We start from the raw sequence: 41,652 nt of genomic DNA on the forward strand, positions 1-41,652 counted from the left end.
GCTGGGTTGCGGCCCTTTGCCTTTCCCCCGGCCCTCTCGTCTTCTATCCCCTGGTGGGGTGTTTGTGGTGCTGGCGCGGTTTTTTTTTTTGGGGGTGTGTGGCGGGGGCGCCTACCCCCCCGCCGGGCGGTCGCTGTGCCTCGCGCCTCGCGGCCCCCCTCGACCCGGTCGCCTCTCCCGGCGCGCGCATGAACAGCGGCGTGCCGGTATCGACACGCACCGCTTCATGCGAGGTCTTGATCGCGGGGCTTGCATAGAGCGTGTGCGAGGCGTCGGCGGCCGGCTCGTAGAAATCATCGAAGGTGCTGGTCGTGACCTTCGCGTGGTGATCGATCGCCGTCAGCCGGCCCTCGCCATCGGTGCCGATGCGCAGCGTCTGCCGGGTGGGCGGGCGATGGCCGACCGGACCGTACATCTGGTCACGGCGCAGCACGAGCTTGACCGGACGTCCCACCAGCTTGGCGGCCATGATGCCCAGCACTTGCGGCCCGGAGACCAGGCCCTTCGAACCGAAACCACCGCCGAGGAACGGGCTGCGGATGTGGATATTAACAGGCGGAATGCCGAGCAGTCCACCGAGCCGCATCTGTGCCATCGCCATGCCCTGGCTCGGCGTATCGATCGAAAGCTTGTCGCCGTCCCAAGACGCGACCATCGCGTGCGGCTCCATCGCATTGTGGTACTGCGCCGGCGTTTCATACGTCGCCTCGATGCGGTTCGATGCACCGGCGAGCGCGACGTCGACATCGCCGTGCCGGACCTCGGCCGGATTGCCGATACCGACCACTGGCGGCGCATAGCTCTCCGCGCCGTCAAGGCCGACCCGCGCGGGCTCGATGTGATATTGCGGCGACAGCAGTGCCGCGCCTTCGGTGGCAGCTTCCAGCGTCTCGGCAATCACGACCGCGATCGCCTGGTTCGCGTAGCGCACCTCGTCGTTCTGCAGGAGCTCCATCTTGAACGCGAAAGGATTGGGCTTGCCGTCCGGGTCTTCGGCAAGCGGCGGCTTGTGCGAGGGCGTCATCACGTCGACGACCCCGGGATAGCGCTTGGCGGCATCGACATCGAGGGAGGTCACACGGCCGCGCGCGATGGTGGAGACGGCGATCACGGCATAGAGCATTGCCGGGGGGTGATTGTCGGCGGCATAGCGGGCTTGACCCTTGACCTTGAGGACGCCGTCGCGGCGGGTCAGCGGCTGGCCGATGTTCGAGCCGTGCCTGAGATGGGCGGGATCGCGGGTGAGCTCAAGCGACATGGCGCACTCCTGATGAGAAGGGAGAACCGGGAAGCGCGGGAATGCGCGCCGGTGTGCCCGCGGTGGCGAGCGTCAGCGCCCGCACCACGATACGCTCTGCGAGTTCGATCTTGAACGCGTTGTCGCCGGACGGCTTTGCATCGGCGAGCGCGATGCGTGCCGCCTCGCGGAAGCCGGCAGCATCGGGCGCGGCGCCGGCAAGAACCTGCTCCGCCGCCCGCGCACGCCAAGGCTTTGCCGCGACGCCGCCGAGCGCGAGCCGTGCTTCACGGATCGTACCTTGCTCGATCCGCAGGCTTGCGGCGGCGGACACGACCGCGAATGCATAAGAGGTACGCTCGCGAACCTTGATGTAGCGTGCATGCGCGGCAAAGCCACGGGCCTCAGCCGGCAGCCGCAGCGCGACGATCAGGTCGCCGCGCTCGAGCAAAGTCTCCCGCTGCGGCGTATCGCCGGGCAGGCGGTGCAGCGCCTCGAGCGCCACCTCGCGCCGCCCGCTCTTGCCTTCGATCTCCACGACCGCGTCGAGCGCAACCAGCGGCACGCAGAAATCGGAAGGATGCGTGGCGATACAGGCTTCGCTCCAGCCTAGCACAGCATGCAGGCGGTTCTCGCCATGACGCGCGTCGCAGCCTGCGCCGGGCCAGCGCTTGTTGCAGGCGCTGGGGGCGTCGTAGAAATAGGCACATCGCGTCCGCTGCAGCACGTTGCCTCCGACAGTCGCTGCGTTGCGAAGCTGCGCGGAAGCTCCCGACAACAGCGCTTCGGCCACGGACGGAAAAGCGCGAGCGAACTCCGCATCGTGCGCGAGGTCGGCATTCCGGACCAGCGCGCCGATCCGGACGCCGCCGTCGGCAAGATATTCGACGCGGTCGAGCCCCGGCAGGCGCGTGACATCGACCAGCCGGCTCGGATGGCAGACGCCGCCTTTCATGAGGTCGAGCAGATTGGTGCCGGACGCGAGATAAGTCGCGCCTTTCTCGGATGCGGCCGCGACCGCCTCGGCGACGGTTAAGGGCCTGACGTAATCGAAGTTCATCATGCGGAACGCCTCTGATCGGAATTCGCGAGAGTATTCTGGGCTTCAAGTACGGCTTCCGTGATGCCGGCATAGGCGCCGCAGCGGCAGAGATTGCCGCTCATGCCTTCGCGCACGCGCTCGGGATCATCGCCGGCCTGACCTTCGGTGATCAGTCCGATGCCGCTCATGACCTGGCCGGGCGTGCAGAAGCCGCATTGGAAGGCGTCATGGGCGATGAAAGCGGCCTGCACCGGATGGAGCTGGTCGCCATGCGCGACACCTTCGATGGTGAGGATGTCGGCGCCGTCCTGGCTCACCGCCAAGGCGAGGCAGGAATTGATGCGCCGCCCGTCGACCAGGACGGTGCAGGCGCCGCATTGGCCGCGGTCGCACCCCTTCTTGGTGCCGGTCAGATCAAGACGCTCGCGCAAGAGATCGAGCAGCGTGACGCGGGGGTCGTCGAGCTCGATCTCCCGCCGCACACCATTCACGGTGAGGCTGATGGAGAAATTCATGCAGGGCTCCGATCAGTGCTATGGTGAAATTGTTACAGTGGTAACGCGCCGCCGGCGGCCGCCAATGTGTCGATCGGCGGACCTTTGCAGGCCGGGTACTCATCGCATATACGGAGGCATCCTCCGTTTTACAAGGGAGGGGTGATCACAAATCTGATGGCCAGTCAGTTCGCAGGATTAGTTCGCAAGCCACGCGCGGATGCCGTGCGCAACCGGGAGCGGGTGCTGGAAGCGGCGAAAGCCGTGTTCAGCGCCGGTGGTCCCGAGGCCAGCCTGGAGGCTGTGGCGCGGCACGCCGGCGTCGGCATCGGAACGCTCTACCGTCACTTTCCGACTCGCGAAGCACTGTATGAAGCAGTGTATCGGCGCGAGGTGGATCAGCTCGGCGATCTCGCGGAGCAGTTGCACGAGGAGACCGATCCGGTCGAAGCGCTGCGGCATTGGCTGCACGCCAACGTCCAGTTCGTCGCCACCAAGAAGGGCATGGCGGCCGCGCTGGCACTGGTCGCCCACGGCTCCCCCGAGCTTCACGCCTACTCGCTCGACCGACTGACCAAGGCGATCGCCGCGCTGCTTGCGCGCGCCGTCGCCGCCGGCGAGATCCGCGCCGACATCAGCGCCGAGGACGTCCTGCGCGCGCTGATCGGCCTGTGCTACATGCACGACCAGGCAGGCTGGCAATCGACCGTGCTGCGGCTATTGGATGTGTTCATCGACGGCCTGCGCCTGCAACCGGCGCGCGAGACGGCAGCGCCAGAGCCAAAGCCGGTGAAGAAGGCTGCGAAGCGCAAGCGCTGACCGCGCACACCGTCATTGCGAGCGAAGCGAAGCAATCCACGTCTCCACAAGCGGCGCTATGGATTGCTTCGTCGCTTCGCTCCTCGCAATGACGGCAGCAACTCAGCCGAATCTATGATCGTACCGCGCGATCGACAACTCGCCGACATTGATCTCCGGCTTGCGTCCGGACAAGAGGTCCGCAAGCACCCTGCCCGAGCCGCAGGCCATGGTCCAGCCGAGCGTGCCGTGACCGCTGTTGAGATGGAGATTGTTATACCTTGTCGCGCCGATCACCGGCGGTCCGTCCGGCGTCATCGGGCGCAAGCCGCTCCAGAACGTCGCCTTCGCAAGATCGCCACCGCGCGGAAACAGATCCGTCACCGAATGATCGAGCGTCGCGCGACGCGCGGCATAGAGCTTGTCGGAATAGCCTGAAATCTCCGCGGTGCCGCCCACGCGGATGCGGTCGCCGAGGCGGGTGATCGCGACCTTGTAGCTCTCGTCCATGACAGTCGATTCCGGCGCACCGCTGGCATCCACGATCGGCACCGTGATCGAATAGCCCTTCACCGGATAGACCGGCAGCGAAATGCCGAGCGGCCTGAGCAGCCGCGGCGACCAGCTTCCGAGCGCGACGACATAGGCGTCGGCCTGCAGCACGCCCTTGCTGGTCGCAACGCCGGTGACGCGCGAGGCATCCGCGATCAAGCCATCGATGGCGACGTTGAATTCGAAGCGCACGCCGAGCTTTTCCGCCTCAACCGCGAGCGCCTGCGTGAACATATGGCAATCGCCGGTCTCGTCCTCCGGCAGCCGCAGCCCGCCGGCGATCTTGTCCTTCACGGCAGCGAGCGCCGGCTCCGCGGCAATACAGCCCTCGCGATCGAGCACTTCGAACGGAACGCCATATTGCTTGAGGACAGCGATGTCGTCGGCGGTGTGGTCGAGCTGGGAGGCGTAGCGGAACAATTGCAACGTGCCGCGGGAGCGCTCGTCATAGCGGATGCCGATTTCGCCGCGCAGCGCGCGCAGGCAGTCGCGGCTGTACTCCGCGATCGGGATCATCCGGCTCTTGTTGACCGCATAGCGCTCCGCGGTGCAGTTGCGCAGCATCTTCAACAGCCAGATCCACATCGCGGGATCTGGCTTCGGCCGGACCACCAGCGGGCCGTGCTTCATCAACAGCCATTTGATGGCCTTGATCGGCACGCCCGGGCCGGCCCAGGGCGAGGAATAGCCGGGCGAGACTTCGCCGGCATTGGCAAACGAGGTTTCCAGCGCAGGCTGCGGCTGCCGGTCGACAACCGTCACCTCATGGCCGGCGTGCGCGAGATAATAGGCTGACGTGACGCCGATGACGCCGCTGCCGAGGATGATGACTTTCACGCTTTTCAGGCTCCCGCCGCGGCATGACTTGCCGCTGCAAATAATCTCCGCAACGGCTGGAGCAAGGGTCAGGCCACTCGCTTGATGGCGTCGCCGAGGATCGACACCATGTCGTCGATATGGCTGCGCTCGACAATCAAAGGCGGCGACATCGCAACGGAGTCGCCGCTCTGGCGCAAATAGAGGCCGTGATTGAAACAATCGACCATCAGGTCGTAGCCGCGCGCGCCGACGGCGCCGTCGCGCGGTGCGACTTCAACGGCGCCCATCAGGCCAATGTTGCGGATATCGATCACGTTCGGAAGGCCCTTGAGCTGATGCAGCGCGTCGCGCCAGTACTCGGCGAGCGAAGCACCGCGCGTCAGCAAGCCTTCGTCCTTGTAGATGTCGAGCGTCGCAAGGCCGGCGGCACAGGCCACCGGATGCGCGGAATACGTGTAGCCGTGGAACAGTTCGATCTGGCTTTCCGGCCCGGTCATCAGCCCGTCGTAGATCTTGCGGCTGGCGAACACCGCGCCGCAGGGAACGGTGCCGTTGGTGATGCCCTTCGCGGTCGTCATCAGGTCGGGCGTCACGCCGAAGAACTGCGACGCGAACGGCGTGCCGAGTCGGCCGAAGCCGGTGATAACTTCGTCGAAGATCAGGAGGATGCCGTGCTTGTCGCACAATTCGCGCAGCCGCTGCAGATAGCCTTGCGGCGGCGGCAGCACCGCGGTCGAGCCCGGCACCGGCTCGACGATCGCGGCAGCAATGGTCTCGGCGCCATGCAGCGCCACCAGCCGCTCGACGTCGTCGGCGAGTTCAGCGCCATGAAGCGGCTGATCCTTGGCAAACGCGTTGCGGGCGAGATCATGGGTATGGCGGATATGGTCGACGCCGGGCAGATGGGTCGCAAACGCGCGGCGGTTGGCCACCATACCGCCGACCGACATGCCGCCGAAACCGACGCCGTGATAGCCGCGCTCGCGGCCGATCAGGCGCGTGCGGGTCGGCTGGCCGGCGGCGCGGTGATAGGCGAGCGCGATCTTCAGCGCGGTATCGACCGACTCCGAGCCCGAATTGGTGAAGAAGACGCGATCCAGTCCCTTCGGGGCGATCGCCGCGAGGCGTTCGGCGAAATCGAACGCGATCGGATGGCCCATCTGGAACGACGGCGCGAAATCCAGCGTCATCAATTGCCGCTCGACCGCTGCGGCGATCTGCTTGCGGCCGTGGCCGGCATTGACGCACCAGAGCCCGGCCGAGCCGTCGATCACCTTCCGCCCGTCGACGCTCGTGTAATACATGCCCTCGGCGGAAGCGAACAGCCGCGGCGTCTCCTTGAACTGCCGGTTGGCCGTGAACGGCATCCAGAACGAATCGAGCTTGATGGTGTTCGGAATCTGATGAACGGTCACGGCGTCGCTCCACTGCTGACACCGCGAACCGAACACGCTCTGAAACGCGCAACAAGTCCTTTTCTGCCCTGCTGCAACCCATTGATCTCATTGGGGCGAACGCGGCATATTTGCGCGATCCGCAACACCTGCAACAGGACTTCTCCCATGAGCGTCGATATCGGTGGCCGGCTGCGATTCATTCGCGCGCAGCAGAAGCTGTCGCAGCGCGAACTCGCCAAGCGGTCCGGCGTCACCAATTCGACGATCTCGCTGATCGAGTCCAACCAGATGAACCCCTCCGTAGGGGCGCTGAAGCGCATCCTCGATGGCATTCCGATGGGGCTGGCGGAATTCTTCGCGCTCGAGCCGGAGCGCCGCCGCAAGGTGTTCTATCGCTCCGACGAACTGACCGAGATCGGCAAGAAGCCGATCTCCTATCGCCAGGTCGGCGACAATCTGTTCGGCCGGAGCCTGCAGATCCTGAAAGAGCGCTATGAGCCCGGCAGCGATACCGGCCGCGTGCCGCTGGTGCATGACGGCGAGGAAGGCGGCATCGTGGTCTCAGGCAAGCTCGAGGTGACCGTCGATGACGAGCGCCGCATCCTCAATCCCGGCGACGCCTATTATTTCGAAAGCCGCCGCCCGCATCGCTTCCGCTGCGTCGGCGGCAAGCCCTGCGACGTGATCAGCGCCTGCACCCCGCCGACATTCTGAACATGGCAGGCGCCGCAAGGCCTCACAGATTGCGGGTCTGCTTGTCGCCCCAGGCGATGGCCGCAGCGATGGTCAGGAACATCGCCGTCACGCCGATGACGACCAGGATAGTATCGAGTGTCATGGCTCTTCTCCGTGGTTGATGGAGAAAAGCTAGCGCATCGCGGCGGCAGCGCTTTGCGCTCGATCAAATCCGCAAGGCTCATCACCTTGATCACAGTCTCCTCAGGTTTGCGTTTCCAATCAAAGGGTAGCCGCGAGATGCATGTCGTTCAACGTCGCCGGAAGGCTCCGCACGATGAGATCGACGATCGCCTCGCGCAGGTTTGGGTCGTTGCCGTCGCCGCTGGTGATCGGGAGCCTCTCATCGACCGGCCGGCTGGGACCGGCGAGCTTCACGCGGCCGGTATTGTCCAACGGTGGAGCGGCCATCTTTTCGATGACGTCGAACGTCTTCCCGTCGACAATTCTGATTTCGTAGAGCGCGTAGATCTGGCTGTATGACTCCATCACCGTGCTGTAGGTGATAAGACCTACGCCCTCGACCTTTCGACCGCTGCCACCGATGCTCGCCCTGGCCTTGCTGATGACGATGTAGGCGTCGAGGCCCTGCGGAGCCACTTCGGTCCGGACCAGCTTCTTGAACGGATCGCCCTGAATGAGGCTGACGCCAGTGACAGCCGGCTCCTTGACGACAGCGAAAGCCGCGCGGTTATAGGTCAAAGGCTGCACTTGAAAACGGCCCTGGAGCGCGGTGGTGACGCGTTGGACGATCAGATCGTCTAGTCCCCACGAATCGATCGGGAAGCGCCGACTGCCGTTGTCCAGGCTGGTCAAACCTCCCTTCGCGACCGTCATCTGATCGCCGACCGCAGAGACAATGCCGACGGTCTTGACGGCCCGCAGTTTCGTTTCGCCGGTCTCGAATGTCGCGCAGGCGCTGGTACTGACGGCAAGAACAACGACCATCGCGAAGCTCGCGGATCGCGTGTTGCGGCGCATGGTGTTGTTACCGGATCTTGAAGTCGAATGAATAAGAGGCACCGATGCCGATCGTCGTTTGGTCGACCGAACCTCGAACCGTTACGAGCGGGCTCTTCGCGGCGTCGCCGAGCAGACGCTCATACTCTACGTAGGAATGCACCTCCCAGTGCTGGTCGATCCGATACGACACCTGCGCGCCGACGCCGACGGAGTGCGCACCACCCTTCGCATCGAACGCCGACAGCCCCGTGGCCATTGCCTGGGCGGCATCGATGCTGAAATAGGGTGAGGTCGCTTTGGAGGTTTCCAGTGTGAAACGCGGACCGCCCGAAACGGTAAATCCCCGGGCGACCGGCACGATGAAATCGGCCGAGAAGTCGGAGACGATACCGTGATGACCGCCGATTCCCTGGCGTGTTTCGTTGCGCAAACGAAACCAGTCGACCGGAAAATATTGGATGAATCCACCCAGCTCGAACGTGAAATCGACGTCCCCGAGACCGGCCAGCTCGGGATAGTCGCTCGCCTTTCGAGCGGACACGAATTTGCCGGCAGGGCCCGCCTGGAAATCGCCGAAATCGATCAGCGCAATGCTCGCAGAGTCCCGCGGGCCGCGAAATTGCTCGGCTGTGCCGGCACGACGAATGGTGAAAATCGGGACCGGGCTGAACTTGCTTCCGTTTGCTCCCTCGAAATCAGGCTTGTACTCGGCACCTATGCCGATCATGAGGGTCCAGTTACCCGAAACTGATGGCAAGTAAGGCACCCGGACGGGAGGAGCCGGCAAAGTGAACGCCGTCTGCGCGGACGCCGCATCCGGTGCGGCAGCGACCGCGCCAAATGCGGCGAGAGTTGTTGCGACCGGGACGATTCGGCGCACCTGTTTGAGCGCAGAGTGCGAGAAAACTCGGATCATGGAATTCATCAAGGCCCTTGACGTAACCCAGGTCTTTGCGGGACGCGTCGACTTGCGTGGTTACGGTTACGGGCGGCTACGTGACAGTTGAACATTGCCGCAAGATTGCCTCGGTCGAAGCAAATGGTGGGATGCTCGAACGTCCGCGAACGGCGCGCCTTCAAGGCTCGCCCTCACGCAACCAACTACCGCCTGTGCAGAAAAATTCGGCTGGACCGGACAAATGCCTATCCGATAAGCGGGCTGACGCCGCAACCAGCATCACCCCATTGGTCCAGCAACCAAGAAAGACCCGATGCGCTCCCTGGTGATAGAAGACGAGGCGCAAATCGGCGCCTACCTCGGCCGTTTGCTTCGAGAAGTGTGCGGAATTGTCGACATTGTCGAATCCATTTCGGAAGCGAGACAAGCCCTCGGCAGCTTCAAGTACGATCTCGCAATCGTCGACCGGATGCTACCGGACGGCGACGCGCTCGATATCGTCGCAGCCCTCTCTCAATTGCGCGAAAGACCGGCCATCATCATGTTGACCGCCAAGGATACCAAGGAAGACGTGATCGACGGACTGAACGGCGGAGCCGACGATTACCTGAGCAAGCCCTTTGAGCCACAGGAATTCCTTGCCAGGGTGCGAGCAGTTCTACGACGGCCTCGGCTGCTCGCACCGCAGGCCATATCGTTTGGAAACGTCGAACTGGAGCTTGGCACGAACGAGGTTACCGTGGCTGGCCAGAAGGTTTCGCTTCGGCGCCGGGAAGCGTTGATCCTCGAGGCCTTGCTGATGCGGCGGGATCGGGTCGTCGGGCGCGACACCTTGATCGAGGCGCTCTACGGCTTCGACGACGAAATCGAGTCCAATACGCTCGAGGCACAGGTGTCGCGACTTCGCAGGAAGCTGTCCGAGTTGGGCGGCAATGTCGAGATTCGCAGCATGCGAGGCATCGGCTACATCCTCAGGATGGCACCGGTAAGATGACGTCGATCACCCGGACGCTCACGATTTCGGTCGGCGTCGTTGCGGCGGCGCTGTTCGTTATCACCTTCAGCATGGTCGTCTGGTTCTCTCGAATACGCGGGAGCGAGCACGTCGTTTGCCGGCTGGCGGCCGCCATTCTCAATGACGCGACGACGGTTGACGCAAGCGGTGTGCCGATCGTGCGTCCCACAAGCCGCATGGAACGACTGAAATCCCATAGCCCGGCGCTTTGGTACGTTGTGTCCAGCGGAACGCTCAAGAGTGAGTTTGGAAGCGAACGCAGGCCACCACTGCCTTTTTCGGTACCCTACAACGCTCCTGTCGGTCTTTCCGTGCTCGATACGCTCGACCAGACGAGTACTTTCTGCCTTGCCGTCGTCCAAAGAGGGCCTTCCAGATTGGCAATGATGATCGGTGGCGCACGACCGGGCTTCATGCAGATGGCACGATCGTTCGTCTCTCGCAATTTTTCCGCGATTTTTCTGGTGGCTCTCGCATTCGCGTCGATCGTCGCAATCGGCGCGCTATTGTCCGCGCGTCTTGTGTCGGGCAGCATCCGTCGCGTGACGAAACTTGCGCTCGCAATCGATCCGACCGCGCCGCAGGGATCGATTGCACTTGCTAAGGTCCCAATCGAGCTCAGGCAGCTGGTTCAAGCCCTCAACCGTGCATTTGACGAGATCGACGCCTACATTCGGATGCAGCGCCGATTTGTCGGCAATGCCGCCCACCAGCTCCGCACGCCATTGACCGTGCTGAGAGCGAAGATCGAAGACGTGGCAGAACCTGCGCTGAAGGCTGATCTTGTGCGCGATGTCCGCCGCCTCACATCCCTGGTCTCGGCCATGCTCGACTTGGCTCGTCTGCAAAATCATACGATCGAAAAGCGGCCCATCGACCTCGCGGTCGTGACGAGGGATGTGCTGGCGGATTTCAGCCCCTCCGCGCTGGACGCCGGCATGGAGCTTTCGCTTGAAGGGGGCGAGGACATCTCGGTCGTACTGGGCGTCGAGGCCGCGGTACGGAGCGCTTTGGCCAACCTGGTGGGGAATGCCCTGATTCATGCCCGTGGCGCTCAACGCATCGTTGCGAGGTTGAGTCATGGGAGCGTGTCCATCAGCGACGATGGCGCCGGAATCTCTCCAAGCCTCGAACAAGATCTGATCGAACCCTTTCAGACCGGCAACCCCGCCAAGGAGGGCGCAGGACTCGGCTTGGCGATTGTCCGTGAAATCATGGGAGCGCACGGGGGAGAGCTGATAATTGCGTCGGATCCCGGAGCTGGAACAACCGCATGCCTTCGCTTTGCAGAGGCAGTTGCTGGAATGCCAAGGGAAGCCAAACTCTCTCTTGCTGACGCCCCGGCAGCAGCGGGCGCTCCCGGTTGATTGGCTTCACGCCATCGCCAGCCGCTGCCGCGAGCGGATCAGCAGCGTCAGCATGATCGTGACGTTGAGCGCGTTCCAGGCGAGCCCGTTGGCGAAGGCGGCGGCGTAGGAGCCGGTGGCATCGAAGATCACGCCGGAAATATAGCCGCCCAGCGACATGCCGATGACCGAGGCGAAGATCACGATGCCCACCCGGGTGGCGGCCTCCGCGGCCGGCATCGCCTCGCGGATGATGATGGCGTAGCTCGGCACGATGCCGCCCTGGAACAGGCCGAACATCGCCGAAATGATGTAGAGCGATGTGAGGCTGTCGAAGAACAGGTAGAACAGCAGCGCGGTGCCCTGCGCGACCGAGCCGAGCAGGAGCGTGCGGATGCCGCCGATCCGGTCGGCGAGGAAGCCCGAGCCGATGCGGCTGATGATGCCGAAGCCGAGCATCAGCGACAGCATCTCGGCGCCGCGCGCGACGCCATAGCCGAGATCGCCGCAATAGGCGACGATATGCACCTGCGGCATCGCCATCGCCACGCAGCAGGCGACCGCGGCCAGCGAGAGCATCGCCGTCAGCGCGTTGGTGGAGAGCCGCACATTGACGCGCGGCGGCGGCGCGTTGAGATGGCTGCGCCGGCTCGCCGCGCCCGTCAGGTGCCGCAGCACGAACAGCGCGACCGTCATCGCAACCGCGGTGAAGATGCCGATCGCGACATGCGTGGTGCGCCAGCCGAACTGCTGCATGCCGAGATTCACCAACGGCGGCCAGATCGTGCCGCCGACATAGTTGCCGCTGGCGGCGATCGCGACCGCGAGCCCGCGATAGCGCTCAAACCAGTGCGAGGCTTCCGCCATCAACGGCCCGAAGGTCGCCGATGACGACAGCCCGATCGCGAAATGAAACAGGATGAACGACCAGATCGACCGCGAGTAGCCGGCGCCGATATAACCCAGCCCGAGGATGCCGATGCCGAGCCCGATCGCGGTGACGATGCCGTAGCGATCGGTGATCTTGCCGGTCAAGACCCCGCCTGAGCCGAAGCCGATCATGACGAGGGTAAAGGCGAGCGACGCGGTCCCTCGCGTGGCGCCGAAATCCCCCTGCACTACCGGCAGCGCCACCACCACCGACCACATGCCGACACTGCCGAGCGAGCCGATCACCACGGCGACAGCGAGCCGCAGCCATGCCCGGCGCGAATCGGGAATGAAATGGTCCGGATTTGGGCTGATCTGAGAAGGAATTTCCACGGCGGGGCCAAAGTTCGTCGCGAATTGCCTCCCGGTCAAGCGCTTTGGCGAAATATTGGGCATGCGGAAACCGCCGAGATAGCCAACGAACCGGCATCTAGCGCGTTTAACCGCGATCGGGATCGTCGCTCAGCGCAGAATGATGTTGCCGGCACCTTGGCGAAGCCGGCGATTGGCGATACTTTGCCGACGATGTTCGTACGCTTGACGAGACCGCAACGGGCCAAGGCAGGGTGGTTGATCGCCCTGCTCTACCTGTTTTGCGTGCTTGCGCCGGGGGCCGCACTTGCGGTGGGCAATCCGGCATGTGGGCTGCCGGCCGAGGTGGCGCTGGCGGTTGCCGACGCGCATGCCGGTGCCGGCCAAGGCTTTCACGAGCAAGGCTTGCACAAGCAAGGCTCGCACGAACATGGCGGCACGCACGCCGCCCATCAAGCCGGCAGCGGCGACTTCAAGCACAAGCATGACGGCAAGACCTCGCCAGGACCGTGTTGCGCCATGCTATGCCTTTCCGCGATGACGGCCGATTTGCCCAGCATCGCGAAGCCCACGCAGCCGACGTCGACCTCCGTCTCGGAAATCTACCAGCGCCTGCACGATACGGCGCCCCCTCTGCCCTATCGTCCACCCAACACCTGAGCTGACGTGACGACGTAGGCGCCGCGCGGAATCGCGCGTGCGCCCGTGACTCATGCACAGATCAGGAATCCATTGATGTCTTCGCTATCAGAGGCGAAGTCCGCAGCCGTTGGTACGACGGACGGACGCCATTTCCCGTCGACTCTCGCGGTCGGCACGCTCATCGCCGCCATCGCCGTTACAGCCGCGGGCTGCCAGCCTGCGACAACGCGGCTTGCCACCCCCGACCCGGCCGATCCCGCCGCGCGCGTCGCAAGCGTCAGCTACCGCTCGACGATCGCACCTTATACGGGCCTGCGTCCCGCGACACCGGCGCCCTGGCGCGAGCGCAACGAGGATGTCGCCCCGCGAGAACGGCAGGTACCGCAACGATGATTCAGGTTGCCGCCATCCGTGGTCCTGCGATTGGCCTGTTGCTGATGGCCGGGGTCGTCCTTTCCGCCTGCGCCTCGTTCTCGCCCGACAGCGGCATGACGGTCGTCGCCACCGCGACGGAACAGAGCATCGGCAAGGATATCGCATTCCTGCGCTCCGCCGATGATGCCGAACGGATCCGCGGCACGATCCGCCGCCTGCTTTCGCGCCCATTGACGGCCGATGCCGCAGTGCAGGTCGCCTTGCTCAGCAACAAGGGGCTGCAGGCCGCCTATAACGAGTTGGCGCTCGCCGAGACCGACCTCGTCGAGCAGAGCCTGCCGCCCAATCCCGTCTTCTCGATCTCGCGGATCAGCGGCAACGGTGCGAGCGAGGTCGAACGCCAGGTGGTCGGCGACATCCTGGCACTGGCTACATTGCCATTCCGCTCCGACATCGCGCGTGAGCGTTTTCGGCAAGCACAATTGCGCGCCGCGCTTGAAACGCTGCGACTCGCGGCCGATGTCCGGCGCGCCTACTTCCGCAGCCTGACCGCCAACGAGATGGTCGGCCTGCTTACCGATGCAAAATCGACCGCGGAATCAACCGCGCAACTTGCGAGAAGACTCGGCGAGACCGGCGCGCTCAACAAGCTCGATCAGGCGCGCGAGCAGGTATTTTACGCGGAGACCACGGCAGACCTTGCCACCGCACGGCAGGAGGCGGGAAGCGACCGCGAACGGCTTTCGCGCCTGATGGGACTGTGGGACGACGATCTCAACTTCAAGATTCCAGAAAAGCTTCCGGCCTTGCCGCGACGTCCACAGACCTTGCCCTCGATCGAAGCCGACGCGGTTGCGCACCGCATCGACCTGCAGATCGCGCGCATGGAGCTTGCCGCCTTGGCAAAGGCACTCGACCTCACCGAGGCGACGCGATTCGTCACGCTGCTCGACCTCGCCGGCATCGAGAAGCGCACCCGCGACCCGGAAAATCCGCCATTTCGCGAGCGCGGCTTTGACGTTCAATTCCAGATCCCGGTGTTCGATGGCGGCGAGGTGCGCGTCCGCCAGGCAGCGGAGACCTACAATTTCGCCTTCAATCGGCTGACCGAGAGGGCGGTCAATGTTCGCTCTGAAGCTCGCGATGCCTATCGCACCTACCGCTCGAGCTACGACATCGCCACCCACTATCAGCGCGAGATTTTGCCACTGCGCCAGATCATCACGGAAGAAATGCAGTTGCGCTTCTCCAGCATGCAGGTCGACGTGTTCGCGCTGCTCACCGAGGCGCGCCAGCGCCTCGCCTCGCTCCGCGCTGCGATCGACGCCAAACGGGCATTCTTTCTGGCGCAATCCGACCTGCAGACCGCCATCAACGGCGGCGGATCGGGAATAAGGGAAAGCCCAACGACGACAGCTTCCGCAGCCGCACCGACGGCCGGCGCTCACTGACTGGAGGGAAATGATGTTTTCACGCAGAGGATTCCTGAGCACCGCAGCTCTCGTCGGCGCCGGCGCCGTTGCTGGCCGCGTGCAGGCCGCCGCCATTCCCGAGGCACCGACCATGGACAAAGCGACCTCGCAGCCGCCACTCCATCCAACTTCGGGACCGGACTACCGGCCCGTCGTAACGCTGAACGGTTGGTCGCTTCCCTGGCGCATGAACGGCGAATGGAAGGAATTCCATCTCGTCGCCGAGCCGGTGGTGCGCGAATTCGCCGACGGCATGAAGGCCAATCTCTGGGGCTATAACGGCCAGTCGCCGGGCCCGACCATCGAGGCCGTCGAGGGCGACAAGGTCCGCATCTTCGTCACCAACAGATTGCCGGAGCATACCACCGTGCACTGGCACGGCATGATCCTGCCCTCAGGCATGGACGGCGTCGGCGGCCTATCGCAGCCGCACATCAAACCGGGAAAAACCTTCGTTTACGAGTTCGAGCTGAAGCACAGCGGCACCTTCATGTACCACCCGCATTCCGACGAGATGGTGCAGATGGCGATGGGCATGATGGGCATGATCGTGGTGCACCCGCGCGATCCCGCCTTCCGTCCTGTCGACCGCGACTTCGTCTTCGTCATGAGCACCTATCTCATCGACCCCGGCACCTACCTGCCGAAGGTCAACGAGATGACCGACTTCAACATGTGGACCTGGAACAGCCGCGTCTTCCCCGGTATCGATCCGCTGCCGGTGCGACTTGGCGACAAGGTGCGGGTGCGGATCGGCAATCTCTCGATGACCAATCACCCGATCCATCTGCACGGCCACAAGTTTTACGTGACCTCCACCGATGGTGGATGGATTCCGGAGAGCGCGCAATATCCGGAGACGACCACCGATGTACCCGTCGGGGCGGTGCGCGTGTTCGATGTGCTCGCCGACAATCCCGGCGACTGGGCGTTCCATTGCCACAAGTCGCACCACACCATGAACGCGATGGGCCACGACATGCGCAACTTCATCGGCGTGTCGCGCAAGGATCTCGCGAAGGCCGTCGGCAGGCTCGCGCCAGATGCGATGGTGATGGGCTCGACCGGCATGGCGATGGGCAACATGGAGATGCCCGCGCCGGACAATACGCTCCCGATGATGACCGGCAACGGCCCGTTCGGCCCGCTGGAAATGGGGGGCATGTTCACGGTGATGAAGATCCGCGAGGGGCTCGCGAGCGACGATTATCGCGATCCCGGTCCCTACCAGCATCCGCCCGGCACCGTCGCCTATGAGGTAGAGATGCCCGACGCCGCGCCCGCACGGCAGACATCGCCGGCGACGGCAGCGCCGACTGGCCACCGCGGCGGCAACAAACCGATGAAGGGCATGAACATGAAGATGTAACGATGCGCCGGCGCCTCACCCAGAAGAAACCCTTGAAGGAAATTCCGATGAAGAAGATCACCACGACCGGTCTCGCGCTGATCGCGCTTGCAACCGCCGCTGCTGCCGCGTTCGCCCATGAACAGCACGGCCACTCATCCTATGCAGCCGGCGAACCTGGCAATCCGAACAAGCCATCGCGCACGATCGAGGTCGAGATGAGCGAGATGGCGTTCAAGCCCGCCAACATCGAGGTCAAGCGCGGGGAGCAGATCCGCTTCGTGATCCGCAACGTCGGCAAGGAGGACCACGAATTCCTCCTCGCCACCACGACGGAGAATTTGAAGCACGCCGAGGTGATGAAGAAGCATCCGCACATGGAGCACGATGATCCCAACGGCGTCCGCCTCGCGCCGACCAAGTCGGCCGAGATCGTCTGGAAATTCACCCAAGCCGGCAGCTTCGAATATGCCTGCCTGATCCCCGATCACCGCGACTACGGCATGGTCGGCCGCATCACCGTGAAATGAACAACGAGCGAAGGAGAACAAGAATGAACGGGATCATCCGTATGGCCGCAGCGGCGACGCTCGCGACCAGCTTGCTGGCGCAGGCGGCCTGGGCGCAGGGCGCCGCGATCGACGGCGAAGTCAAGAAGATCGACGAGAGCGCCGGCAAGATCACGCTCAAGCACGGCCCGGCCAAAAGCCTTGGCATGGAAGAGCCAATGACCATGGTCTACCGCGTCAAGGAACCCGCCGTGCTCAAACAGGTGAAGGTCGGCGACAAGGTACAGTTCGAGGCCGAGGAAGCCGCGTCGGGCTATACGGTGACGAAGTTGCAGAAGGCGAAATGAACGTCAGGGGCGCTTTTGGTCTCACCTTCGTTCCGGCCTGGTCCGGGATCGGATCCGGCCTGTTGCGCCACAACTTCCGATTCCGGATCGCCATTGCCGCGGCGCTCGGCGCCGCAATTTTTGAAGGACGGGACCTTCCAGCGGCCATCCACCTGTGCGAAACTTGGACCATGGACATCCGCCAACTGCTCAAGCTCCTGGTCGCGCTGCTGGTGACGGCAAGCCTGACCCTGGCGCCGCTCGCCACCTCGGCCGCGGCGGAGCATTTGCTGTCGTCCGCCGGTGTCCAGATGGCGCCGATGGCGGATGATCATGACATGGCAGATATGGATATGGCGGACATGCCCTGCTGCCCGGACAAGCAGAAGAGCCCCGCTTGCCAGGATTGTCCGCTGGTTGCGATCTGCATGATGCAGGTCCTGCTGGCCGGCCCATCGACCAGCATGGTGGAAGTGAACCGGCAGCTCGACGAACAGCTACGTCCGCTCAACGACATCATCGCGGACGGGCTGGCGCGCCCACCTCCCGACCATCCCCCTCGAACTTTGGCCTGACCGGCGTCACGGCGCCGGACGCTGCCGCGTGGCTTGCGACGCCGCGCGGATGACACGTGCTGCGCGAGCAGCAGGCCAATCAATTCGAGGAATGGAAAAATGAAATCGTTCAACCACAGGCGCGCCATATCGGCGGCGCTCATCGGCATGGCCATACTGGGCACGATCGGCACCGCGCGGGCCGAGATCAAGGACTACGAATTCCAACTGGTCGATCAGACCGTCCAGGCGGGAGCGGACAAGATCATCGCGGTTCGGCTGGTCAACAAGAAGACCGGCAAGCCGGTGCCGGACGCAGTGATCTTCGCCACGCGGCTGGATATGGCGCCCGACGGTATGCAGGAGATGGCGACCAAGGTCACCGCCGTGCCCGGCGGCGAGCCAGGATTGTACAAGTTCAAGGCCACTCTGGGCATGGCCGGCCGCTGGCAGCTTTCGCTCGGTGCCAAGGTGCAGGGCGAAACCGGCGCGGTCGAAAACAAGCTCGTCGTCACGGCCCAAAAATGACCCGCGCCATTGTGATCGGCGCCGCCGCTGCGAGTTTCGCAGCGGCGGGTCTCGCCATTTTCGCCGACAGACTTCCGTCGAAGCTCGCGGGCTACACCGTGTCGTACGCGGCCGCCGCCGAAAGCGGCACGCCTGCGAACACCCGCAAGATCAAATACTACCGCAACCCGATGGGGCTGCCGGATACCTCGCCGACACCGAAGAAGGACTCGATGGGGATGGACTACATCCCCGTCTACGAGGGTGAGGAGACCGACGACGGCTCTATCAGGCTGTCGCCGGGCCGGATCCAGCGCACCGGCGTCAAGTCCGAGCCGGTGATGCTGCATATCGTCAGCACATTGGTGCGCGCGCCGGGCACGATCCAGCTCGACGAGCGCCGCGTCTCGGTCATCGCCATGCGCGCCGAAAGCTATGTGCAGAAGGTCGCCGATGTGACCACCGGCAGCCGGGTGACAAAAGGCCAGCCGCTGATGGAGATCTACAGCCCCGCGGTCTCCTCGGCCGCCGCCGAATATCTGGCAACCATCACCTCGAAGACCACGGCGACGATCGAAAGCTATGGCCGGGGCTCCCGGCAGCGGCTGATGAATCTCGACGTGCCGGAGTCCGCCATCGCGACGATGGAAAAGACCAAGGCTGTGCCAATCGTGATCGAATGGTCGGCGCCGCGCGACGGCATCGTGCTGGAGCGCAATGCGATCGAGGGCATGCGCGCACAGCCCGGCGACGTGCTGTTCCGCGTCGCCGACACCTCGCTCGTTTGGGCGGTCGTCGACGTGGCGGAACGCGATGTCGGCGGCGTGGCGGTTGGCCAGCCCGTCACCGTGCGCGCCCGCAGCTTTCCGGGCCGCATCTTCGCCGGCAAGGTCAGCGTGATCTATCCGCAGGTGAACCGCGAGACCCGCACGGTCCGCCTCCGGATCGAGCTTGACAATGCCGACCTCGCGCTGCTTCCGGACATGTATGTCGATGCGGAGATCGAGGTCGGCAGCCAGGATCCCGTGCTCGCGGTGCCCGACAGCTCCGTGCTCGACACCGGCAACCGGCAGACGGTCATCATCGACAAGGGCGGCGGCCGGTTCGAGCCGCGCGAGGTCAAGGTCGGACATCGCGGCGGCGGCTATGTCGAGATCACGCAAGGCATCAGCGAAGACGACATGGTCGTGACCTCGGCCAATTTCCTGATCGACGCCGAAAGCAACCTCAAGGCGGCGCTGAAGGGCTTTTCCAAGGCCGGCAGCGCGCAGGAGACATCGTCAACCAGCGGCATGGGAGGACGGCCATGATCGCCCGCGTCATCACCTGGTCGGCACGCAACCTGTTGCTGGTACTGTTCGGCACCGGCTTCGCCGCGGCGGCCGGACTCTATGCGCTCCTTCATTTGCCGCTCGATGCAATTCCCGATCTCTCCGACACGCAGGTGATCGTCTACACCGAATATCCGGGCCAGGCGCCGCAGGTGATCGAGGACCAGGTCACCTATCCGCTGACGACAGCGATGCTGACGGTGCCGAAGTCGAAGGTCGTGCGCGGCTTCTCGTTCTTCGGAGTCTCCTTCGTCTATGTGATCTTCGAGGACGGCACCGACATCTATTGGGCGCGCTCGCGCGTGCTTGAATTCCTCAATGGCGCCGCCTCACGCCTGCCGGCCGGCGTGACGCCGACGATCGGACCCGACGCCACGGGCGTCGGCTGGGTCTACCAATACGCGGTGATGTCGAAGGAGCTGAACCTCGCCGACACCCGCACGATTCAGGATTGGAATCTGAAATTCGCCCTCGCCAAGGCCGAAGGCGTCGCGGAGGTCGCTGGAATCGGCGGCTTCGTCAAGCAGTACAACGTGATCCTCGATCCGCAGCGGATGCGCGACCGCGGCATCACCATGCAGAGGATGCGCGAGGCGATCCGTGCCAGCAACGCCGACGTCGGCGGCCGCACCGTCGAATTGTCCGAATTCGAATACGTCATCCGCGGCAAGGGCTACATCAAGGATGTCAACGACCTCGGCAATATCGTGCTCAAGACCACCAACGGCACGCCGGTGCTGCTGCGCGACGTCGCCCGCGTCGAGCTCGGCCCGGACGAGCGGCGCGGCATCGCCGAGCTCAATGGCGAGGGCGAGGTCGCCAGCGGCATCGTGCTGCAGCGATTCGGCGTCAACGCGCTCGACGTCATCGAGAACGTCAAGAAACGGTTCAAGGAGATCGCGACCAGTCTGCCGAAATCGGTCGAGATCGTGCCGGTCTACGATCGCTCGAACCTGATCAACGCCGCCATCGATACGCTGAAGCACACACTGCTTGAGGAGAGCTTCGTCGTCGCTCTCGTCTGCATCGTGTTCCTGCTGCATGTCCGCAGCGCGATGGTTGCGATCCTGATGCTGCCGGTTGGCGTGCTGATGGCGTTCGGCGCGATGAAACTGCTCGGCATCGGCTCCAACATCATGAGTCTCGGCGGCATCGCCATTGCGATCGGCGCCATGGTCGACGCCGCCATCGTCATGATCGAGAACGCGCACAAGCATCTCGAGCGTGCCAAGCCCGGACAGTCGCGCCTCTCGATCCTGATCGACGCCGCGGCGGAAGTCGGGCCGGCGCTGTTCTTCAGCCTGCTGATCATCACCGTCTCCTTCATGCCGATCTTCACACTGGAATCGCAAGAGGGCCGGCTGTTCAGCCCGCTCGCGTTCACCAAGACCTTTGCGATGGCGGCCGCCGCCCTACTGTCGGTTACGCTGGTGCCGGCGCTGATGGTGATCTTCGTCCGCGGCCGGATCGTTCCGGAGCACAAAAATCCGATCAACCGCTTCCTGATCTGGATCTATCGCCCCGTCATCAAGGGCGTGCTGCGCGCCAAGACGCTCGTCGTGCTGCTCGCGCTCGCCGTCCTCGCTGTGACGGTCTGGCCGGCGCGACAGCTCGGCACCGAATTCATGCCGAACCTGAATGAAGGCACGCTGCTCTACATGCCGACCACGCTGCCGGGCATCGCCGTAACGAAAGCCGCCGAGCTGATGCAGATGCAGGATCGCATCATCCGCTCGTTCCCCGAGGTTTCGTCGGTCTACGGCAAGGCCGGACGCGCGGCGACCGCGACCGATCCGGCGCCGACCGAGATGTTCGAGACCATCGTCAACCTGAAACCCAAGGAGCAGTGGCGTCCCGGTGTCACGGTCGACAGCCTGATCGCGGAGATGGACAAGGCGCTGCAATTCCCCGGCGTCTCCAACGCGTGGACCATGCCGATCAAGGCGCGCATCGACATGCTCTCGACCGGCATCCGCACGCCGATCGGCGTGAAAGTGATCGGTACCGACCTGGTCGAGATCGATCGTCTTGCCAAGCAGATCGAGCAGGTGCTCAAAGCCGTGCCGGGGATATCGTCAGCCTATGCCGAGCGCGGCATCGGCGGCTATTATCTCGAGATCACCCCGGACCGCACGGCGCTGGCGCGCTACGGCATGTCGGTCCAGGACGTGCAGGACACGATCGCAACCGCGCTCGGCGGACAGACGGTCACGACGACAGTCGAGGGCCGGCAGCGCTTCACCGTCAACATGCGCTATCCCCGCGATCTCCGCGATAACCCGAAAGCGATCGGAAGCGACATCCTGGTGCCGATGCCGGCCGGAGGCGCGGTGCCGCTCGGCGAGGTCGCCACCATCCAGCCGGCGCGCGGCCCGACCTCGATCCGGACCGAAAACGGACAGCTTGCGACCTACATCTATGTCGACATCCGCGACCGCGACCTCGGCGGCTATGTCGCCGACGCGCAACGCGCGGTGCAGGCCAGCGTCCAGTTTCCGCCGGGCTATTACGTGATCTGGAGCGGCCAGTACGAATATCTCGAACGCGCGATGGCGCGCCTGAAGATCGTCGTGCCGGCGACCCTCCTGATCATCTTCCTCCTGCTCTACCTCAACTTCCGCTCGGTCACCGAGACCGTCATCGTGATGCTGTCGTTGCCGTTTGCGCTGGTCGGCGGCCTCTGGCTGATGTGGTGGCTCGGCTTCAACCTCTCGGTCGCGGTCGCGGTCGGCTTCATCGCGCTCGCCGGCGTCGCCGCCGAAACCGGCGTCGTGATGCTGATCTATCTCAACCAGGCGCTGGCCGAGATCAGGCAGCGTCGCGCCGCCGAGGGTCGCGCGTTGACCCGGAGCGACCTGCGCGACGCCATCATGGAAGGCGCGGTCGAGCGCGTGCGGCCGAAGATGATGACCGTCGTTGCGATCATGGCCGGCCTGCTGCCGATCATGTGGAGCACCGGCACCGGCTCCGAGATCATGCAGCGGATCGCAGTGCCCATGATCGGCGGCATGGTCTCCTCGACCCTGCTGACGCTGATCGTGATCCCCGCGATCTTCGGCATCGTCAAAGGCTTCGGCCTGCCTCCTGAGGATCGGGACCAATCACGACCGCCCGCCGCAGCGCCGGTGACGGCGAGCAAGGCGCGCGTTCCGGAACCGGCCGAATGATCTCACCTCGCCAGTGAGCAAGCAATCGTCATTCCGCAGCATCGAACCCGGAATCTCGCGCCGCAATTTCGAGATTCCGGGTTCAAAGCGGGATGACTTTTCTTCGAATCGTCATCCCGCTTTAGCTCTTTGTTTGAGCATGATCTTTTTCGGAAAACCGGTGCCCACTTTTCCGGATCATGCTCTAGCGCGGGGCCCCGGAATGACGGTAGGAGATTGCAACCAGCTACGCGCTCGTCGCGTTCGTTGTATGATAGATACAAAGCTGCAAGCGAGAGAGGCGGACGGACTGTGCGACGGATTGAAGATCAAGGTTTCCTGCTGCTGCTGTTCGTCGTCACCCTGGCGTTCGCCTGGATCCTGCAGCCGTTCTATGGCGCGGTGCTCTGGGCCATCGTCGTGGCCGTCATCTTTGCGCCGGTCAACCGGAGGATATTGAGATCGGTGGGCGGAAGGGAGACCCTCGCCGCCTCGATCACGGTCCTGCTTATCATCGCGATGGTGCTGCTGCCGCTCGCGATCATCGCGACCTCCCTGGCTCGGGAAGCTGCCGGTCTCTACGCAAAGATACAGTCCGGGGAGTACAACTTCTCCGGCTACGTCCAGCGGGTTTTCGATGCGCTGCCTGCGTGGGCGACCGGCTGGCTGGATCGCTTCAACCTGGGCGATCTTTCGGCCCTGCGCGAAACGTTGACGTCCGGCCTCATGAAGGGCGGGCAGGTTCTGGCGCCTCAGGCGCTCAGCATCGGGATGAACACATTCGACTTCGTGATCAGCCTGGGCATCATGCTGTATCTTCTGTTTTTCCTATTGCGCGACGGTAAGGCAGTGGCGGACCGGATCAGGGAGGCTGTTCCTCTCGAGGCCGATCGGAAGTCCGCGCTGTTCACGCGCTTCGCCGATGTCGTCCGCGCCACCGTCAAGGGTGGCGTGCTGGTCGCGATGGCCCAGGGCGCGCTCGGCGGACTGGCGTTCTGGTTCTTGGGTGTTCACGCGCCGATCTTGTGGGCCGTGCTGATGGCCTTCCTGTCGCTGCTGCCCGCGATCGGCGCCGGGCTGGTCTGGATCCCCGTTGCCATCTATTTCCTGGCAACCGGCGCCATATGGCAGGGCCTCGGGCTGATTGCCTATGGCGTGCTCGTCATCGGCCTGGTGGACAATGTCCTGCGTCCATTCCTGGTCGGCAAGGGCACCAAGCTCCCCGACTACGTCGTGCTGATTTCCACGCTGGGCGGCATCGAAGTCTTCGGTTTGAACGGCTTCGTCATCGGCCCGCTGATCGCCGCCATCTTCATGGTGAGTTGGGACATCTTCGCCACATCGAGGCGGACGTCAGGGAATGACCCGTAGAACGGGTAGAGCGCAGCGAAAACCATCCTACGGATTTCGCGATTTTCCGCTGTCATTCCGGGGCGCGCGAAGCGCGAACCCGGAATCCATTTCTCCGCCTGCGTCTGCAGCCCGATGGATTCCGGGCCTGCGTGCTCCGCACGCATCCCGGAATGACGCCAGACGACAGACAATTCGCTCACAGCCTGTACGTTCTCCTACTCCGCGGCCACAGCGATAGGCACCACCCTCTCGTCACCCAGTCCGGCAAACCGTCGCAAGGCTTCGGCCATCCGCACACGCCCGCTGACGCCGGTGATGATGACGTCGACCATGGTGAAGGAACAATGGAAATGGCCGCGGGCGTTGAGCTGCTCGACCGGTACGCCGGCAGCAGCGAGCGCTTCGGCGTACGCCATGCCCTCGTCACGCAGCGGATCGAACTCGCAGGTCACCACGAAGGCTGGTGGCAAACCCTCGAGCTTGCCGCGTAGCGGCGAGACGCGTGGATCGGTCCGATCGCCGGGCGAGCAGTAGAGGTCCCAGAACCAATACATCAGCGAACGCGTCACGAAGTAGCCCGTCGCATTGTCGACGTAGGACGGCCGATCGAACGTGCAGTCGGTAACCGGGGTCAGCAGGAGCTGTCCCGCGATCTCAGGGCCGCCGCGATCGCGCGCGAGCTGGCAGGTGACGGCCGCGATGTTGCCGCCGGCGCTCCAGCCGGCGACCAGCACGGGTCCCGTCCCGCCCAGCTCGGCCGCATGCTCGGCAATCCAGCGTGTCGCGGCAAAGCCGTCCTCCGCCGCCGTCGGGAAGCGGTGCCATGGCGCATGCCGATAGCCGACGCTGACGAAGATCATTCCGCTTCGCCGGCACATGTCGCGGCAGAACGGATCGTCCGATTGCTCGTCGCCCAGCACCCAGCCGCCGCCATGGAAATAGACCACGATCGGATGCGGTCCCGGCGTCGCCGGCCGATAGAGACGATAGGGCAGCGGACCGTCATTGCCGGGAAGTGTGCCGTCGACGATCTCGCCGATCGGCCGGCCCGCGGGACGGCCCTTGTTGAACTCGTCGAGGAAGTCGCGCGCGCCCTGGGCACCGAGCTGTTCGATCGGCGGCAAGTTCATATCCGCGAGCATGCCGAGCACGAGCCGCACATCCGGTTGCAGGCGTACGACCTCGCCGTCATTGCATTGCTCTGCAACCTTGGGGCCGGTGAGCCTGAAGCCGAGCATGCCGCGGCTGACGATCTCGTTGCAGATGCTGCGATACGGGCCGACGCCGCCGGTATAGGGCATCACGCCGCGCGCCTTGCCCGGAACGTTTGCGCCCGTGTACCAGGTATTGGCGAGCCGATGCAGCGTGACCATCGAGCAGTCGGCCATGTGCCGCGTCCAGCCGGCCTGCGCCGTCTCGGTGGCCTCGATGGTGGTGAAGCCCGCCTCCCGCAGCGCGATCAGCCGGTCGACCACCCAGTCGATGTGCTGCTCGATCGACACCGCCATGTTCGACAGCACCGACGGGCTGCCCGGACCCGTGATCATGAACAGATTGGGAAACTCTGCGACGGTCAACCCGAGATAGGTCTGCGGTCCCTGAGCCCAGACGTCGGACAGCGATTTTCCATGACGTCCCGTGATCGGATGCACGGCCTTGATGGCGCCGGTCATGGCGTCGAAGCCGGTGGCGAACACGATCACATCGAGATCGAAGCTGCGCGTGTGGGTCGTGATGCCGGAAGCCGTGATCTCCTTGATCGGCTCCTGCCTCAGGTTGACCAGCGTGACGTTGGGACGGTTGTAGGTGGCGTAATAGTTGGTATCGAGACAGGGACGCTTGGCGCCGAACGGATGATCGTGCGGGGTAAGCGCCTCGGCCGTATCGGAATCCTTCACGACTGCGCGGATCTTCTCGCGGATCAGGTCGCTGACCAGCGCGTTGCCATCGACGTCCACGCCCTGGTCGGCCCAGAGCTGGGTGAGGATGTGGACGAGATCGCCGGCGGCCCACGCCTGCTCGAAGCGCTCGCGCCGCTCGGCATCGCTCAATTGCCAGCTCACGACGGTCTGCTGCGGATAGGGCACGCCGGTGAGCGACCAGCGCGCCTGCTCGCGGTAGCCGGCACAGTCGCCCTCGAGCATCGCAAGCCGATCCGCCGGCCGAGGGCCGTTGTGCGCGGGCAATGCGAAGTTCGGCGTGCGCTGGAAAACCGTGAGGTGTGCGGCCTGCTCCGCGATCAACGGGATCGACTGGATTCCCGATGATCCCGTGCCGATGACGGCAACGCGCTTGCCGGCGAGATTGACGCCCTCATGCGGCCAGCGGCTGGTGAAATAGACGTCGCCCTTGAACTCCTTGACCCCATCGATCTCCGGCGGTTTGGGCGCGGAGAGACAGCCCGTGGCCATGATGTAATAGCGGCAGGAGACGGCCGCGCCATTGTCCGTCGTGAGCAGCCAGCGCTCCGCAGCCTCATCCCACGTCGCCGCCGTGACCTTGGTGCCAAAGCGGATATGGCGCCTGAGATCGTAACGATCGGCGACGAAGCCGAGATAGCGCAGGATTTCAGGCTGGGTCGCATATTTCTCCGACCATTGCCACGCGCGCTCCAGTTCCGGATCGAATGTGTAGCTGTAGTCGATGGTCTGAATGTCGCAGCGGGCGCCGGGATAGCGGTTCCAGTACCAGGTGCCGCCGACGTCGCCGGCCTCCTCCAACGCCACCGTGGTGAAGCCGGCCTTGGACAACCGATGTAGGAGATAGAGGCCCGCAAACCCGGCCCCTACCACTGCGACGTCGACCTGTTGCGCCGTGCCGTTTGTCGCCTCCGAAGCACGTGCTGCAACCATTGCGTCTGGCATGCCATCCTCCCGTGCATTTGATTTTTCGTGAGGCTACATCTGCTTCCCCCGGTCTGTCATCGGACAATTCAATCTTTGGTTGGTGCGCTGCAGCTACTCTTTGTTCTTGTTGGGAAACGGCCGAGCACGATATAGCGCTGACGCTCGGCAAATAGCCGTCGCCCTCTGGAACATGCGATCGCTTTGGCGAACCTGCGCGGAATTCTTCAGCCGAAGCCGACGCCCTCAGCGAGCCCGGCGCAGCATTGGAAACAGCGGTGGCGATGCCCCGACCTGGACCGTGCCGAGGACCTCGAAGCCATGTCGCTGATACAGCGGGATGTTGGCCGGGTTGGTAGATTCGAGATAGGCCGCAACATGATCCCGATCGAACAGCCGAACGGCGTCCCCCAGCAACGCCCCACCACGGCCCTTGCGTCGATGCGCCGGATCGACACCGATCAGCGGCAGATACCAATGAGCTTCCTTGGGATGGTAGGCCGCCATCCCTTCGAAAACCGCGGCCATCTCGGACTCTCGCCCGGCCGGCATGGTCGCTGCAAGCGCCGCCTCGTCGGGTTCGATGCCCGGCGGCAGCCATAATGCCGCACCTGCGTAGTCGTCGACACCGCGCGCCGTATCCTGCTCAAAGGCGCGGCCGCCGAATGCGCGCACCAGCGCCGGGAAAGATGCGAGGTACTGATCCGGATCCGGATAGGCCCAACGCGTCACCGGATCGGCGCTGAAGGCAAGCACCAGAACGGAAATGGCCCGCTCGATATCGGCGGGCGCAACAGCAGTTACGACGGGACCAGAAACTGCGTTCGCCGGACTCATCACATGACCTCCATCCCGGCCCCATTGCCGGGTTCAAGACCAGGATCGAACCACAAATCTGGGGCGTCAATCGGGAGAGGCGGTCAACAAGACGTGCGCTGGCGGTTCGTCCTTGAAACGCATCGGCGACGCGGAAAGCCGCATCGCCGATGGCCTCGCCAAGGATTCAGAAACTAACCGTCATCCGGCCGTTGATCGAGCGCCCCGGCCCTTTGACGTTGTAGCCGTAGGCTGCTGACGACCCCATCATCGAGACCACCTTGTAGTCGACCAGATCTGCGCCGCCGAGCGGCAGGTAGTAGGTCTGATCGAACAAATTGTCGACGCCGAGATCGATCCGGACGTGCTGCCATTGGTAGCCGGTGCGGAGATTGACCAGCGCATAGGAAGGCGTCGTCAGTTCGTTGTGAACCTGGCTGACCTGATCCTTGGAGCCAACGAGCTGCAGTTCGATGCCGTTGGTCCAGCCACCAATGACGTGATCGAGCGCAAGCTTCGCGTTGATCGGCATCACGTGGTAGAGGTCGATGCCGTCCTGCCGCTGGCCACGCACATAGCCGACCGTTCCGCGCAGCTCGCCCCGGCCGTAGCTCGCATTGTCCCACAAAGCGAGACGGCCTTCGAGGTTCACGCCATACAATGTGGCGTCGTGGTTGGCGAAACGCAGATAGACGAAGCCACTGCTGGCCGTGAGGTTATCCGGATTGTTTGCAAGGCAACTGCCGGTCACGCAGCGATCGACGTCGATATAGTCCTGGACGTAGCTCGCATAGGGGGTGACGCTGAAGCTCCAGATCTTGTGCGCCGGATCGTGCCAACCGGCGGTGAAGCTGACCGTGTGCGCCTTTTCCGGCTTCAGGTCCAGATTGCCAACATAGCCATTGCCGTCGCCGAACCACCCGATCATCTGCATGGCCATGGCGTTGGTCGACCAGGCATAGCGTTCGTAGAGGTTCGGCGAGCGCGTCTTGCGCGCAAAGCCGAGTTCGTAATGGCTGGACTGATCGGGTTCATAGCGCACCAGGGCGGAGCCGTCGACATGAACGTCGGTCCGAGCCCGGTCCTGGGCGTTGAAGGCGGCGGCATCCGCGCCATACATCATCGCATTGTAGCCATGGACGTCGCCGGCGTTCATCCACACGACGTCGTTGCGCAAGCCGACGATCGTGGTCCAGTTGTGATCCCAGTGCCGCTCCCATTCGGCAAAGGTGCCGACGCGGTCCCGCTGGCCGCCATTGACGTTGATGAAGGTGTTCGGCCCCATCATCATCGAGCCCGCAACGGGATCCCACCAGTCGTCAATCCGGTTGAGCGTCAGCTCGTTGCCGACCCGCAGCAGGTCGATGTTGGATGCCGCAAACGTGGCCTTCACGGCGTATCCACCATCGATACCATCGGTGTCCATCGGCATGTTGCCGGTTTTGTCCGGGGCAATGAATCCCATCGTGTGCCGGATCTGATGGACGAAGGCGCTGGCCTCGAGCTTGCCCCAGTCGAAGTCTCCTTCGTAACGGCCGTTGGCGTACAGGCCACGGTTGTAGACCATGTCCATGTACTGGTTGACGTAGCCCTGATAGGGGATGAACTGGCCGCCGACCTGGAACGTGAACAGGTTGCCAAAGGTGCGCTTGGAAATGCTGAGCGCGTGGTTCTGGGTCTCATAGAGTGTCGATTTGATCGTGGTGCCGTCGCCCGCCTTGTAGTCGCCGGCGCGCACCCAGCCGCCGGTGTAGGTGACGCTGGTGTCGCGGTTGGCGAGCGTCGCGGTGGCGTCGATGCCGTAGGCGTTGCCGTTGCTGCGGAAGAAGCCTGAGACGGTTGCGGTCGATAACCACCCGGACGGGTCATTCGCGAACACAGGAGGCGCGGTGGTGACATCGATGCGCGCCCCGATGTAGTCGCCGCCCGTGCTGACCGGCGCGATGCCGAGATAGGCCCGCATCTTGGCGATCATGGTCGGATTGACGAAAGACAGCGGCGGATTCATTTCGTTCGGACAGGCGGGGCTGATCAACATGCTGTTGATCGCGACCTGCACCCGGTCGGCGCCGAACCCGTTGATCGCGGGCAGGCTCGATACGCCGCCGGCGCCCCATACCGCACCTCCCGGCAATTCAGTGACGAGCGAAGCTGAATCGCTGGTCGACAGGCCGCGATCGAAGGCGGTCCGCGCAGTCACGGTCGCGTTGCCCGCAGGCTGCGGCGGATGCTCAGCCGGGCGCTGGGCTACCTCGGGGTGATGGGCCGCCGCGGGACTCGTCGGACGACGCGCGTTCGATCGTTGATGCACGGAATGTCGTCGATGCGGTGCGGCAACGTCGACCGGGGGAAGCCTATGGGCCGTCTGCGCAGCGACGCTCGTTACGGCTGGCGGCGCCAGTGTGATGGTGGCGGTCAGCGCCGATGAAATGAGGGCACTGGACAGGTAGAGAGTGGATCGGCCGAGGCCGGACGAAGGCTTGCTCATGATGATAGGACTCGATGTGGCGCAGCATCGTCGCGCATAAGGGTGACGCCCCTGCCCGGCGATCAGGCCGGACAGGCAAACGAAATCGGGACATGCCTTCGCGCGCCGTCGAGGACAGCGATCGAACGGTCATGCTGGTTGAAGGAAAAGGCGTCGGGCTTCGATGGATTGTCGAAGCGGTGCCGCGGCTCGCCTTACGAAATGGAAGGCGGTGCTCGCGCCTGCGTATTGGAGCCTGCGCGGGAGGCTACATGGGTCTGTCGGCGCGCGTGCCAGACCATCCGGACCGACTGCCGATATGGCGTCGCGAACGCGATGGCCTGCGGCGCATCAAATGACGCATTTGCCTGAGCCGCGCAGCAAATTAGACAAGCGATGCCATGCGCGCGTTGGCTGGTATCCCGATCGGCGCTCGCTGCCGACGCGGTTGAATCGCTGTGACAGATTTCAGCAAAGCCGACCGGATCGGAAATGGCGATGGCCGCGGCCCAGCAGGTCGCGATCGGCGCCAGAATCTGCACCGCCAGCGCGATCAGAACGATCGGAAGAAATCTTTGCAACCGCTGCCGCATCAGCCCACCCGACCAAATTCCTAGCACCCGAGGGTTTGAGTGTCGAGATAAGGCGGTTCAACCAGGCCGTTTCTTCATCGCGAACTTGTCCTGTCGCAAACTCCGGCCAAGAGATAGCTTTGACGGGAGAAGCGCGGAACCGATCGGAACCATTCGATCAACGATCCGTCAGGATTGCCGACGCATCGCGGCGTCGATTGACATGGCCGGCAGCAAGGAGTTTATTTCGCTTTACGGGGATTAGGCGATCTCCCCGCGAGGCGACATGCCCAAGTATCGCGTCCTTAATGATGAGGGACGCAGCATGTCTTCATACACATCCATTTCCCCTGATAAGCTTTCACGACTGATCGGCACCGCCGGTGCGCCTGTTCTGATCGACGTCCGCCTCGATGACGACTTCGCGGCGGACCCGCGCCTGATCCCGGGCGCGACCCGCCGCTCGCATCTCGATACCAACGACTGGGCACGAGAGCTGGCCGGACGGTCGGCCATCGTCATCTGCAACAAGGGCGAGAAGCTCAGTGAAGGCGCCGCCGCCTGGCTCCGCCACAACGGCATCGCGGCGGAGATCCTGGAAGGCGGCCATCTCGCCTGGAAACAGGCGGAGCTGCCGACCGTGCCCGCCGACAGGATTCCGCAGCGTGACGGGCGCGGGCGCACCGTCTGGGTGACGCGATCGCGGCCGAAGATCGATCGCATCGCCTGCCCCTGGCTGATCCGTCGTTTCGTCGATCCCGCCGCGGTCTTCCTGTTCGTCGCGCCTGCGGAAGTCGTCGCGGTGGCCGAGCGCTTCGCCGCCACGCCGTTCGACATCGAGAACGTGTTCTGGAGCCACCGCGGCGAACTCTGCACGTTCGACGTGATGGTGGAGGAGTTCGGCCTGTCAACGCCCGCACTGGAGCGGCTGGCCGTCATGGTGCGCGGGGCCGATACCGCGCGCCTTGATCTTTCTCCGGAGGCGCCGGGCCTGCTCGCAGTCTCGCTCGGCCTGTCGCGCATGTACGACGACGACCTCGAGCAGCTCAACGCCGGTCTTCTTCTCTACGATGCCTTCTATCGCTGGTGCCGCGACGCGACCAAGGAGACCCATAACTGGCCGACCAGCAAGGTGAAGCCATGACCGCGCTCACCGCAGGCCAGAAAGCCGCTTCGCGCGAGGAGGCGCACGGCATCGCCTTTTCTGACGCGCTCGCGGTCTGGCTGCGCGTCGCGATCTTGAGCTTCGGCGGCCCGGCCGGGCAGATCGCGGTGATGCATCGCATCCTCGTCGAGGAGAAGAACTGGATTTCGGAAGCGCGCTTCCTGCATGCGCTCAACTATTGCATGCTGCTGCCCGGACCCGAGGCGCAGCAGCTTGCAACCTATATCGGCTGGCTCCTGCATCGGACCGTCGGCGGGATCGTGGCGGGAGGCCTGTTCATCCTGCCCGGCGTCATCGCCATCATGGCGCTGAGCTACATCTACGCCGCCTACGGCAATGTCGGCTTCGTCGAGGCGCTGTTCTTCGGCCTCAAGGCGGCCGTCCTCGCGATCGTGATCCAGGCGGTGGTCCGGATCGGCAAGCGCGCCCTTCGCAACCCGGTCATGATCGCAATCGCGGCGATCGCCTTCGTCGCGATCTTCTTCTTCGCCGCGCCGTTTCCCTTGATCGTCGTGGCTGCCGGCGTCATCGGCTACATCGGCGCCCGGCTCGGCAGGCCCGAATTCGCCGCAATCGAGCACGGCGGAAAGGATGCCGCCGTGATCGACAGCCTGCTCGACGAGATGGTCCCGGAGCACGTTCGGCCCAGCGCGTCCCGGGCGCTGCGCGTCGGCGCCATCTGGCTCGCGCTCTGGCTCGTTCCGGTCGCCGCGCTGCTCATTGGCCTCGGTCCGTCGAACGTCTTCAGCCAGATCGCGATCTTCTTCAGCAAGATGGCGATGGTGACGTTCGGCGGCGCCTATGCCGTGCTGGCCTATGTCGCGCAGCAGGCCGCCAACTACTATCATTGGGTCGAGCCTCGCGAGATGCTCGACGGCCTCGGCATGGCCGAGACGACGCCGGGACCGCTGATCATGGTCGTCCAGTTCGTCGGCTTCATGGCGGCATTCCGTGAGGCAGGCGGGCTGTCCCCGATGCTGGCGGGCACGCTCGGAGGATTGCTCGCGACCTGGGTCACGTTCACGCCCTGCTTCCTCTGGATCTTCCTCGGCGCTCCCTACATCGAGACCATGCGCGGCAACAAGGCGCTCGCCGGCGCGCTCTCGGCGATCACCGCCGCGGTCGTCGGCGTCATCCTCAATCTCTCGATCTGGTTCGCGCTGCACACGATCTTCCGGCAGACCGTCCCGGTGCAAGGCTTCGGCCTCTCCTTCGATGCGCCGGTACTGCGCAGCGTGGATTGGCCGGCGCTGGCGCTGTCGATCGCGGCCGCCACCGCGATCTTTCGTTTCAACATAGGGATGCTCGTCGTCCTCGCGGCGTCCTGCATCGCCGGCGTCCTGTTGCGCCTGACCGGCATCATCTGACCACGAGTAGGCCAACAGGATGACGATAACAGCGAACAACAGGCTGGAGGCACAACCTTGGAGCAAGGACCATGAGACGACTGATCTCCGGCGCCGCCCTTTGCCTGATGATGACGGGCGCGCTGTCGCCTGCCTATGCCCTGACGCAACAGGAACTCGTCGCGAAGCTCGAGTCCGCCGGCTATTCGCAGGTCGGTGAAATGAAATCGACCGCCGAAGGCATCGTCGTGAAGGCCGTCAAGGATGGCAAGGAAGTCCAGATCGTCGTCGACAGCAGCGGTCAAATCAAGGAGCGGCGGTAGAGCCGCGCACCGCGGCCGCAAGCCCAAGTATCCCGACTACACAAACTGCAACAAGAGGAGCCAATCCCCATGACCATGAAAACTCGCTTTGCCGCCATCGCCGCGGCCTTGCTGTTGCCGAGCTTTGCTGCGGCTCAGCCCGCCGATTGGAACATCTTTGCGGAGCCGTTCATCTCGGAAGCTCACGCAGAGGCGATCGACTGGAAAAAGGTGGACGCAGCGCTCGGCAAGACCGCGACCGTCAGCGGCGAAGTCCATCGCTATGGCCTGCCGCGGTCCGATCTGCACGTCACCCTCGACGGCGTAGCGATCAAGCCCGCGCTCGCGCTCGGCGGCTGGGTGGCCTTCGCCCCAATGGACGGCCAGGCGATGGTGATGGGCGATCTCGTCCTGCTCGAATCCGAGATCACGCCTGTCATGACGAAGCTCTTGAACAGCGGGCTGGACATCACGGCGGTCCACAACCACATCCTGCGCGCCTCGCCGGCGACGTTCTACATGCATGTCGCCGGGCACGGCGATCCGGCGAAGCTGGCTAGCGCGATCCACGAGGCGCTGTCGACCGGCAGCAAGACGCCGTTCGCGCCGCTGGCGACATCAGCCGGTCCGGCCCCCACCGTCGACCTCGACACTGCGAAGCTCGACGAGATCATGCACGCCAAGGGGAATGTCACCGGCGGCGTCGATCAGTTCACGATCCCGCGCCGCGAGCCGGCGACCGAAGCAGGCATGGAGGTCAGCCCCGCGATGGGCGGCGCCAACGGGATCAACTTCCAGCCGACCGGCGGCGGCAAGGCCGCCATCACCGGCGACTTCCTCGTCACCGGCGATGAAGTCAATCCGCTGATCCGAGCGTTGCGCGCCGGCGACATCGAAGTGACTGCGATCCACAGCCACATGCTCGACGAGCAGCCGCGGATGTTCTTCATCCATTTCTGGGCCAATGACGACGCGCTGAAGCTCGCCCGAGGCATCCGCGCCGCGCTCGACAAGACAGCCGTGGCGCAGAAGTGAGAACGGGGCCCATGGGTGCGCCCGCCGCGATTGGAGCGGGTCCATGATCTCCGCGGCCGCTACCGCTCACGATACGTCCCGCGAGCTCCTGCGCGTGGAAGACCTCGTTAAGCGGTATGGCCGGGAGGCGGCGGTCGCGCATGTCTCGTTTTCCGTCGCGACCGGGGAAATCCTTGGCATTGTCGGTCCGAACGGGGCCGGGAAGACGACCTTGCTGGAAGCGCTTGTGGGCCTGCTCGCGGCGGAGCAAGGTGCCGTGTTCTGGTGCGGAGAGGAATTGCCGCCGCCGCGGAGAAAGGAAGCGCTGTTCTATCTGCCCGACGGCATGCGCCCCTATCAGGACCGGTTCGCGATCGACGTCATGACCTTCTTCGCGCGGGTCTACCGACGAACGGATGCACAGACGGCCGCAACCATTACTGCCGTCGGATTGACGCCGGTCCTTGGCAAGCGCGTACATGCGCTGTCCAAGGGCTACAATCGCCGGCTGCTGTTGGGGATCGGCCTGCTGACACCGCACGACGTGCTGGTCATGGACGAGCCGTTCGACGGCTTCGACATCAGGCAGACGCGAACCATCATCGATGTGATCCGCCAGGAAGCGACGCGGGGACGCACCTTCATCCTTGCCATCCACCAGCTCGCGGATGCCGAGCGTGTCTGCGACCGCTTTCTTCTGCTCGCCGGAGGAAAGACGCGCGGTATCGGCACTCTCGACGAATTGCGCGCGAAAACCGCGCTGGCGAGCGGTTCGCTGGAGGAGATTTTTCTTGCGCTTACCTGAACCATATCGCGCTCGCGAGGCGCCGCTCGCTCCGTTGCTCGCAAAGGAACTGGCCGAAATTGTCTGCGGCCGGGCGCTATGGACGATGCTGCTCTTGGTCTGTCCATTGATCGGCTATAGCTTCGCTCAAGCCGTCTCGCTCTATGGCGAAGCGAGCGCATCGGCGCGGCAATCTCCGGTACTGGCAGCAAGCCTGTCGCCGCTCGACGGCGTCCTGGTGCCGACCTTCGGCTCCTTCTACGTCGCGGTCACGCTGCTGTTCCCATTCGTGGCGATCCGCGTGCTGGGCCAGGAAAAGGAGTCGGGCGCGCTGCGCCTGTTGGTCCAGTTACCCTACCGATCCTCGACACTCATCCTTGCCAAGCTGGCCGCCGTGCTCGCGGCCTGGGCCCTGGTCGGCATCCCCGCCGTTTCAGCACTCGCGATCTGGGCGATGATGGGCGGGCATCTTGCGGCGTCCGAGACCGTCAATCTCCTGTTCGGCCATCTGCTCTATGGCCTGCTCGTGGGCGCGATTGCACTGTTCGCCGCGACCATTGCCGACAGCTCAGCCACTTCAGCCATCATCGCGCTGGCGGTGACGATCGGATCATGGGTGCTCGACTTCACCCTCGCCGGCCATTCCGGCCTCGCGGCCTTTGTCGCACAACTATCGCTGACGCAAGCGCTGCGCCCGTTCGAACAAGGCTTGCTCTCCGCCGGGCTGGTGCTCGGCGTGACCGGCGCAATCGCCGGCCTGTCCGCCCTCGCCTCCGTCTGGCTGCCGCCCGGCGTGCCAACACAAACCAAGTGCATGCGTTCCGTCCCATGCGTGCTCGCCACCTTGCTGGTGCTCGGTCTGGCGACGCAGATCAGGCAATCGGTCGATGTCACCGAGGACCGGCGAAACTCCTTCCCGGCTGCCGATGAACGCCTGCTCGCCATGCTCCGATTGCCTCTGATCATCAAGGTCAATCTCGCACCCGAGGATCCACGCTACGCCGATCTGCAGCGCAACGTGCTGGCAAAGCTCGATCGCGCGATGCCGAACGTCTCGATCATCCTCGCCGGCAGCCATCGCGATGCCGCCCGCCAATCGGCCAACGATGCTTATGGCGAAATCGAATATTCCTACGGCGCCCGATCGGATATCAGCCGCTCGACCAGTCCACGCGAAGTCCTGCCGCTGCTGTATACCCTCGCTGGCGTGCAACCGCCCGCGCCCGCTCGCGGTGAAGAATATCCGGGCTATCCGCTGGTCGCCACGGCGGATACGGCACTGTTCTGGTTCGTCGGCGGACTACCGCTGTTGATCGCAGGCGCGTGGTGGTGGAGCCGACGCCCGCCCGCCATATCACTGTTCGAAGGAGCTCAATCATGACCGCGGGAGGAAGCTTCAAGCCCGTCGCTGCGGCGATGGTTCTCGCAGCGCTTGCGCTGCCGGCACTCGCTGGGCAGCCGACGAAAATCGACTTTGTCGACGAAACCATTGGCGCTGAGCCGAAATCGCTCGTACCGGTCGTCGGCATCTGGCGGATCGAGAACGACAGCGGCAAGAAGGTGCTCGCGGTGGACGGCCGGCAGTGGAAGGAGGGAGAATCGTCTGCCGGAATCGCCGACAAGGCGCGCGCGCTTTATGGCGAGCGCTACGCGGAATTCCTCGACCGGGTCCAGGCCTATGCGTATTTCCCCTATGTGATCGCGCCCGACATCCAAGACTTCACCAATGGCGAGATCACAGTGCGCTTCCAAGGATTGTCCGGCCGCATCGATCAGGGTGCCGGAATCCTGTTCAACCTGAAGCCGAACGGCAACTACCTGACCGTCCGCGCCAATTGTCTGGAAAACAACCTCGTGCTCTGGAAGTTCGAGAACGGCAAGCGCTCGTCGGTCAAATGGGTGCGCAACACGCCGACCGCCACGCGCCAATGGCACGACCTCAAGGTCCGCATCATCGGCACAAAGGTCGAGGGCTATCTCGATGGCAAGCTCTATCTCGAGCACACATTGGCGCAGCCCGTCTCGGGCCGCGTTGGCCTGTGGTCGAAGGCCGATAGCCACGTACAATTCTCCGACTACACCGTCACGGCAGCCGACTGAGAAATGCGGTGAACGCGACAGACGAACGCATCATCGGCGGACGGAGGAGCGCGTTCCCATCAGGGAACCTAGGCGGCGACGCGACCGGCCTCCAACTGAAACTCCAAGTCCTCGATAAGCTGCGCCAACCGTTCGCGCGTAAACAGATCGGTCGGTTCCTGTGCCAGCCTTCGGGTTTGCGCAAGCTTTTGTTCCAACTCTTTACGCTCGCGGCGCAACATTTGGAGCTCCTTGCTATGTGGGCGAAGTTCGTCAAATTGATCAATAGAAGTTTACAACTTGTTAAAGCAGCGAACGCTCCGCGTCCGACAAACGGGAACGGTTTGTGCGGAACTCATGCTTGAACAAAGATGAGATGATGATCCAGCGCCCGTTCTCCGTTGCTTCAACGAAAAGCCAGAAACGTAATCCGCCATCCGTTGCGTCTTTGACCGCGGGTTACTCCATTCACTCTCACCCACGATTCTCGCCTCCCCGGACGCCAAGTGTTGCGGCTGTAACCGTTGCTTGGGCGAGACAAACTTCGGTGATGCCGCTCATCGATAACGGCGGCGCTTCGGACTCCTGATAGAATTCATCAGGGAGCGTCAGCTAAGCGCCGTCCCACGATGACGATCGTGCAAGAGGGAAGATGATGGCCGACGATCTCACCGCTCGTGTTCAGACCAATCAGCAGAAGCTGAGAGCCGAGTTGAAGTCGCACTATGACTTCATCATTTGCGGGGCGGGGTCGTCAGGTTCGGTCGTCGCACGGCGTTTGGCGGAGAATGCCGACGTCAGCGTCCTCCTGCTTGAAGCCGGCGGCAGCGATGACGTGCCTGAAATCATGGACCCGTCGCGCTGGCCTGCCCTTCGCCGCGGCGAACATGACTGGTCTTTCAATGCGACGGCAAATCCTCGGTTGAACGATCGCGCCATTCCGATGTCCATGGGCAAGGTGCTCGGTGGCGGATCCAGCATCAATGTGATGGTCTGGTCGCGCGGCCACAAGGCGGATTGGGATGACTTCGCGGCGGAAGCCGGTGATGACGGCTGGAACTATCAATCCGTGCTGCAGATCTATCGGCGCATCGAGGACTGGGACGGCGCACCGGATACGGCCCGCCGCGGGACGGGCGGGATGGTCTTCGTGCAGCCGGCGCCTGATCCGCATCCTCTCGCCGCCGCCATGCTCGAGGCCTTTGCGGCCGTCGGCGTTCCGACGTTTGATGACCAGAATGGCGTGATGATGGAGGGGCATGGTGGTGCCGCCATCACCAACCTGTGCCTCCGCGATGGCCGACGGCAATCCATCTTCCGCTCCTATGTCTATCCTGTCATGGACCGCCCAAACCTCACGGTCCTGACCGGCTCGCTCGTCACTCGTCTGACCCTGGCCGGCAAGCGAGTGACCGGCGTGGAGCTCGCGTATGCGGGTAAGGTGCGTCGCATCGGTGCCAATGAAGTCGTGCTGTCGCTGGGCGCCATTCATACGCCCAAGCTGCTCATGCAGTCCGGTATCGGCGACGAGGCCGAAGTGAAACGCCTCGGCATTCCTCTTGTCCAGCATCTGCCGGGCGTCGGCAGGAACTTCCAGGATCACTTCATGGCGCCATGCGTCTGGGAAGCGTCGGGGCCTATTGAACGCCGCAACAATTTGACGGAAGCAACCGCACTTTGGCGCAGTGACGCCGCGCTCGACGTGCCGGACCTGCAGACGCTTATGGTCGAGGCACCCTATGCCAGTCCGCAGGTCGCCAAGGATCCGCTGCCGCCCGATAGCTGGTCGCTGACAAACGCGGTGCTGCGCACCGCCAGCCGGGGCCGCATCCGCCTCACCGGACCCAATCCACACGACCCGGTCGAGATCCATGCGAACTGCCTCGATGATCCCGCCGATCTAAAGGCGCTGAAGACCTGCGTCGAGTTCTGCAGGGCTATCGGCAATTCACCGGCCTTGCGACCTTTCACGAAAAGAGAACTCTTGCCGGGTCCAGTCGACGATTCCGGACTGGAAACGTTCATCCGTAACGCGACGGTCAGCCACTCGCACCAAACCTGCACTGCCAAGATGGGCCGCGACGCGATGTCGGTGGTCGACCACGACTTGCGCGTTTACGGTCTCGATAATTTGCGGATCGCCGACGGATCGGTCCTGCCGCGCGTGACGACCGGCAACACGATGGCCCCTTGCGTCGTCATTGGCGAGCGCGCTGGCGAATTCCTGAAAGCCACTCACCGCCTCGGGCCATAGACGCGTTCCAGGCGTGCGCTATCTGGCAATCCGAACCGGCAGGGTCTCGTAGCCCTTGATGAAATTCGAATACACGCGCTTGGGTTCGCCGATCATCTCTATGCGCTCGAAGCGCTTCAGGATTTCTTCCCAGATGATCTTGAGCTGCAGCTCGGCGAGTCTGAGCCCGACGCATCGGTGAATGCCAAAGCCGAACGACAGGTGTCGGCGCGGCCGCTCGCGATCGATGATGAAGTCGTAAGGCTTCTCGATCACCTCTTCGTCGCGGTTGCCCGAGACGTACCACATAGCGACTTTGTCACCCTTCCTGATTTGCTTGCCGCGGAACCCAATGTCGGCAAATGCCGTCCGCCGCATATGTGCAACCGGCGTCTGCCAGCGGATCACCTCCTGCACGAGACCATCGATCAAAGCAGGATTCTTCCTGAGCTTCTCATACTCAGCCGGATGCTGGTGGAGCGCATAGATGCTGCCCGACAAGGTGTTGCGGGTGGTCTCGTTGCCGCCGACGATCAGAAGCAGCAGATTGCCGAGGAAGTTGCCCGGATTCACGTCGCGCGTGCCCTGGCTGTGCGCCAGTAGCGACAGCAGATCGCTCTTCGGCGGCTGATTGACGCGCGCTTCCCAGAGTCGGCTGAAATATCGCACGCATTCTCCGAGTTCAGCCTGCCGCTCGTCCTCGGTCGCGACGACGCCTCCAGGGCCCGGAATGGTCGTCGCGACGTCGGACCAGCGCGTCAGCTTGCGACGATCCTCCCAGGGGAAATCAAACAGCACGGCCAGCATCTGCGTCGTCAATTCGATCGAGACCCGGTCGACCCAGTCGAACGCCTCATTGGTCGGCAGATTGTCGAAGCATTCGACTGAGCGCTCGCGGATGCCGATTGCGAACCGTTCGAGATGTGTTGACGTGAATACTGGAGCTATCGTCTTGCGCTGAGCGGTATGGCGCGGAGGATCCATGCTGATGAAGCTCTCGCGGCGCAGGTCGGGTGTCACGTCGACCAAGGTGATGCCGCCAAGCGCCGAGGCCGAGGAGAACACCGCATGATTGGTTTCGACATCGATGATGTCGTCGTATTTGGTGATGGACCAATACGGGCCGAACATGCTGTCGCTGGTGTAGTGGACAGGATCTTCCTTGCGCAGCCGGTCGAAGTAGGGCCAATGGGTATCGGAGCGGAACAGCTCGGGATCTCCGGGATCGAACTCTTCCAGCGGCAGGGAGAGAGCCCGCTCTCGGGCGCTGTCGTACCGGCTGTCTCGAATAGGATCGGGCGTCCTGCGCATGGCCGGCTCCTTGTCGATCGTTTCCTTTTTCTTCTGCGGAGCGTTTGATCTTCTGCGGAGTGTTTAGTGGGCACGAATCAAATCCATTTGTCCGCATCTCGGCATGTGCGCCGGTTTTCGTGATGCAATTCGCTGATGCGCAATTGCACGTGACAGCCCCCTTCATTGCGAGCCACCGGGGCGGCGCTACCGCGCCGACCCGGTGGCTCGCAATGACGATGTGGATGCTTTGGGTGCGACAAATCAACCCGACGGGCAAATCAGCCAAAAGTCTGTCCATCCCTCGCGCAAAAAACATTCCGCTTTCGCCGTCGGGCAAATCAGTGATTTAACTCCGCGGGTCTCACCCGAATGAGGGGCGGCTCGCGATCGTCACGAACGTTGCGGTGAGATGCGGTGGACGTTGGTGTTGCGACAGACGAACGCAACATCAGCGGACGGCGAAGTCGTGTGGTCCTGGCGCCCCGACGCTGGCGCTAAACTTCTTACGAAGCGACGGTGGCAAGAAAGCCCGGTCACCGGGGAGAGCACGAAGTAAGCCGTAAACCATCGCGCAGGGAAAGCCGGAATGCTTCGGTTGAACCTGTGGTCCTACCCCCGTGCTTTTTGTTGCACGGGA

At 63.7% G+C, this 41,652-nt stretch carries 36 protein-coding genes and 1 pseudogene; 23 read left to right on the forward strand and 14 right to left on the reverse strand.

Going from position 1 to position 41,652, the window contains the following annotated elements; all coding sequences use genetic code 11:
- Nucleotides 1-160 precede the first annotated feature (160 nt).
- From ACZYOF_RS23690 to ACZYOF_RS23700, 3 genes and pseudogenes are all read right to left on the reverse strand, one after another.
- Nucleotides 161-1,258 (reverse strand): annotated as a pseudogene (locus ACZYOF_RS23690) (xanthine dehydrogenase family protein molybdopterin-binding subunit); the annotation flags it as partial.
- Nucleotides 1,248-2,300, reverse strand: coding sequence for an FAD binding domain-containing protein (locus tag ACZYOF_RS23695; protein WP_130578485.1), 1,053 nt, complete (start codon nucleotides 2,298-2,300; stop codon nucleotides 1,248-1,250). The gene ACZYOF_RS23695 and the pseudogene ACZYOF_RS23690, both read right to left, overlap by 11 nt.
- Nucleotides 2,297-2,794 carry a (2Fe-2S)-binding protein gene (locus ACZYOF_RS23700; RefSeq protein ID WP_130578486.1) on the reverse strand — a complete coding sequence of 166 codons (498 nt, stop codon included), beginning with the start codon at nucleotides 2,792-2,794 and terminating at the stop codon, nucleotides 2,297-2,299. Before ACZYOF_RS23700 ends, ACZYOF_RS23695 begins: the two co-directional genes overlap by 4 nt.
- A 156-nt stretch (nucleotides 2,795-2,950) precedes the next feature.
- Between ACZYOF_RS23700 and ACZYOF_RS23705 the strand changes: the two genes are divergently transcribed.
- Nucleotides 2,951-3,592: a TetR/AcrR family transcriptional regulator gene (locus tag ACZYOF_RS23705; protein WP_463717288.1), complete on the forward strand. Its 642-nt coding sequence runs from the start codon at nucleotides 2,951-2,953 to the stop codon at nucleotides 3,590-3,592.
- 102 nt (nucleotides 3,593-3,694) lie between these two features.
- On the opposite strand, the gene ACZYOF_RS23710 is transcribed toward ACZYOF_RS23705, so the two are convergent.
- Together ACZYOF_RS23710 and aptA are read right to left on the reverse strand one after the other, a co-directional pair.
- Nucleotides 3,695-4,960, reverse strand: coding sequence for a D-amino acid dehydrogenase (locus tag ACZYOF_RS23710; protein ID WP_463717289.1), 1,266 nt, complete (start codon nucleotides 4,958-4,960; stop codon nucleotides 3,695-3,697).
- A 68-nt stretch (nucleotides 4,961-5,028) separates the two neighbouring features.
- The gene (gene aptA, locus ACZYOF_RS23715) at nucleotides 5,029-6,357 is read right to left on the reverse strand and encodes an omega-aminotransferase AptA (protein ID WP_463717290.1); all 1,329 of its coding nucleotides are present in this window, start codon (nucleotides 6,355-6,357) and stop codon (nucleotides 5,029-5,031) included.
- 147 nt (nucleotides 6,358-6,504) lie between these two features.
- Between aptA and ACZYOF_RS23720 the strand changes: the two genes are divergently transcribed.
- On the forward strand, nucleotides 6,505-7,053 hold the full coding sequence (locus ACZYOF_RS23720; protein ID WP_130578490.1) for a cupin domain-containing protein: 549 nt from the start codon (nucleotides 6,505-6,507) through the stop codon (nucleotides 7,051-7,053).
- Nucleotides 7,054-7,296: 243 nt separating this feature from the next.
- Here the strand turns inward: ACZYOF_RS23720 and ACZYOF_RS23725 are convergent, their stop codons facing one another.
- On the reverse strand, nucleotides 7,297-8,022 hold the full coding sequence (locus ACZYOF_RS23725; protein WP_463717291.1) for a hypothetical protein: 726 nt from the start codon (nucleotides 8,020-8,022) through the stop codon (nucleotides 7,297-7,299).
- A gap of 40 nt (nucleotides 8,023-8,062) precedes the next feature.
- Nucleotides 8,063-8,962, reverse strand: coding sequence for a MipA/OmpV family protein (locus ACZYOF_RS23730; protein WP_463717292.1), 900 nt, complete (start codon nucleotides 8,960-8,962; stop codon nucleotides 8,063-8,065).
- A 286-nt stretch (nucleotides 8,963-9,248) separates the two neighbouring features.
- Between ACZYOF_RS23730 and ACZYOF_RS23735 the strand changes: the two genes are divergently transcribed.
- Both ACZYOF_RS23735 and ACZYOF_RS23740 read left to right on the forward strand, forming a co-directional pair.
- Nucleotides 9,249-9,929: a response regulator transcription factor gene (locus tag ACZYOF_RS23735; RefSeq protein ID WP_463717293.1), complete on the forward strand. Its 681-nt coding sequence runs from the start codon at nucleotides 9,249-9,251 to the stop codon at nucleotides 9,927-9,929.
- The gene (locus tag ACZYOF_RS23740; RefSeq protein ID WP_463717294.1) at nucleotides 9,926-11,317 is read left to right on the forward strand and encodes a sensor histidine kinase; all 1,392 of its coding nucleotides are present in this window, start codon (nucleotides 9,926-9,928) and stop codon (nucleotides 11,315-11,317) included. The genes ACZYOF_RS23735 and ACZYOF_RS23740 overlap by 4 nt, the downstream gene beginning before the upstream one ends.
- A 6-nt stretch (nucleotides 11,318-11,323) precedes the next feature.
- On the opposite strand, the gene ACZYOF_RS23745 is transcribed toward ACZYOF_RS23740, so the two are convergent.
- Nucleotides 11,324-12,622, reverse strand: a complete 1,299-nt coding sequence (locus tag ACZYOF_RS23745) for an MFS transporter (RefSeq protein WP_463717295.1) — start codon at nucleotides 12,620-12,622, stop codon at nucleotides 11,324-11,326.
- Between the two features lie 141 nt (nucleotides 12,623-12,763).
- Between ACZYOF_RS23745 and ACZYOF_RS23750 the strand changes: the two genes are divergently transcribed.
- The 11 genes from ACZYOF_RS23750 to ACZYOF_RS23800 all read left to right on the forward strand — a co-directional run bounded on the left by ACZYOF_RS23750 (nucleotide 12,764) and on the right by ACZYOF_RS23800 (nucleotide 24,119).
- Nucleotides 12,764-13,198, forward strand: coding sequence for a hypothetical protein (locus ACZYOF_RS23750; protein WP_463717296.1), 435 nt, complete (start codon nucleotides 12,764-12,766; stop codon nucleotides 13,196-13,198).
- 75 nt (nucleotides 13,199-13,273) lie between these two features.
- Complete coding sequence (locus ACZYOF_RS23755) at nucleotides 13,274-13,573, forward strand: hypothetical protein (protein ID WP_463717297.1); 300 nt, start codon at nucleotides 13,274-13,276, stop codon at nucleotides 13,571-13,573.
- Nucleotides 13,570-15,006, forward strand: coding sequence for a TolC family protein (locus ACZYOF_RS23760; protein ID WP_463717298.1), 1,437 nt, complete (start codon nucleotides 13,570-13,572; stop codon nucleotides 15,004-15,006). The genes ACZYOF_RS23755 and ACZYOF_RS23760 overlap by 4 nt, the downstream gene beginning before the upstream one ends.
- A 13-nt stretch (nucleotides 15,007-15,019) precedes the next feature.
- Complete coding sequence (locus ACZYOF_RS23765) at nucleotides 15,020-16,396, forward strand: multicopper oxidase family protein (protein ID WP_463717299.1); 1,377 nt, start codon at nucleotides 15,020-15,022, stop codon at nucleotides 16,394-16,396.
- A 47-nt stretch (nucleotides 16,397-16,443) separates the two neighbouring features.
- Nucleotides 16,444-16,905, forward strand: a complete 462-nt coding sequence (locus tag ACZYOF_RS23770; RefSeq protein WP_463717300.1) for a cupredoxin domain-containing protein — start codon at nucleotides 16,444-16,446, stop codon at nucleotides 16,903-16,905.
- A 23-nt stretch (nucleotides 16,906-16,928) separates the two neighbouring features.
- Nucleotides 16,929-17,231, forward strand: coding sequence for a copper-binding protein (locus ACZYOF_RS23775; protein WP_463717301.1), 303 nt, complete (start codon nucleotides 16,929-16,931; stop codon nucleotides 17,229-17,231).
- Between the two features lie 62 nt (nucleotides 17,232-17,293).
- On the forward strand, nucleotides 17,294-17,785 hold the full coding sequence (locus ACZYOF_RS23780) for a hypothetical protein (protein WP_463717302.1): 492 nt from the start codon (nucleotides 17,294-17,296) through the stop codon (nucleotides 17,783-17,785).
- 99 nt (nucleotides 17,786-17,884) lie between these two features.
- Nucleotides 17,885-18,292 (forward strand): FixH family protein, encoded by a 408-nt coding sequence (locus ACZYOF_RS23785; protein WP_130578493.1) that lies wholly within the window; start codon nucleotides 17,885-17,887, stop codon nucleotides 18,290-18,292.
- Entirely contained in the window at nucleotides 18,289-19,581 is a 1,293-nt protein-coding gene (locus tag ACZYOF_RS23790) for an efflux RND transporter periplasmic adaptor subunit (protein WP_463717303.1), read from the forward strand. Before ACZYOF_RS23785 ends, ACZYOF_RS23790 begins: the two co-directional genes overlap by 4 nt.
- Nucleotides 19,578-22,769, forward strand: a complete 3,192-nt coding sequence (locus ACZYOF_RS23795) for an efflux RND transporter permease subunit (protein WP_463717304.1) — start codon at nucleotides 19,578-19,580, stop codon at nucleotides 22,767-22,769. The genes ACZYOF_RS23790 and ACZYOF_RS23795 overlap by 4 nt, the downstream gene beginning before the upstream one ends.
- A 291-nt stretch (nucleotides 22,770-23,060) precedes the next feature.
- Complete coding sequence (locus ACZYOF_RS23800) at nucleotides 23,061-24,119, forward strand: AI-2E family transporter (RefSeq protein ID WP_463717305.1); 1,059 nt, start codon at nucleotides 23,061-23,063, stop codon at nucleotides 24,117-24,119.
- A gap of 197 nt (nucleotides 24,120-24,316) precedes the next feature.
- Here the strand turns inward: ACZYOF_RS23800 and ACZYOF_RS23805 are convergent, their stop codons facing one another.
- The 4 genes from ACZYOF_RS23805 to ACZYOF_RS23820 all read right to left on the reverse strand — a co-directional run bounded on the left by ACZYOF_RS23805 (nucleotide 24,317) and on the right by ACZYOF_RS23820 (nucleotide 30,820).
- On the reverse strand, nucleotides 24,317-26,965 hold the full coding sequence (locus ACZYOF_RS23805) for a flavin-containing monooxygenase (protein ID WP_463717306.1): 2,649 nt from the start codon (nucleotides 26,963-26,965) through the stop codon (nucleotides 24,317-24,319).
- 225 nt (nucleotides 26,966-27,190) lie between these two features.
- Complete coding sequence (locus ACZYOF_RS23810) at nucleotides 27,191-27,781, reverse strand: GNAT family N-acetyltransferase (RefSeq protein ID WP_463717307.1); 591 nt, start codon at nucleotides 27,779-27,781, stop codon at nucleotides 27,191-27,193.
- A gap of 166 nt (nucleotides 27,782-27,947) precedes the next feature.
- Nucleotides 27,948-30,248, reverse strand: coding sequence for a TonB-dependent receptor (locus ACZYOF_RS23815; protein WP_463717308.1), 2,301 nt, complete (start codon nucleotides 30,246-30,248; stop codon nucleotides 27,948-27,950).
- A 194-nt stretch (nucleotides 30,249-30,442) separates the two neighbouring features.
- On the reverse strand, nucleotides 30,443-30,820 hold the full coding sequence (locus ACZYOF_RS23820) for a DUF2946 family protein (protein WP_130581170.1): 378 nt from the start codon (nucleotides 30,818-30,820) through the stop codon (nucleotides 30,443-30,445).
- Nucleotides 30,821-31,124: 304 nt separating this feature from the next.
- Here ACZYOF_RS23820 and ACZYOF_RS23825 point away from each other — a divergent pair, with 304 nt between their 5' ends.
- The 7 genes from ACZYOF_RS23825 to ACZYOF_RS23855 all read left to right on the forward strand — a co-directional run bounded on the left by ACZYOF_RS23825 (nucleotide 31,125) and on the right by ACZYOF_RS23855 (nucleotide 37,510).
- Nucleotides 31,125-31,943: a chromate resistance protein ChrB domain-containing protein gene (locus ACZYOF_RS23825; RefSeq protein ID WP_130581169.1), complete on the forward strand. Its 819-nt coding sequence runs from the start codon at nucleotides 31,125-31,127 to the stop codon at nucleotides 31,941-31,943.
- Nucleotides 31,940-33,331 carry a chromate efflux transporter gene (chrA, locus tag ACZYOF_RS23830; protein ID WP_463717309.1) on the forward strand — a complete coding sequence of 464 codons (1,392 nt, stop codon included), beginning with the start codon at nucleotides 31,940-31,942 and terminating at the stop codon, nucleotides 33,329-33,331. Before ACZYOF_RS23825 ends, chrA begins: the two co-directional genes overlap by 4 nt.
- A 71-nt stretch (nucleotides 33,332-33,402) precedes the next feature.
- Complete coding sequence (locus tag ACZYOF_RS23835) at nucleotides 33,403-33,633, forward strand: PepSY domain-containing protein (RefSeq protein WP_130581167.1); 231 nt, start codon at nucleotides 33,403-33,405, stop codon at nucleotides 33,631-33,633.
- A 69-nt stretch (nucleotides 33,634-33,702) separates the two neighbouring features.
- Nucleotides 33,703-34,647, forward strand: a complete 945-nt coding sequence (locus ACZYOF_RS23840; protein WP_463717310.1) for a DUF1259 domain-containing protein — start codon at nucleotides 33,703-33,705, stop codon at nucleotides 34,645-34,647.
- Between the two features lie 43 nt (nucleotides 34,648-34,690).
- Nucleotides 34,691-35,431, forward strand: coding sequence for an ABC transporter ATP-binding protein (locus ACZYOF_RS23845; protein WP_463717311.1), 741 nt, complete (start codon nucleotides 34,691-34,693; stop codon nucleotides 35,429-35,431).
- On the forward strand, nucleotides 35,418-36,791 hold the full coding sequence (locus ACZYOF_RS23850) for an ABC transporter permease subunit (RefSeq protein WP_463717312.1): 1,374 nt from the start codon (nucleotides 35,418-35,420) through the stop codon (nucleotides 36,789-36,791). Before ACZYOF_RS23845 ends, ACZYOF_RS23850 begins: the two co-directional genes overlap by 14 nt.
- On the forward strand, nucleotides 36,788-37,510 hold the full coding sequence (locus ACZYOF_RS23855; protein ID WP_463717313.1) for a hypothetical protein: 723 nt from the start codon (nucleotides 36,788-36,790) through the stop codon (nucleotides 37,508-37,510). Before ACZYOF_RS23850 ends, ACZYOF_RS23855 begins: the two co-directional genes overlap by 4 nt.
- A 68-nt stretch (nucleotides 37,511-37,578) precedes the next feature.
- Here ACZYOF_RS23855 and ACZYOF_RS23860 read toward each other — a convergent pair whose 3' ends face one another.
- Nucleotides 37,579-37,731: a hypothetical protein gene (locus ACZYOF_RS23860; RefSeq protein ID WP_165421303.1), complete on the reverse strand. Its 153-nt coding sequence runs from the start codon at nucleotides 37,729-37,731 to the stop codon at nucleotides 37,579-37,581.
- A gap of 413 nt (nucleotides 37,732-38,144) precedes the next feature.
- Here ACZYOF_RS23860 and ACZYOF_RS23865 point away from each other — a divergent pair, with 413 nt between their 5' ends.
- Entirely contained in the window at nucleotides 38,145-39,743 is a 1,599-nt protein-coding gene (locus tag ACZYOF_RS23865; RefSeq protein WP_463717314.1) for a GMC family oxidoreductase, read from the forward strand.
- An 18-nt stretch (nucleotides 39,744-39,761) separates the two neighbouring features.
- Here the strand turns inward: ACZYOF_RS23865 and ACZYOF_RS23870 are convergent, their stop codons facing one another.
- On the reverse strand, nucleotides 39,762-41,033 hold the full coding sequence (locus ACZYOF_RS23870) for a cytochrome P450 (RefSeq protein WP_463717315.1): 1,272 nt from the start codon (nucleotides 41,031-41,033) through the stop codon (nucleotides 39,762-39,764).
- Between the last annotated feature and the right edge of the window lie 619 nt (nucleotides 41,034-41,652).

It is taken from the genome of Bradyrhizobium sp. LeoA1Lang, from assembly GCF_055413685.1.

Excerpts from the sequence above, each read along its gene's own strand:
- ACZYOF_RS23695 (WP_130578485.1), bottom strand. The coding sequence starts at position 2,300 with ATGATGAACTTCGATTACGTCAGGCCCTTAACCGTCGCCGAGGCGGTC.
- ACZYOF_RS23700 (WP_130578486.1), bottom strand. The coding sequence starts at position 2,794 with ATGAATTTCTCCATCAGCCTCACCGTGAATGGTGTGCGGCGGGAGATC.
- ACZYOF_RS23705 (WP_463717288.1), top strand. The coding sequence starts at position 2,951 with ATGGCCAGTCAGTTCGCAGGATTAGTTCGCAAGCCACGCGCGGATGCC.
- ACZYOF_RS23720 (WP_130578490.1), top strand. The coding sequence starts at position 6,505 with ATGAGCGTCGATATCGGTGGCCGGCTGCGATTCATTCGCGCGCAGCAG.
- ACZYOF_RS23725 (WP_463717291.1), bottom strand. The coding sequence starts at position 8,022 with ATGGTCGTTGTTCTTGCCGTCAGTACCAGCGCCTGCGCGACATTCGAG.
- ACZYOF_RS23730 (WP_463717292.1), bottom strand. The coding sequence starts at position 8,962 with ATGAATTCCATGATCCGAGTTTTCTCGCACTCTGCGCTCAAACAGGTG.
- ACZYOF_RS23735 (WP_463717293.1), top strand. The coding sequence starts at position 9,249 with ATGCGCTCCCTGGTGATAGAAGACGAGGCGCAAATCGGCGCCTACCTC.
- ACZYOF_RS23740 (WP_463717294.1), top strand. The coding sequence starts at position 9,926 with ATGACGTCGATCACCCGGACGCTCACGATTTCGGTCGGCGTCGTTGCG.
- ACZYOF_RS23745 (WP_463717295.1), bottom strand. The coding sequence starts at position 12,622 with ATGCCCAATATTTCGCCAAAGCGCTTGACCGGGAGGCAATTCGCGACG.
- ACZYOF_RS23755 (WP_463717297.1), top strand. The coding sequence starts at position 13,274 with ATGTCTTCGCTATCAGAGGCGAAGTCCGCAGCCGTTGGTACGACGGAC.
- ACZYOF_RS23760 (WP_463717298.1), top strand. The coding sequence starts at position 13,570 with ATGATTCAGGTTGCCGCCATCCGTGGTCCTGCGATTGGCCTGTTGCTG.
- ACZYOF_RS23765 (WP_463717299.1), top strand. The coding sequence starts at position 15,020 with ATGTTTTCACGCAGAGGATTCCTGAGCACCGCAGCTCTCGTCGGCGCC.
- ACZYOF_RS23770 (WP_463717300.1), top strand. The coding sequence starts at position 16,444 with ATGAAGAAGATCACCACGACCGGTCTCGCGCTGATCGCGCTTGCAACC.
- ACZYOF_RS23775 (WP_463717301.1), top strand. The coding sequence starts at position 16,929 with ATGAACGGGATCATCCGTATGGCCGCAGCGGCGACGCTCGCGACCAGC.
- ACZYOF_RS23785 (WP_130578493.1), top strand. The coding sequence starts at position 17,885 with ATGAAATCGTTCAACCACAGGCGCGCCATATCGGCGGCGCTCATCGGC.
- ACZYOF_RS23790 (WP_463717303.1), top strand. The coding sequence starts at position 18,289 with ATGACCCGCGCCATTGTGATCGGCGCCGCCGCTGCGAGTTTCGCAGCG.
- ACZYOF_RS23795 (WP_463717304.1), top strand. The coding sequence starts at position 19,578 with ATGATCGCCCGCGTCATCACCTGGTCGGCACGCAACCTGTTGCTGGTA.
- ACZYOF_RS23805 (WP_463717306.1), bottom strand. The coding sequence starts at position 26,965 with ATGCCAGACGCAATGGTTGCAGCACGTGCTTCGGAGGCGACAAACGGC.
- ACZYOF_RS23810 (WP_463717307.1), bottom strand. The coding sequence starts at position 27,781 with ATGAGTCCGGCGAACGCAGTTTCTGGTCCCGTCGTAACTGCTGTTGCG.
- ACZYOF_RS23815 (WP_463717308.1), bottom strand. The coding sequence starts at position 30,248 with ATGAGCAAGCCTTCGTCCGGCCTCGGCCGATCCACTCTCTACCTGTCC.
- ACZYOF_RS23820 (WP_130581170.1), bottom strand. The coding sequence starts at position 30,820 with ATGCGGCAGCGGTTGCAAAGATTTCTTCCGATCGTTCTGATCGCGCTG.
- ACZYOF_RS23825 (WP_130581169.1), top strand. The coding sequence starts at position 31,125 with ATGTCTTCATACACATCCATTTCCCCTGATAAGCTTTCACGACTGATC.
- chrA (WP_463717309.1), top strand. The coding sequence starts at position 31,940 with ATGACCGCGCTCACCGCAGGCCAGAAAGCCGCTTCGCGCGAGGAGGCG.
- ACZYOF_RS23835 (WP_130581167.1), top strand. The coding sequence starts at position 33,403 with ATGAGACGACTGATCTCCGGCGCCGCCCTTTGCCTGATGATGACGGGC.
- ACZYOF_RS23840 (WP_463717310.1), top strand. The coding sequence starts at position 33,703 with ATGACCATGAAAACTCGCTTTGCCGCCATCGCCGCGGCCTTGCTGTTG.
- ACZYOF_RS23845 (WP_463717311.1), top strand. The coding sequence starts at position 34,691 with ATGATCTCCGCGGCCGCTACCGCTCACGATACGTCCCGCGAGCTCCTG.
- ACZYOF_RS23855 (WP_463717313.1), top strand. The coding sequence starts at position 36,788 with ATGACCGCGGGAGGAAGCTTCAAGCCCGTCGCTGCGGCGATGGTTCTC.
- ACZYOF_RS23860 (WP_165421303.1), bottom strand. The coding sequence starts at position 37,731 with ATGTTGCGCCGCGAGCGTAAAGAGTTGGAACAAAAGCTTGCGCAAACC.
- ACZYOF_RS23865 (WP_463717314.1), top strand. The coding sequence starts at position 38,145 with ATGGCCGACGATCTCACCGCTCGTGTTCAGACCAATCAGCAGAAGCTG.
- ACZYOF_RS23870 (WP_463717315.1), bottom strand. The coding sequence starts at position 41,033 with ATGCGCAGGACGCCCGATCCTATTCGAGACAGCCGGTACGACAGCGCC.